Annotated in this window: 51 protein-coding genes (1 of these 51 cut by a window edge); 19 read left to right on the top strand and 32 right to left on the bottom strand. The window is 75.2% G+C overall.

Annotated features, from left to right (window positions below; all coding sequences use genetic code 11):
* The 4 genes from ACFC0B_RS11140 to ACFC0B_RS11125 all read right to left on the bottom strand — a co-directional run.
* Positions 1-484, bottom strand: the 5' portion of a protein-coding gene (locus ACFC0B_RS11140; protein ID WP_376084800.1) for a DUF5954 family protein. 575 nt of this gene lie to the left of the window's left edge; the window shows 484 of its 1059 coding nt (coding positions 1-484); it begins with the start codon at positions 482-484; its stop codon lies off the left edge, out of view.
* A 180-nt stretch (positions 485-664) separates the two neighbouring features.
* Positions 665-1249, bottom strand: a complete 585-nt coding sequence (locus ACFC0B_RS11135; protein WP_376084798.1) for a TerD family protein — start codon at positions 1247-1249, stop codon at positions 665-667.
* A gap of 33 nt (positions 1250-1282) precedes the next feature.
* Entirely contained in the window at positions 1283-1606 is a 324-nt protein-coding gene (locus ACFC0B_RS11130; protein WP_376084796.1) for a hypothetical protein, read from the bottom strand.
* Between the two features lie 115 nt (positions 1607-1721).
* Positions 1722-2330 (bottom strand): class I SAM-dependent methyltransferase, encoded by a 609-nt coding sequence (locus tag ACFC0B_RS11125; RefSeq protein WP_376084795.1) that lies wholly within the window; start codon positions 2328-2330, stop codon positions 1722-1724.
* 319 nt (positions 2331-2649) lie between these two features.
* Here ACFC0B_RS11125 and ACFC0B_RS11120 point away from each other — a divergent pair, with 319 nt between their 5' ends.
* The gene (locus ACFC0B_RS11120; RefSeq protein ID WP_376084793.1) at positions 2650-4995 is read left to right on the top strand and encodes a glycosyl hydrolase family 18 protein; all 2346 of its coding nucleotides are present in this window, start codon (positions 2650-2652) and stop codon (positions 4993-4995) included.
* A 106-nt stretch (positions 4996-5101) separates the two neighbouring features.
* Here ACFC0B_RS11120 and yidD read toward each other — a convergent pair whose 3' ends face one another.
* The 8 genes from yidD to ACFC0B_RS11080 form a co-directional block, all read right to left on the bottom strand.
* Positions 5102-5716 (bottom strand): membrane protein insertion efficiency factor YidD, encoded by a 615-nt coding sequence (yidD, locus tag ACFC0B_RS11115; protein WP_376084792.1) that lies wholly within the window; start codon positions 5714-5716, stop codon positions 5102-5104.
* Positions 5717-5829: 113 nt separating this feature from the next.
* Complete coding sequence (locus ACFC0B_RS11110; protein WP_376084790.1) at positions 5830-6603, bottom strand: hypothetical protein; 774 nt, start codon at positions 6601-6603, stop codon at positions 5830-5832.
* Positions 6604-6728: 125 nt separating this feature from the next.
* A complete protein-coding gene (locus ACFC0B_RS11105) occupies positions 6729-7721 on the bottom strand; it encodes a hypothetical protein (protein WP_376084789.1) in 993 nt (330 codons plus the stop codon).
* 220 nt (positions 7722-7941) lie between these two features.
* Positions 7942-9354 (bottom strand): family 2B encapsulin nanocompartment shell protein, encoded by a 1413-nt coding sequence (locus tag ACFC0B_RS11100; protein ID WP_376084787.1) that lies wholly within the window; start codon positions 9352-9354, stop codon positions 7942-7944.
* Between the two features lie 603 nt (positions 9355-9957).
* Positions 9958-11067 (bottom strand): hypothetical protein, encoded by a 1110-nt coding sequence (locus ACFC0B_RS11095; RefSeq protein WP_376084786.1) that lies wholly within the window; start codon positions 11065-11067, stop codon positions 9958-9960.
* A gap of 249 nt (positions 11068-11316) precedes the next feature.
* On the bottom strand, positions 11317-12159 hold the full coding sequence (locus ACFC0B_RS11090) for a DUF1963 domain-containing protein (RefSeq protein WP_376084784.1): 843 nt from the start codon (positions 12157-12159) through the stop codon (positions 11317-11319).
* Between the two features lie 142 nt (positions 12160-12301).
* Positions 12302-12811 carry a hypothetical protein gene (locus ACFC0B_RS11085; RefSeq protein ID WP_376084783.1) on the bottom strand — a complete coding sequence of 170 codons (510 nt, stop codon included), beginning with the start codon at positions 12809-12811 and terminating at the stop codon, positions 12302-12304.
* Positions 12812-13048: 237 nt separating this feature from the next.
* Positions 13049-14626, bottom strand: coding sequence for a PLP-dependent aminotransferase family protein (locus tag ACFC0B_RS11080; protein WP_376084781.1), 1578 nt, complete (start codon positions 14624-14626; stop codon positions 13049-13051).
* A 198-nt stretch (positions 14627-14824) separates the two neighbouring features.
* On the opposite strand from ACFC0B_RS11080, the gene ACFC0B_RS11075 reads away from it, so the two are divergent.
* Positions 14825-15175: a chaplin family protein gene (locus ACFC0B_RS11075; protein WP_376084780.1), complete on the top strand. Its 351-nt coding sequence runs from the start codon at positions 14825-14827 to the stop codon at positions 15173-15175.
* Between the two features lie 134 nt (positions 15176-15309).
* Here the strand turns inward: ACFC0B_RS11075 and ACFC0B_RS11070 are convergent, their stop codons facing one another.
* Positions 15310-15831: a universal stress protein gene (locus tag ACFC0B_RS11070; RefSeq protein WP_376084778.1), complete on the bottom strand. Its 522-nt coding sequence runs from the start codon at positions 15829-15831 to the stop codon at positions 15310-15312.
* Between the two features lie 483 nt (positions 15832-16314).
* Between ACFC0B_RS11070 and ACFC0B_RS11065 the strand changes: the two genes are divergently transcribed.
* The gene (locus tag ACFC0B_RS11065; RefSeq protein ID WP_376084777.1) at positions 16315-16710 is read left to right on the top strand and encodes a transglycosylase family protein; all 396 of its coding nucleotides are present in this window, start codon (positions 16315-16317) and stop codon (positions 16708-16710) included.
* Between the two features lie 108 nt (positions 16711-16818).
* Here the strand turns inward: ACFC0B_RS11065 and ACFC0B_RS11060 are convergent, their stop codons facing one another.
* Complete coding sequence (locus ACFC0B_RS11060) at positions 16819-17412, bottom strand: pyridoxamine 5'-phosphate oxidase family protein (RefSeq protein WP_376084775.1); 594 nt, start codon at positions 17410-17412, stop codon at positions 16819-16821.
* 231 nt (positions 17413-17643) lie between these two features.
* On the opposite strand from ACFC0B_RS11060, the gene ACFC0B_RS11055 reads away from it, so the two are divergent.
* Positions 17644-18453: a DeoR/GlpR family DNA-binding transcription regulator gene (locus ACFC0B_RS11055; protein ID WP_376084774.1), complete on the top strand. Its 810-nt coding sequence runs from the start codon at positions 17644-17646 to the stop codon at positions 18451-18453.
* Between the two features lie 123 nt (positions 18454-18576).
* On the opposite strand, the gene ACFC0B_RS11050 is transcribed toward ACFC0B_RS11055, so the two are convergent.
* The 5 genes from ACFC0B_RS11050 to ACFC0B_RS11030 all read right to left on the bottom strand — a co-directional run bounded on the left by ACFC0B_RS11050 (position 18577) and on the right by ACFC0B_RS11030 (position 24502).
* Positions 18577-19191, bottom strand: coding sequence for a sensor histidine kinase (locus tag ACFC0B_RS11050; RefSeq protein WP_376084773.1), 615 nt, complete (start codon positions 19189-19191; stop codon positions 18577-18579).
* Positions 19073-20608: a hypothetical protein gene (locus ACFC0B_RS11045; RefSeq protein WP_376084771.1), complete on the bottom strand. Its 1536-nt coding sequence runs from the start codon at positions 20606-20608 to the stop codon at positions 19073-19075. The genes ACFC0B_RS11050 and ACFC0B_RS11045 overlap by 119 nt, the downstream gene beginning before the upstream one ends.
* 165 nt (positions 20609-20773) lie before the next feature.
* Entirely contained in the window at positions 20774-21853 is a 1080-nt protein-coding gene (locus ACFC0B_RS11040; RefSeq protein ID WP_376084769.1) for an ABC transporter permease, read from the bottom strand.
* Positions 21850-23469: a sugar ABC transporter ATP-binding protein gene (locus ACFC0B_RS11035; protein ID WP_376084767.1), complete on the bottom strand. Its 1620-nt coding sequence runs from the start codon at positions 23467-23469 to the stop codon at positions 21850-21852. The genes ACFC0B_RS11040 and ACFC0B_RS11035 overlap by 4 nt, the downstream gene beginning before the upstream one ends.
* A complete protein-coding gene (locus ACFC0B_RS11030) occupies positions 23462-24502 on the bottom strand; it encodes a substrate-binding domain-containing protein (RefSeq protein ID WP_376084765.1) in 1041 nt (346 codons plus the stop codon). Before ACFC0B_RS11030 ends, ACFC0B_RS11035 begins: the two co-directional genes overlap by 8 nt.
* 238 nt (positions 24503-24740) lie before the next feature.
* Between ACFC0B_RS11030 and ACFC0B_RS11025 the strand changes: the two genes are divergently transcribed.
* Together ACFC0B_RS11025 and ACFC0B_RS11020 are read left to right on the top strand one after the other, a co-directional pair.
* On the top strand, positions 24741-26867 hold the full coding sequence (locus ACFC0B_RS11025; RefSeq protein ID WP_376084763.1) for a hypothetical protein: 2127 nt from the start codon (positions 24741-24743) through the stop codon (positions 26865-26867).
* A gap of 164 nt (positions 26868-27031) precedes the next feature.
* Positions 27032-29095, top strand: coding sequence for an NPCBM/NEW2 domain-containing protein (locus ACFC0B_RS11020; protein ID WP_376085106.1), 2064 nt, complete (start codon positions 27032-27034; stop codon positions 29093-29095).
* Positions 29096-29227: 132 nt separating this feature from the next.
* On the opposite strand, the gene ACFC0B_RS11015 is transcribed toward ACFC0B_RS11020, so the two are convergent.
* On the bottom strand, positions 29228-30454 hold the full coding sequence (locus tag ACFC0B_RS11015; protein ID WP_376084761.1) for a sensor histidine kinase: 1227 nt from the start codon (positions 30452-30454) through the stop codon (positions 29228-29230).
* 548 nt (positions 30455-31002) lie between these two features.
* Positions 31003-31437, bottom strand: coding sequence for a CBS domain-containing protein (locus ACFC0B_RS11010; RefSeq protein WP_376084759.1), 435 nt, complete (start codon positions 31435-31437; stop codon positions 31003-31005).
* 203 nt (positions 31438-31640) lie between these two features.
* On the opposite strand from ACFC0B_RS11010, the gene ACFC0B_RS11005 reads away from it, so the two are divergent.
* The 7 genes from ACFC0B_RS11005 to ACFC0B_RS10975 all read left to right on the top strand — a co-directional run bounded on the left by ACFC0B_RS11005 (position 31641) and on the right by ACFC0B_RS10975 (position 38483).
* Positions 31641-32555, top strand: a complete 915-nt coding sequence (locus ACFC0B_RS11005; RefSeq protein WP_376084757.1) for a helix-turn-helix domain-containing protein — start codon at positions 31641-31643, stop codon at positions 32553-32555.
* 60 nt (positions 32556-32615) lie between these two features.
* Positions 32616-33089: a VOC family protein gene (locus tag ACFC0B_RS11000; RefSeq protein ID WP_376084755.1), complete on the top strand. Its 474-nt coding sequence runs from the start codon at positions 32616-32618 to the stop codon at positions 33087-33089.
* A 3-nt stretch (positions 33090-33092) separates the two neighbouring features.
* Complete coding sequence (locus tag ACFC0B_RS10995; RefSeq protein ID WP_376084753.1) at positions 33093-33470, top strand: MmcQ/YjbR family DNA-binding protein; 378 nt, start codon at positions 33093-33095, stop codon at positions 33468-33470.
* Positions 33471-33505: 35 nt separating this feature from the next.
* Entirely contained in the window at positions 33506-34639 is a 1134-nt protein-coding gene (locus tag ACFC0B_RS10990; RefSeq protein ID WP_376084751.1) for a saccharopine dehydrogenase, read from the top strand.
* The gene (locus ACFC0B_RS10985) at positions 34636-35388 is read left to right on the top strand and encodes a TetR/AcrR family transcriptional regulator (RefSeq protein WP_376084749.1); all 753 of its coding nucleotides are present in this window, start codon (positions 34636-34638) and stop codon (positions 35386-35388) included. Before ACFC0B_RS10990 ends, ACFC0B_RS10985 begins: the two co-directional genes overlap by 4 nt.
* A 107-nt stretch (positions 35389-35495) precedes the next feature.
* Positions 35496-37382 (top strand): non-homologous end-joining DNA ligase, encoded by a 1887-nt coding sequence (ligD, locus tag ACFC0B_RS10980; RefSeq protein WP_376084747.1) that lies wholly within the window; start codon positions 35496-35498, stop codon positions 37380-37382.
* A gap of 33 nt (positions 37383-37415) precedes the next feature.
* A complete protein-coding gene (locus tag ACFC0B_RS10975; RefSeq protein WP_376084745.1) occupies positions 37416-38483 on the top strand; it encodes a hypothetical protein in 1068 nt (355 codons plus the stop codon).
* On the opposite strand, the gene ACFC0B_RS10970 is transcribed toward ACFC0B_RS10975, so the two are convergent.
* The 5 genes from ACFC0B_RS10970 to ACFC0B_RS10950 form a co-directional block, all read right to left on the bottom strand.
* The gene (locus ACFC0B_RS10970; RefSeq protein WP_376084743.1) at positions 38449-39165 is read right to left on the bottom strand and encodes a type 1 glutamine amidotransferase domain-containing protein; all 717 of its coding nucleotides are present in this window, start codon (positions 39163-39165) and stop codon (positions 38449-38451) included. The genes ACFC0B_RS10975 and ACFC0B_RS10970 overlap by 35 nt on opposite strands.
* 51 nt (positions 39166-39216) lie before the next feature.
* Positions 39217-39525 carry a PRC-barrel domain containing protein gene (locus tag ACFC0B_RS10965; protein ID WP_376084741.1) on the bottom strand — a complete coding sequence of 103 codons (309 nt, stop codon included), beginning with the start codon at positions 39523-39525 and terminating at the stop codon, positions 39217-39219.
* Entirely contained in the window at positions 39525-40007 is a 483-nt protein-coding gene (locus ACFC0B_RS10960; RefSeq protein ID WP_376084739.1) for a hypothetical protein, read from the bottom strand. The genes ACFC0B_RS10965 and ACFC0B_RS10960 overlap by 1 nt, the downstream gene beginning before the upstream one ends.
* Before the next feature lie 68 nt (positions 40008-40075).
* Positions 40076-40528 (bottom strand): hypothetical protein, encoded by a 453-nt coding sequence (locus ACFC0B_RS10955; RefSeq protein ID WP_376084737.1) that lies wholly within the window; start codon positions 40526-40528, stop codon positions 40076-40078.
* Between the two features lie 47 nt (positions 40529-40575).
* Positions 40576-41331 (bottom strand): GNAT family N-acetyltransferase, encoded by a 756-nt coding sequence (locus ACFC0B_RS10950; protein WP_376084735.1) that lies wholly within the window; start codon positions 41329-41331, stop codon positions 40576-40578.
* A gap of 131 nt (positions 41332-41462) precedes the next feature.
* Here ACFC0B_RS10950 and ACFC0B_RS10945 point away from each other — a divergent pair, with 131 nt between their 5' ends.
* Positions 41463-42005, top strand: coding sequence for a GNAT family N-acetyltransferase (locus ACFC0B_RS10945; protein WP_376084733.1), 543 nt, complete (start codon positions 41463-41465; stop codon positions 42003-42005).
* A gap of 84 nt (positions 42006-42089) precedes the next feature.
* Here the strand turns inward: ACFC0B_RS10945 and ACFC0B_RS10940 are convergent, their stop codons facing one another.
* Complete coding sequence (locus tag ACFC0B_RS10940; protein ID WP_376084731.1) at positions 42090-42743, bottom strand: TNT domain-containing protein; 654 nt, start codon at positions 42741-42743, stop codon at positions 42090-42092.
* Between the two features lie 377 nt (positions 42744-43120).
* Between ACFC0B_RS10940 and ACFC0B_RS10935 the strand changes: the two genes are divergently transcribed.
* A complete protein-coding gene (locus tag ACFC0B_RS10935; RefSeq protein WP_376084729.1) occupies positions 43121-43510 on the top strand; it encodes a hypothetical protein in 390 nt (129 codons plus the stop codon).
* A gap of 144 nt (positions 43511-43654) precedes the next feature.
* Here the strand turns inward: ACFC0B_RS10935 and ACFC0B_RS10930 are convergent, their stop codons facing one another.
* On the bottom strand, positions 43655-45010 hold the full coding sequence (locus ACFC0B_RS10930) for a geranylgeranyl reductase family protein (protein ID WP_376084727.1): 1356 nt from the start codon (positions 45008-45010) through the stop codon (positions 43655-43657).
* Positions 45011-45362: 352 nt separating this feature from the next.
* On the opposite strand from ACFC0B_RS10930, the gene ACFC0B_RS10925 reads away from it, so the two are divergent.
* Entirely contained in the window at positions 45363-46601 is a 1239-nt protein-coding gene (locus ACFC0B_RS10925; RefSeq protein WP_376084725.1) for a hypothetical protein, read from the top strand.
* A gap of 99 nt (positions 46602-46700) precedes the next feature.
* On the opposite strand, the gene ACFC0B_RS10920 is transcribed toward ACFC0B_RS10925, so the two are convergent.
* The 3 genes from ACFC0B_RS10920 to ACFC0B_RS10910 form a co-directional block, all read right to left on the bottom strand.
* The gene (locus ACFC0B_RS10920) at positions 46701-47801 is read right to left on the bottom strand and encodes a calcium:proton antiporter (protein WP_376084723.1); all 1101 of its coding nucleotides are present in this window, start codon (positions 47799-47801) and stop codon (positions 46701-46703) included.
* Between the two features lie 73 nt (positions 47802-47874).
* Entirely contained in the window at positions 47875-49521 is a 1647-nt protein-coding gene (locus ACFC0B_RS10915) for a serine/threonine-protein kinase (RefSeq protein ID WP_376084721.1), read from the bottom strand.
* A gap of 7 nt (positions 49522-49528) precedes the next feature.
* Entirely contained in the window at positions 49529-50326 is a 798-nt protein-coding gene (locus ACFC0B_RS10910; RefSeq protein ID WP_376084719.1) for a serine/threonine protein kinase, read from the bottom strand.
* Positions 50327-50640: 314 nt separating this feature from the next.
* Between ACFC0B_RS10910 and ACFC0B_RS10905 the strand changes: the two genes are divergently transcribed.
* From ACFC0B_RS10905 to ACFC0B_RS10895, 3 genes are all read left to right on the top strand, one after another.
* The gene (locus tag ACFC0B_RS10905; protein WP_376084718.1) at positions 50641-51036 is read left to right on the top strand and encodes a hypothetical protein; all 396 of its coding nucleotides are present in this window, start codon (positions 50641-50643) and stop codon (positions 51034-51036) included.
* Between the two features lie 379 nt (positions 51037-51415).
* Positions 51416-52534, top strand: coding sequence for a polysaccharide deacetylase family protein (locus tag ACFC0B_RS10900; RefSeq protein WP_376084716.1), 1119 nt, complete (start codon positions 51416-51418; stop codon positions 52532-52534).
* A 373-nt stretch (positions 52535-52907) separates the two neighbouring features.
* A complete protein-coding gene (locus ACFC0B_RS10895; protein WP_376084714.1) occupies positions 52908-54095 on the top strand; it encodes a GNAT family N-acetyltransferase in 1188 nt (395 codons plus the stop codon).
* Between the two features lie 71 nt (positions 54096-54166).
* Here ACFC0B_RS10895 and ACFC0B_RS10890 read toward each other — a convergent pair whose 3' ends face one another.
* Positions 54167-55834 (bottom strand): beta-propeller fold lactonase family protein, encoded by a 1668-nt coding sequence (locus ACFC0B_RS10890; protein WP_376084712.1) that lies wholly within the window; start codon positions 55832-55834, stop codon positions 54167-54169.
* Positions 55835-56155 lie beyond the last annotated feature (321 nt).

Below are 56155 nucleotides of genomic sequence, written 5' to 3'. Positions count from 1 at the left end.
GGTGGGCCTCGCCGACGGCCGCCGGGTCCGGGTCGGTGGGCCGGGGCGGCTCGATGCCGTCCGGGCCCGAGCGCAGCACCTGCTCGGCGCGGAAGACGCGGTAGTCCCGTCCGGCCGCCGAGATCTCGTCGAGCGCCTCCCACTCCATCCGCCCGTAGGCCTCGGTGTAGGAGGCGCGCTCCTCGTCGGTGAGGGTCCAGGGGGCGGCCGACCTGGTGCCGGGTTCGGCCAGGGCCCGGGCCCGGAAGGTGTGGCCCAGGTCGTCCCGGGCGCCCTGCGGGGTGGTGGCGTGGAAGTGGAGGATCCTCCAGGCGCCCGTCCCGGTGCGCTCCAGGCTGCCGAAGACGGGTGGCATCATCATGAGGTTCGGGTACTTCTCGCGGGATGCCCAGGCCTCCAGGCCGGCCACCGCGGCGACCGGGTCGTCGGTGTGGGTGACCCGGATCGTGAGGTGCTCGGGTAGCTGCACGGCGTCATCGTCCATGCGGCCAGTGGTAGCGGACGCGCGGAGAGCGCCGCAGGGTTATCACGGAACTCCACCCGACCGGGCACGCCCGGCTCCCGGCGCGCTCGCGGAGCGCACCGGCGGGCCCGTCCCGGGGGCTCCGGGAGGGGTCGGACGGACCGGCCGGCCGGTGTGGCGGGCGGCCGGCCGGTCCGCCGGTCAGAGGTGCTTGACGAGCTCCGGCATGAGGTCCTGGAAGGTGCGCCCGCTGGCCGGCTGGCCGATCGCGGTCATCTGCCAGCCACCCGCGGAGCGCTGCACCTTGGCCATGATCTGCGCGGTGTACGCACCGCCGCCGGTGAGCGTGTAGCGGGCCAGCTCGGTACCGGTCTGGGTGTCGACCAGGCGGCAGAAGGCGTTCTCGACCTCCTGGAAGGTCTGGCCGGTGAACGAGTTGACGGTGAAGAGGATCTGGTCCACCTCGGCGGGCACGGCGGTGAGGTCGACGATGATGGTCTCGTCGTCGGTCGCGTCCCCGGAGCCGCCGGTCAGGTTGTCGCCGCTGTGCCGCACCGAGCCGTCGTTGCTGGTGAGGTGCTGGAAGAACACCACGTCGACCGGCTTGCCTGCGGCGAACAGCACGGCCGAGGCGTCCAGGTCGATGTCCTGGCCGGCGAACAGCTTCGCGAGGAAGCCCTTCTTCTGCGCGGCCCGCCAGCCGAGGCCCATCCGCACCACGCCCAGTCGGCCTCCACCCGGCTTCTCCAGGCTCAGCTTCTGACCCTTCGCCAGCGAAACGCTCATCGCGCCCTCCTCGTTGCTCGCCTGCGCTCGAATCTACAGCACTGTAGATCTTTTCCGCGCCCCGCGTACGCCCTCGTCCCGGGACAGCTCCATACCCCGCGGGCGCCCGGCGGAAGCAGGCGGTGCCGCATCGTCCGCCGACGGTACGGCACCACCGGCGACCCGAACGGCCACCAGGTCCAGCTGGTCGGCGAAGTTCTTGTCGCAGCCGCCCACCACCGCGCCGTTCCCGGGCCGGCCGCCCCGGACGATCACGCAGCGCAGGCTGCAGTAGTTCTTCAGCCGGCACCCGCCCCTCTGCAGCGAGACGGCCCACCACAGTTGGTCGCCGCAGTCCGCGCGGTCGGTGGTGACCACCGGCGACGGGTATCGGAAATGACGGCCGAGGGAACATCGCCCACGAATGGACCGGAATTCGCGGATCTTCCTGAATGGGGGTATTGGTCCAGACCTCTGGGAACCCGCAGCCCGCTCAGGCCGCCCGCTCCAGGCGGACCAGGGCGTCGACCGCCTCCGCCCCGTCGCCCACCGGGCGGCGGACCCGCTCGGCGCGGACGGTGCGCAGCCCGGTGCCGGCCAGGTCGGCGAGGACGTCCTCGGGGGTGAAGAGCACCGCCGGGTCCCGGGGGCCGCCGGCCCCCTCGGCCAGGTTGGCGGAGTCGTGGCCGACCACCAGCAGGGTGCCGCCCGGGGCGAGGACCCCGGCGCCCCGGCGCAGCGCGGCCCGGCGGTCCTCGGCGGGGAGCTGCAGATAGGCGACCAGGACCAGGTCGTAGCCCTCGGGCGGGGCCTCGAAGGCGCGGGCGTCGCCGTGCCGCCAGGTGAGGCGGTCCGCCACCTCGTCGGGCAGGGCGGCCGTGAGCCGTTCGGCGCGGCCGAGGGCGACGGTGGAGAAGTCCAGACCGGTGACCTCCCAGCCGAGGCCGGCCAGCCACATGCTGTTGCGGCCCTCCCCGGCGGCGAGATCCAGGGCCCGCCCGGGGGCGAGCCCCGCCAGTTCGCGAACCACCCAGCGGTTGGGTTCGGTGCCCCAGACCAGCTCGCTGGCGGCGTAGCGGTCGTCCCAGGCGCGGCTGTCCATGACCCGTACTCCGTTCGACGCGGGACCTCTCGGGAGGCCACCGTACCGGGCCCGCGCCCGTCCCACCGGTCGTGCGGCCGCCGACGGTCCGCCCGCCGGACACCCTTGACGGGGAATATTGGTCCAGTCCAATCTGTGATGTCGTGACCGCTGCGGCCCCCGGGCCGGCCGGCGCCACGATCCCGCACGCCCTGCCGCATCCTGCCCTGCCGCACGTGTTCACCCGACCGCGCGCCCCCCACGGCGTCCGGTCCGGCTCCCCCGGCCCACTCCGGGCCGCCGCACCGCCGGAACCCCCACTCCTCCGGAGGACCACCGCATGCACGACCGTGTCATGTCCGCGCGCCCCGCTGAGCGCCGGGCCGCAGCCCCGCGCCGCCGGGCGCTCGCGCTCGCCCTGGCCGCCACCCTCAGCACCGGCAGCGCCGCCCTCGCGCTCTCCCTCGACACCGCCTCGGCCGCCGCCGTCAACCTGCTCGGCAACGGCGACCTCGAAACCGGCACCCTGGCCGGCTGGACCTGCGCCAACGGATCGGTCGTCACCACGCCGGTGCACGGGGGCGGTTACGCCCTCAACGGCGCCGCCTCGGCGTCCGACACCGCGCAGTGCCAGCAGACCGTCGCCGTGGCGCCGAACACCACCTACACCCTGGCCGGCTGGGTGCGCGGCAACTACGTCTACCTGGGCGCCACCGGAACCGGCGTCAACTCCCAGAGCTGGGCGCCCAACGCCACCGGCTGGACCCAGCTGAGCACCACCTTCACCACGGGCGCGGCCACCACCTCGGTGACGGTCTTCACCCACGGCTGGTACGGCACCGGTGCGTACCAGGCCGACGACCTCAGCCTCACCGGCCCGGCGGGCCCGACCGGCACGGCCAGCCCGACGGCCACCAACAGCCCCACCGCCACGAGCAGCCCCACGGCCACCAACAGCCCGACCGCGACGAACAGCCCCACGGCGACCAACAGTCCGACCGCCACCAACAGCCCGACGGCCACCAACAGCCCCACCGTGACGCCCACCGCCACCTCGACCGGCACCGGCCCCGCCGGGGACGGCAAGGTCACCACCCCGAGCGGCGTCACCGTCTCCAAGGTCACCCACAACGCCGTGGTCCTCACGTGGCAGCCGTCCACCGCGACCGCCGGCGACGCCCCGGTCGCGTACAAGGTGTACGCGGGCGACCAGTTGGTCGCCACCTCGATGGGCACCTCGGTGGCGGTCAGCTCGCTGCTGCCGACCCGCGGCTACACCTTCACCGTCCAGGGCTACTCCGGCAGCCACGCCTCGGCCCAGTCCGCCCGGGTGAGCACCACCACCGCCGCGGCGCCCGCCAACAGCCCGTTCCGCGCGGCCTACTTCGACCAGTGGGGCGTCTACGAGAACGCGTACCACGCGAAGAACGTCGACACCAGCGGCGCCGCCGGCAAGCTGGACGTCCTCCAGTACGCGTTCGCCAACATCCACCCGACCAACCTGACCTGCTTCCAGGCGGTCAAGGCCTCGGACTCGGCCAACGAGAACAACCCGAACGCCGGCGACGGCGCCGGCGACGCCTACGCGGACTACCAGGCCGACTACAACGGCGCGGCCAGCGTGGACGGCACCGCCGACACCTGGGAGCAGCCGCTCAAGGGCAACTTCAACCAGCTGCGCCAGCTGAAGGCCAAGTACCCGAACCTGCGGATCGCCATCTCCATCGGCGGCTGGACGTACTCCAAGTACTTCTCGGACGCGGCCGCGACCGACGCCTCCCGCAAGAAGTTCGTCTCCTCCTGCCTCGACATGTTCCTCAAGGGGAACCTGCCCGCCAACGTGGCCGGTGACCCGGCGGGCGGCGCCGCGGCGGCGGCCGGGCTCTTCGACGGCATCGACCTCGACTGGGAGTACCCGGGCTCGGCCGGCGGCCACACCGGCAACCACTACTCCCCCGCCGACAAGCAGAACTTCACCCTGCTGCTGAAGGAGTTCCGCACCCAGCTGGACGCCCTCGGCAACGCCCAGGGCAAGAAGTTCCTGCTGACCGCGGCGCTGCCCAGCGGCCAGGACAAGATCGCGCAGCTGGAGACCGACAAGATCGGCGCGTACCTGGACTACGCCGACGTCATGACCTACGACATGCACGGCGCGTGGGACGCCAAGGGCCCGACGAACCACCAGGACCCGCTGCACGACAGCCCGGCCGACCCGACCACGCCGATCACCCCGGGCAACCGCAAGTACAACGTCGACACCACGATCACCGCGTACACCACCGGCCTGCCGGAGTACGGCATCGCGGGCGGCTTCCCGGCCAACAAGATCGTGCTGGGCGTGCCCTTCTACTGGCGGGGCTGGACCGGCGTGCCGGCCGGCAACAACTTCGGCCTCTACCAGAGCGCGACCGGCCCGACCCCGGCCAAGCCGCTGAGCGCGGAGGCCGGCCTGGCCGCCTGGAAGGAGCTCAACCCGACCGCCGCCAACACCCACTGGGACCCGGTGACCGAGTCCTCCTGGGTGTACGACGGCACCAACTTCTGGACCGGTGACACCCCGCAGGCCGTCCAGGCCCGCGGCGCCTACGCGAAGAGCAAGGGCCTGGCCGGGATGTTCGCCTTCTCCCTGGAGAACGACGACGCCTCCGGCACCATGCTCAACGCGATGAGCGGCAGCCTGAACTGACGCTCCGCGTCAACGGTCCCTGCGGGGCCGGCCGGTGGTGGTGCACCGGCCGGCCCCCGGGGGCTTCGCGGCACCCGCAGGGCGCTCCGGAACCGGCGGGCCGACCTCAGCGCTCCGGCACCGGGTCGACCCCGCCGCCGCGCCGGGCCACGCCGGGGCGGCACCGCAGCAGCCGGCCCGCCGTGAGCCGGGCACCGCGCAGCGCGCCGTGCCGGTGCAGCGCCTGGACGGCGTAGGTCGAGCAGGTCGGGGTGTACGGGCAGCAGGCCGCGCGCTTCGGGCTGATCTCGGTGCGGTAGTGGCGCACCGCGCCGTACAGCACCCCGGCGGCCAGGCCCCGCGGCGGCGGCGCGGCGGGGTCCGCGCGGTGCGCCGCCCGCCGCCCCCGGCCGCCGGTGAGGGCGAACCGGACGCCGGCGGCCGTCATCACCGGGAACAGGGCGATCAGGCAGGGGCCGTCGCACCCGCCGCCGCCACCCCCGCACCCGCCGTTGCCGCCGCCGCAACCGCCGCCGCCTCCTCCTCCGCTGCAACCGGAGGGGAGGCAGTCCTCCGGGTCGTTGTCCTTCTTCCGCTCCCCGTGCCTGCGCAGGTACGCCTTCCACTCCTGCTGCCGGCGCTTGCGCCGGCGGCGTTCCTCGGCCGGCAGCCACCACCAGGCGCGTCCAGGGCGTTGGGTGGTCGGGAACGGTTCGCCCTGGGCGGGCTGCTGATGGGACAACGCTGACGGTTCCTCTCGGCGCGGGCACGCCGGGGCCGACCCCCAACGGCTCGCTCAGAGTATCGAAGGCCGCGGGCGCGGGGGTCGGCCGCCCGGAGGACCGGGGACGGCGCTCAGCCGCTCCCGCCGCCCAGGTGCGGGAACAGGTCGGTGAACGTCTGGGTGGTGACCGAGACGCTGCGGCCGAACGGGTCGTCGAAGTCCCAGATCAGGAACAGCAGGAAGGCGATCAGCGCGCTGAACGCCCCGGCCAGCAGCAACTCCCGGGTGGAGCGCCGGATCTGCAGGGCGAACACCATGCCGACCGTCACCACCGCGCCCACGATCAGGCCGAACCAGACCACACCGGGCATGGTCGGGCCGGCGTTCTGGCCGCGCGCGTTGCGGGCGTCGTCGGCGATGCTGATCCGGTCCATGATCGGCTGATAGGCCTGGGCCTCCAGGTCGGAGGCCGGGGCGCGGGTCGCGACGTCGGTGCGCAGCTTCTCCAGCAACTCGGTGCCCCGGTCGGAGATCTCGCCGTTCTCGCGCATGTACGTCCACTCCACGTCCACGACGTAGGAGACGTAGGCGTCGACGTCGTCGCGGATCTTGTCGCGGAACTCCACCGGGTAGACCTGCGCCCGCTCGCTCACCTCGTGCAGCGACTGCGCCTCGCGGAAGACGTCGTCCTGGGCCACGCCCCGCGCCTCCCAGACGCCGGCGATGGCGAGGCCGAGCACGATCGCGTAGACCACGCCGATCATCATCGTCATGTACTCGATGACGTCGGGCGTCTCGTCGGTGTCCTCGTCCGCACCGGCGCGGCGGTGCCTCAGCAGCACCACCGCCACCACGACGGCGCCGGCCGCCAGCATGGCGATGGCCAGCGCCAACCACTCGGACATGGGAACTCCTTTCTCGGTCGGGGATCGACAGGGTCGATCGGAAACAGTCGGGACCGTTCGTCGGGCCGGGAACGGTCCGACGAACGGGAAGCGAAGGGGGAAGGGGAACGGAAGGGGAGGCGGCGTCAGGAGCCGCTGGAACCACCGGAGCCGCCGGAACCGCGGGAGCCTCCACTGCCACCGCGACCGGCTCGCCCACGGGGGCGCAGGGCCGCCGCCGCGAGGACCGCGGGCACGGTGACCACCAGCATGGTCCTGGTCGGCGAGCCGCCGTGGTGCCGCTCGGGTGCCTCGACGGGCGGCGGGGCCGGCGGGACGGGCCGCAGCGTCACGGCCGACCGCACCGGGCTGGGCACCGGGGGCGTCGGGGCCGGGCTGGGCGGCGGCGGGGTCGGCGCGGGCGGTTCGGGCGCGGGCGGCGGCGGGACCACCGGCGCGGGCGGCGGGGTCGCCGGTCTCGGCGTGGGGGTGGGAACGGGGGCCGGCGGCCGGGGCGACGCGGGCGGCGGGGTGGGCCTCGGCGTCGGAGCGGGCGGGGCCGGCGGGGCGGGCTGTACCGGAGCCCGGCTCGGCGGCGGCGTGGGCACCGGGGTCGGCACCGGGGTGGGCACCGGCGTGACGGTCGGTGTCGGTGTCGGTGTCGCGCTGGGGGTCGGCGTCGGGGTGGGCCGGGGCGTCGGCGTGGGAGTCGGGGTCGGCGTGGGAGTCGGCGTGGGCGACGGCGACGGACAGGGGTGGTGGTGCGTCGGCTTCGGCGGCCAGGGCTTGGTGGGCCACGGCTTCGGGGTCGGCGTCGGGTGCGGGTGGTGCAGGACCCCGGAGAGGTCGACGCTCACACCGACCTCGACGTCCACGTCCACCTCGACGTCCACGCCGCCCCGGTCGACCCCGACCGCGACGTCCGTCCTCGTGGTGACGCAGGTCCCGACGACCGGCCCGTGCGGCCACCCCCCGCCGTGCTGCGCCGCCGTGGGGCGCGCGGCGGCGGAGCCGCTCACCAGCGCGCAGAGCGCGGCCACCCCGGCGGCCGCCCCGACCAGCCCGATCCGCCGCGCACGGGGGCCGCCGGAGGCACCGTGCCCGGCGGCGACGGGTGCCGGGCTCCGGTCCGCGGTCACGACGGCCCGTCCATCGGTATCCGCCGGGGCGGCTGGGGCTGCGGCATGGCTCCGTGCACCTCTCGTGTCGTCAGGAGGTCGGCCGCGCCGGGCGGGGGCCGACACCGGACGGCCCGCCGCAAGGGCGGGCCGTCCGGCATCCGGTGAAACGATCATGCGGTGGACCGGTTACGCCCGGCCCGGGGCGGGCCCTCCGGGGACGGCCCGCCCGAGCTGCGCCTCAGCGGCGCCCGTGCGCGATCTCGACGTTCTCCAGCACACCGACCGCGTCCGGAACCAGGATCGCGGCGGAGTAGTAGGCACTCACAAGGTAGGAGATGATCGCCTTCTCGTCGATGCCCATGAACCGGACCGACAGGCTCGGCTGGTACTCGTCCGGAATTCCGGTCTGGTGCAGGCCGATGACGCCCTGGTTGTCCTCGCCGGTACGGATCACCAGGATCGAGCTGGTGTTCTCCTTGCTGATCGGGATCTTGTTGCACGGCAGGATCGGAACGCCGCGCCACGCCGGCACCTGCTGCCCGCCGAGGTCGACGTGGTGCGGGTAGAGCCCGCGCGCGTTCAGCTCGCGGCCGATCGCGGCGATGGTCCGCGGGTGGGCGAGCAGGTAGTCGGGGTCGCGGCGGCGGTTGAGCAGCTCGTCCAGGTCGTCCGGGGTGGGCGGGCCGGAGTGGGTCTGGATCCGCTGGTCGAAGTCGGCGTTGTTGAGCAGGCCGAACTCCGGGTTGTTGACCAGCTCGTGCTCCTGGCGCTCGCGCAGGGCCTCGATGGTCAGCCGGAGCTGGTGCTCGATCTGGTTCATCGGCTGGTTGTAGAGGTCGGCGACCCGGGTGTGCACCTTGAGGATCGTCTGGGCGACACTCAGCTCGTACTCGCGCGGCTTCAGCTCGTAGTCCACGAAGGCGCCGGGGAGCTGGTACTCGCCGTGGTGGCCGGCCGACATGGCGATCTCGGCCTCGCCGCGCTCGTTCTGGGCCTGGAGCGGCAGGGCGAGGAAGGACTCCAGGTGCTGCCGCAGCGCGGGCGAGTCGTCCCGGATCCGCTCGAAGTCCCGGCGGGGCAGCGAGAGCACGGTGCCGGCGGTGACCGTCTTGGCCGTGAACTCCCAGACCGCGTCCGCGTCGAGCACCGCGTGCTCGCCGAAGCGGTCGCCGTCGCCGAGCACGCTGACCACCGTCTCGTCACCGTACTTGCCGGTGCCGATCTGGTTGATCTTGCCGTGCGCGATCAGGTAGATCCGGTCCGCGGGCGCACCGCGCTCGGCGAGCACCTCGCCCGGGCCGAAGTCGCGCTGCTCGCACCGGTCGGCCAGCGCGGCGAGCACCTCGTCGTCCTCGAAGCCGCGCAGCAGCGCCAGTTCGCCGAGCTCCTGCGGGATCACCCGGACCTCGGAACCGGTCTTGATGAACTCGATCCGGCCGTCGCCCACGGTGTAGGTCAGCCGGCGGTTGACCCGGTAGGCGCCACCGGCGGCCTGCACCCAGGGCAGCACCTTGAGCAGCCAGCGGGAGGTGATCTCCTGCATCTGCGGTGCGGACTTGGTGGTCGTGGCAAGATTGCGCGCAGCGGCCGTCGTCAGGCTGGACTGCTGGGCCACCTGCGGTGTCTCCGGGGTGGTCGTCTCCACGGACATCGGCAGGGATCTCCTTCGTGTGATCGGGTCACGCCGACCCGTCGTACGGCCGGCGGCAGCCGGTGTCTCGATTGCGACGGATCATCAGATACGCGTATCGGTGGGAGTGTTGGCGGCCTTCGCGATGCGGTGCTCCCGCTCGGGCAATCCATCGGAACCCTAGATCACCAAGGACCCGGCAACCCCGCACCGCAGCCGAGCGCCCCCCGATAGGGTGAATCTCTCCGATCGGAAGGTTTGAATCCGAGGACCGCGTGCCACCCGGACCGCCCATTCCTACGCATGCGAATCGCCCAGACGTAGGAACGATCCACCCCACCCGAACGGGGGAGCGTGCGGACCTGTCCCCCAGCCGGTGAGGCCCGGATCGATCGCACATGTGTTCGAGATTCGAACATAGTGCGATCGGGGGTGGCGACAGGGGCCTCGACGGGGCCCCTGATCAGACCGGTGCCGCCTCCTCCGCGAACCGCGGCTGCCCGGTGAACCAGGGGCGTCGCTCGAATGAAGCCGGCCTCAACTGATGGAACCAGGTGGCCCGTTCGTCGTACCGGGCGAAGAACGGCCGGCCCACCCGGTCCGCCCCGCGGCCCTTCGGGCAGCCTAACCACCGCTCCGTGACCGACCGTCAGGGGGCTTCTTCGGTGCGGACCTCGATCTCCCGCGGGCGCGTGGAGACCGGCTCCGGCGCGGATGCAGGGAGCGCCAGTGCTCCATCCACCAGATCCCGCTCACCACGACGGAGAGGGCGACCAGGACCAGGGCCAGCGCCGGCCAGCGGCTGTCGGCGAGCCGGATGTCGGCGACCAGCAGGACGCCCACCGCCGCGATCGGCACGAACAGCCCGAACGCGGCCCGGGTGGTGGCGACCACCAGCCCGGGCTCGGTCCGGCCCGCGCGGGGCGCCGGCCAGTCGGCCGACTCCCCGCCGAAGTGGAAGGCGATCCCGCGGGCGGCCAGCCGGTCGGTGGCCCGGTTGTAGGAGAACGCCATGTACGGGAGCCAGATCAGCGGGGCGACGAAGCCCACCAGGAACACCAGCGCGAGCAGCCCCCACTCCCCCGCGGTCCGCCACCGGGACGGCGGGGGGACGACGTCCTCGCTGGTCAGTCCGAGCAGGCGGGCCATGCGCCACAGCAGCGAGCCGAACCCCCGGAAGCGGCCGGGCCGGGTCGCCGGCCCCTCCTCGGGCGGCGGGCCGGCCGCGAGGGCCCGTTCGGCGGCGGCGAGGTCCGGGTGGGCCCCCTGGAGGACGAGCAGCTCGGGGGCGCGGGCCCGGTCCGTGGGGTCCTTGCCGGCGAGCGCGGCGAGTTCCAGCAGCAGCTGCCCCTGGGCCAGCAGCGCACTGCAGAAGGCGAACGGGGCCATCCAGAGGAAGGGACCGGCGACGAACGCGCCCTCGTTCTGACTGACCCGGCGGGCGTGGTCGACCGCCCGCTGCGCCAGCTCGCGATCCGAGGCCTCCGGGTGGGCCGCCCGGAGCATCGCGACCCGGCGGGCGGCCCGGGGGCCGCGGTGGCGGACGCCGAAGACGGCGAGCAGCTCCGGCATCCGGGAGGGGCGCTCGCGCATCGAGCGCATCAGCTCGGCGAGGGGGGCGCCCTCGTCGGCCCCGGGCGGCCCGGACTGCTCCGGGTGTCCGGGGTCCTGCTGTCCGGGGTCCTGCCGTCCGGGGTCCTGCTGCCCTGGGTCCGGGCCTGTCGTTGGGGCCACGTCCGTCCCACCGCTCCGCCGGGCACTCCGGCCGGGCCCGGACCGGCGGCCGACGAGTCGCCCGGGCCTCCTCCCAGCCTAGGCGTGTCCGGCCGTTCGCGTCGGATCAGCGTGCGGCTCCCCGGGGGCGGAGTCCGTGCGGCGGGGGCACCTCCCGGCCGACAGGCCGGGGGCGTGCGTGCCCTGGCGTCGCACGCCCGGCGGGAATGGTCGGACACGCCTCGGGACGCGGCTTCGGACTCCCGCCCGTCAGGCGATCTCGAAGCCGTGCCGGACCCGGTCGAAGCGCCCGTCCGCGAGGTCCTCGTGGGTGATCCAGAAGGAGACGTTGACGCACTCGCCCCAGTCGGCGGCCAGCACACCGCTCTCGATCTGGAGCAGCGGGCGGTGGCCCTCGGGGCGGCCGGTGTCGCTGTCGCACCAGCCGAGCACCCGGACCGCCGGCCGCGGCAGCTGCTCGGCGAGGTCCTGGGCCAGGTCGAGGGCGATCAGGAAGTCGTCGGGGAACAGCCGCTCCAGCTCGCGGTCCTGGTAGGACGGCGCGGACAGGGCCCGGGCGGCCCGGACCGGGACGGCCGGGACGGCGGGCGTGCCCCGCTCGGCGACCGGCGCGGGCCGCGGCGGCGCACCGGCGGGCACGTGCAGGACGCGGCAGCCGCGACCGGTGAAGTCGGAGAGCCATTCGTCCTGGAAGAAGAGCAGCAGCCCGTCGGCGGGCAGCGGCCAGCCGCCGGCGTCCGGTCCGCCGGCCTCGAAGGACGCGGCGAGCGCGGCGCAGTCGAGCTGGGCGAGCAGTTGCATCGGGCGGTCGGCGAACTCCGGCCAGTCGGTGCCCGGCGGCAGCGCGGGCAGCCCGCCGAGCCGTCCGGCGAGCCCGGCGTCCGCCGCGTCCCCGGCCGATTCGGCGTCCCCGGCGTCCCCGGTGTCCGCCGCGGGGTCGAGGACCAGGGAGGAGCGGAACAGCCCGTGGACCAGGGGCGCCAGCCGCTCGCCGGCCCGGGCGCGGATCAGCTCCGCGACCTCGCCGGGTATCGGCGGCACGGCCTCGCCGGGGGCGGTCACGCGGGTTTCGGTGGTCACGAGTTCGGCCATGCGCCCAGCCTGCCACGAGGGTCCGACAACACCGGGCCGGCGGCCGCGGGGGCCGGCGCCGGAAACGGCGAAGGCCCCGTCAGGTGCCGCTACGGGGGCGACCGGCACCTGACGGGGGGTCATCGGGGAACTGGCTCGGCCGTCAGGAGCAGACGACCTCGTTGCCGGGGACGTTGAAGATGCCGGAGTCGCTGGCGGTGCCGTTCGCGTACTCGTAGTAGAGGTAGGTGTAGAAGTCGATCCGCGCGCCGTTGCCGCAGACCGAGTCGGCCCCGATGGTGTAGGTCAGCGTGACCGTGGTGGTGGCGCCGGCCGCGACCGGGACGGAGTGGTGGACCAGGCCGCTGGTGGCGCCGGTGTCACAGCTGGTGACATTGCCGCCGCAGGAGGAGAAGCCGTACTTCAGGCCGGTGTTCAGCGTGGTGTTGTAGGTCGGCTGAACGGACTGGTAGACGAACTGGGCCGGCGTGTCGTGCGGGTTGGTCAGGGTGAGCGTCAGGGTGACGGCGGAGCCGGGGGTGGCCGTCGTCTTGTCGACGGCGACGGACAGCACCGGGGTGCCGGCGTGGGCGGGGGTCACCGACAGCAGCAGGGCGGCGACGAAGGCGAGGATCGCGGGCAGGCCGAAGCGGCTCAGGAATGAAGTGCGCATGACCAAGGAGCGTAGGCGGCTGCCCGGGCACCGGCGGCGGCCTCCGCACCGGTCCGTACCGGCATATGACACGCGAGCGGACACCGGGGCGATTACCTTCCGGTTCCCCTCGCACCCCGGCGGCCGCAGCCCTACCCTCCGCGCCCGCCCGCGCGGAGCGGCGGAGCGTCCGGCCGGAACGGCGGGGGCCCCGGTCGGCGGCCGGAACAGCGGCCGCAGCAACGGTCGGAGCGGCGGTCAGAGCGGCGGCGGCAGGATCGCGCAGAGCGCCTCCAGCGCCGCCGGGTAGGCGTGGTCGGGCGGGGTCGCGTAGCCGACCACCAGGCCGTCCACCGCCGGCATCGCCTCCGGCGCGAGCAGCGGGTGCCGGAAGTCGGCCAGGCCGTCCAGGGCCAGCCCCCGGTAGGCGGCCGCCTTGAGCACCGAGCGCTCGGTGCCGGGCGCGAGCCGGAGCACCGCGTGCAGCCCGGCCGCGATCCCGGTGACCTCGATGTGCGGAGCCCGCTCGGCCAGCGCGTCGACCAGCCGGTCCCGGCGGTCGCGGTAGCGGCGGCGCATCCGCCGCACGTGCCGGTCGTAGCCGCCCGAGTCGATGAACTCGGCCAGGGTCAGCTGCTCCAGCGCGCTGACCCAGCCCTCGCGCTCCCCCTTCGCCGCGAGCACCCGGTCCACCAGGTGGTCGGGCAGCACCATCCAGCCCAGCCGCAGGGCCGGGCTGAGGCTCTTGCTGGCCGTCCCGAGGTAGACCACCCGCTCCGGGTCCAGGCCCTGCACCGCGCCGACCGGCTGCCGGTCGTAGCGGAACTCGCCGTCGTAGTCGTCCTCCAGGACCAGCCCGCCGCGGCCGCGCGCCCAGTCGACCACGGCCGCCCGGCGGCCCGCGTGCAGCGGTCCCCCGGTCGGGAACTGGTGGGCGGGGGTGAGCAGCGCCGTCCGGACCCCCCGGTGGTGGGCCAGGGCGCCGACCCGCGCGCCGTGCTCGTCGAGCGGGAGCGGGACGGCGGTGACCCCGGCGGCGGCCAGCAGACCTCGGTGGAAGCCCAGGCCGTAGCCCTCCACGGCGAGCGGGCCGGTGCTCCGGGCGGGGAGCACCGCGCGCGGGCCGTCGAACAGCAGGCGCAGCGCGTGCGCGAAGCCGGAGCAGACCACGATCCGGTCCGGGTCGGTCCGCACCCCGCGGGCCCGGGCGAGGTAGTCGGCGAGGACCTCGCGCAGTTCGCGCCTTCCCTGCGGGTCACCGGGGCCGAACGCCTCGTTGGGCGCGGCGGTGAGCGCCCGGCGCCCGGCGGCGAGCCAGGCGGTGCGCGGGAAGGCGGCGGCGTCGGGCTGGCCCTGCCGCAGGTCGTGGGCGGGGCGCGACGGGCGGGAGGAGCGGCGGGCGCGGTTCGCGGCGGCGGGTTCGGCCCGCTCGGCGACGGCGGTGCCCGAGCCCTGGCGGGCGGTGAGCCAGCCCTCGGCGACCAGTTCGGCGTAGGCGTCGGCGGCGGTGTTGCGGGCGATGCCGAGGTCGGCGGCGAGCGTGCGGTAGGGCGGCAGCCGGGTGCCGGGGGCGAGCCGGCCGCTGCGGATCGCCTCGCGCAGGGCGGCCATCAGGGCGGACCGGCGGCTGCCGGCGGCGGACAGGTCGAGGTGCAGGTCGGTGCCGGACGGGCCCGCGTCGGAGCGGGCGGCGGCGTCGGCAGCGGTGGCGGTGGCGTTCACGTCGTCCGTCCGGCGGCCGGGGCGGCGGGACGGCCGCGCGGCGGGACGTGCCGCCTCGCCCGTTCCGGCGGAGCGGCGGGGTGTCCGGGGCGGATCGACCGAGGTGTCCGTCATGGGCATGCACCCTATCGCCGGGCCCGGACGGCTCCGGGGCCGGGCCCACCGCCCCGGAAGCTCGCAGCGGCGGGCCCCGGACGGCTGCACCGGGCGGGTGGCGGCGTTCCTGCATCGGTGTGCGCTTCCGACTGCGATCGGGTGATCCGATGGTCGGATTGCGTCGCCCTCAGCGTGTCGGCTGGCTATTCCTTCGGCATGACCAACACCAGGAAGTACCTGATCGCCGCCGGCCTCAGCGCCGCGCTGGCGGTCCTCTCCGCCGGCCCCGCCTTCGCGGGCGACTGCGACGAGCACGAGCACCACGCCCCCACGGCCTCCTCCCACCACGAGCACCAGAAGCCCCAGGAGCACCAGGGGCACCACGCTCCCGAGGCCCCCTCCCACCACGGCTTCCCCGGGGGCGGCGGCACCACCTGTATCAACGAGGGCGGGGCCTCGGCCACCGGCGTGGTGGCCAACTCGCCGGGCGTGCTGTCCGGCAACCAGATCCAGATCCCGATCAGCATCCCGATCAACGTCTGCGGCAACAGCCTCTCCATCCTCTGACCGAAGCGCGCCGGTGACGCCGGCGTCCCCACCGCATGCCGAGGGCTGCGGTCCCGGCACCCCCGGGACCGCAGCCCTCGCTCCTTCCACTCCGCGACGAACGGCTACGGAACGAGCGCCTACGGGACGAGCGGCTACGGGACCACCGTGACCGGCCAGCGGCCCGCCTTGACCAGCCGCACCGCCACCGATCCGATCACCCGGTGCCCGGCCTGCTCGGAGGCGCCGACCACCACGCCGTCGGCCCGGAGCTCGTCCGCCAGCCGCGCCAGCCCCGTGTACGGGTCGCCGCGCACGGTCAGGAACCGCCAGTCCACCTGCCAGACGTCGCGCATCCGGTGCTCGGCCTCGCGGATCGCGGTGAGCAGCTCCTCGGCGATCTCCTGGGTGGTCTCCTCGACGGCCGCACCCGCCAGGGCGGTGGCCGCGCCCAGGACCGGCTGGATGTAGGCGATCGCCAGGGTGGCGTTCTGCCGCCGGGCCAGGCCGGCCGCGTAGGCGGTGGCGCGCCAGGAGGAGTCCGAGCCGTCCAGGCCCGCCAGGATCACCTTGGGGCCGTCGGTCCCCAGCTCGAACCCGGCCGGGGCGGCCGCCGCGCCGGGCTCCCCGCCCTCGAAGGCCGCTTCGTCCCGCTCCGCATCGCTCTCGTTGGTCATGGCCCGAGGCTATTCCGGACACGGTGCGTCACAGCAGGGGGCTCGACGGGTGAGGGCTGTGGCGGGGGCCACCCGGACCGCCCGCGCCGGACCTCCGGAGGGCCCGATTCGGGCACCCCGCGACGAGCGTCCGTCACTCGCCGTCGACCGTGTGCGCGGCCTCACAGGGCCCCGGCTGTGGCCCAGGCCACTTTCCCCGGAGGTTTGATCTTGAAAATCGGGACATTTGCCTTCAAATCCACCCATTTTCTTGATCCTTACGCGCGGTAACCCTGCTCTGACGTGGCTAAACCTGCGATTCCTTGAAACACCCCCCCAGCCCCCGTAACTTCGAAGTCGTTGCACCGAGCAAGCCGCTCACGAGGGCCTCACCGCCCCGGAGCGAACACGGTGCCGAACCACGCGAGCGACGTGTCCCCGAAACCGACGGCCTTCCGAGGGCCTGGTTCCGCGCGCTCGCAGACCCTCTCCGAAAGGAAACCCATGACCTTCCGTAACGAGACCACCGCTGCCACCACCACCACCGCCACCAAGCGCCGCAACCGCGTCCGGATGGCTCTGATGGCCGGGGCGCTCACCGCCCTCCCGGTGGCCGGCCTCGTCGCGGCCAACAGCGCCTCCGCCGCCCCCGCCTCCGTGTGGGACAAGGTCGCCGCGTGCGAGGCCACCGGTAACTGGGCCATCAACTCCGGCAACGGCTTCTACGGCGGCCTGCAGTTCACCTCCAGCACCTGGGCCGCCTTCGGTGGCACCGCGTACGCCCCGCAGGCCCACCAGGCGACCAAGGCGCAGCAGATCGCCGTCGGCGAGAAGGTCCTCGCCGCCCAGGGCCCCGGCGCCTGGCCGGTCTGCTCCGTCAAGGCCGGTCTGACCAAGTAAGACCCGCCGTCCCCTTCCCGGGGAGCACGCACGACAACGCCGCTGCACCCGGCCGGGCCCCGAGAGGGCCGGCCGCGTCCAGCGGCGTCGTGCTGTGTCCGGCCCCCGTCAGCCGGCCGGTGCGGGGCGGGCGGGCAGCGGCAGCGGGATCGCCGGCAGTCCGTCGATGCTGGTGGCCACGTGCGGCTTGCCCTCGCAGTAGCCGCTGAACTCCTCCTCCGTCTTGCGGCCGAAGTACTGCGCGTGCAGGTCGCGGTCCTCGCGGTAGTCCATGAGCGGAACGGCGAAGCCGCAGGAGTCGCCGACCCGCTCCGCCGCCACCAGGACGATCGCGCGCAGCGAGGGCCCGTCGGCGGCCGGGTCGAAGCGTGCGAGCAGCCCGGCGAAGCGCGGGTCGTCACGGAACACGGCCTCGCCCTGGCCGTGCACCCGCAGGATCTTCGGCGGCCCCTCGAAGGCGCACCACATCACGGTGATCCGCCCGTTCTCCCGCACATGGGCCACCGTCTCCGCCCCCGATCCGCCGAAGTCCAGGTAGGCGAGGGTGCGTTCGTCCAGCACGGCGAGCGTGCCGGAGCGCCCCTTGGGCGAGATGTTGACGTGCCCGTCGGCGGCGAGCGGCGCGGTCGCCACGAAGAAGACGGGCTGGGCCTCGATGAACGCGCGCAAGCGGTCGTCGATCTTCTCGTAGGTCTTTCCCATGAACGTGATTCTCCCGCCGGACAGCCCGCGGGGAGATCGGTTTCCACCATCCGGGACGACGCCCCGGCCGCTCACGGGCCGCGCCTCGGCGGACGGCCGCCGCCGGCCCTTCCGGGGTCGTCCACGGGCGTCCGCGGCAGTCCACGGGCGGACAGTATTCTTGACGGACTCGCGGACCGTCCGGGTCCGGGGGCGTACCGGTGTGTGACCGGTGTGTGAGGGGAGCGGGCCTTGGCCGACAACGGACTGCTGGCCCACCAGCGGCAGGCGATGATCGCCGAGCTGGTGCGCCGCAGCGGGGCCGTGCGCGTCGCCGAACTGGTCGAGCAGCTGGGCGTCTCCGACATGACGGTGCGCCGCGACCTCGACGCGCTGGAGCGCTCGGGCGTGGTGAAGAAGGTGCACGGCGGGGCCGTCGCCGCCTCCGGCACCGCCATCGACGAGCCGGGGTTCGAGGCGAAGTCGGCGCTGGAGTCGGCCGCGAAGGCCGCCGTGGCGGAGGCCGCGGCCACCCTGGTCGAGCCGGGCAGCGTGGTCGCCGTCGCGGCGGGCACCACGGCGTACGCGGTCGCCGCCCGGCTGCTGCACGTCCCGCGGCTCACCGTCGTCACCAACTCGCTGCCGGTCGCGGAGCTGATCCGTTCCACGGACGAGGAGCCGGCGGCGGGCGCGCCCTCGCTGCTGCTGACCGGCGGCTCGCCCACCCCTTCGGCGGCGCTGGTCGGCCCGCTGGCCGACCAGGCGATCCGCTCGCTCCACGTCGACCTGCTGATCCTCGGGGCCCACGGGGTCTGCGAGAAGGCCGGTCTGACCACGCCCAACCTCGCGGAGGCGCAGACCAACCGCGCGCTCATCGCCTCGGCGCGCCGGGTCGCCGTGGTGGCCGACCACACCAAGTGGGGCGTCGTCGCGCTCAGCGGGTTCGCCGCGCTCGACGAGATCGACGTGTTCGTCACCGACTCCGGCCTCCAGGCCCAGGCCCGCACCGCCCTGGCGGAGACCGTCGGGGAACTGGTCGTCGCCCCGGTCCCCGCGGACTGAGGCGGGCGGGTCGGCCGGCCCGGTTTCCACCGGGGACCGTCCGCCGCGCGGTGTCCGGACACGGGCGAAACAGCGCCCCCGGGGCGGGCGCGCACGGCGCCCGAGGCCTGGCGGCGGCCCGGGTCAGTCGGCCCGGCCGCGCGGGAAGACGGCGCGGACGACGGCACCGACGGGGGCGTTGCCGGCGGTGAAGGTGCCGCCGAGCTCCTCGGCGCGTTCGGCCATGGACCGGAGACCGACCCCGGGCGTGGAGACCCGGACGGGGAAGCCCGTGCCGTTGTCGGCGACCTCGACGGTGACCCGGTCGGGGAGCACGCCCAGGCTGAGGCGGGCGGCCGTGGCACCCGAGTGGCGGACCACGTTGTTCAGGGCCTCGCCGCTGATCCGGTAGACGGCGACCTCCACGGCGGCGGAGAGCGCGGGCAGCGGGTCGGGACGCAGGTCGAGGGTGACGTGCAGCGACCGGCTCCCGAGGGTGTCCGCGAGCCGACGGAGCCCGTCGGTCAGACCTTCGCTGTCGAGGGGACCGGGATTCAGGCCGTGGGTGATCCGCCGGAGCTCGGCGATCGCGAGGCCGATGCCGGCGGAGGCCGCGGTGAGCGCGTCGGCGGCCCCGGAGTCACCGGGCAGGTCGGCGCCGGCGGCGTCGATCCTCAGCCGCAGGCCGGAGAGGGCGGGGCCGAGACCGTCGTGAAGGTCGTGGCGCAGTCGGCGTCGCTCCTCCTCGCGGGCCAGCACGAGCTGCTCGCGGCTGGCCCGGAGGTCCTCGTACAGGCCGAGCGAGGCGATCGCCGGCGAGGCCTGGTCGGCGAGCAGGCCCAGCACCTCGCGGTCCTGCCGGTCCAGCGCGGACTGCCCGGGGCGGGGCGGTACGAGCAGCTCGCCGATCTCGGCGCCCTCGTAGGTGAGCGGGAAGCACAGGCCGGGCCGGTCGAGCACCCCGACCCGGGCCAGCTCGCGCGGCCCGCTCCGGGTCCGTACCCGGACCGCGGCAGCCGGCAGCCGGCAGCCCGAGGGCCTGCACCACGGTCCGGCACAGCAGCGGCGGCGCGTCCGCCGGGTTGACGGCGTGGCTCATCCGCTCCGCCAGCTGCCGGATCAGCTGGTACGGGTGAGCCCGCTCTCCGTAGTAGTAGCGGTCCACGGCGCGCCCCACGACCCGCGCGGCCGGTCGCAGCAGGGCGCCCAGGACCCCGGCGGTCACCACCTGCCACCATCGCGTCCCGCCCCCGGTGCCGGGCTGCAGGCGGTGCATCAGGTAGACCGCGAACAGCACCGCGATGAAGACCAGGGTGAAGTAGGCGCAGGCCGCCAGGTAGCGCCGGGTGACCCGGTCCAGCGAGAGCTGGCGGTCGCGGCGGAAGGCGGTGACCGGCACCAGCATCCAGACCGCCTCGCCGGCCACGAGGACCGCGTACGGCAGCCACCCGGGGTAGTCGCCGACGTAGTGCGGGACGATGATCAGCGCGGCCCAGACCACGTAGGCCGCCACGACCGCGGGCAGGTGCGGGTGCGGTCCGGGCGAGTGCCACCAGCGGACGGCGGCCACCGTGAGGGTGAGCGCGAGGCTCGCGGTGAAGACGTCGAAGACGTACGGGCTGAGCCACCGGTCCAGCCAGGCGTGCAGCGCGGTGTCGTGGAGCGGGTTGGACAGGGTGGACCACCGGGACTCGCCGGCCGTGTCGGAGAAGGCGAGCAGGGCGCTCCACAGTGCCACCAGGACGGTCACGGAGCGCCAGATCCCACCGGGGAGGCGGGCGTCGGGGAGCCAGAGCGGGAAGGCCACCACCATGAAGGCGTTGGTGATGCCGGTGGCCAGCACCAGCGCCGTGACCGCGTCGACGGCCGTCGGGCCGGCGCCGACCAGCGCGGCGGCCAGGATCACCACCATGCGCAGTGTCTGGAGCAGACCGGTGGCCAGCATCAGGACGCCCATGCCCCGGCCGTTCCCGTTGACCACGAGGAACAGGCCGGCGAGCGTGAACGTCAGGCCGAGCGCGAGCCAGAGGCCGTCGATGAAGTAGTTCTCACTGACGCCCGCCACCGCGGGGTGGGTGAGCGCGAGGAGCGACCACACCACCGCGCACAGCACTGCGGTACCGGCGGCCGCGAGAGCCGTGGCGACACCGGTGCCGCCGACCCTGGCCCCGTTCATCCGCCGCCACCGCCTCCCTGGCCGGTTCCATGCTGCTCGGCCTGCCGTCCCGGCCGCATGGGCCACCGGTCCCGTCCGCCGCGCGAACGGGCGGTCGGCACGGTACCGGCTCCCGGCTCCCGTCCCCGCGCGGCGCGCGGCGCGCGGCGCACCGGCCGGAAGCGCCTAGCCGGGCAGGCCGACGGCGCGGTCGCCGGTGCGGGACTGCTGGACGACCACCGCCACCACCAGGAGCGAGCCCTGGGCGACGTTCTGCCAGAAGGAGTTGATGCCTTCGACGGTGAGCCCGTTCTCCAGGGCTCCGAGCAGGGCGACGGCCAGCAGGGTGCCGCCGATGCCGCCCCGGCCGCCCTTGAGGGCGCAGCCGCCGAGGGCGGCTGCGGTGATCGCCTTGAGTTCCAGGCCCTCACTGCCGGAGACCGGTTGGCCGGAGCCGGTGCGGGCGGTGAGCAGGATGCCGGCGAGCGCGGCGACCGCGCCGATGAGGGCGTAGACGGCGACCAGGTACTTGTTGATCGCGATGCCGGCCAGCCGGGCGGCGGTGTCGTTGCCGCCGATCGCGTAGAGGTTGCGGCCGAGGTCGGTGTAGGTGAGCAGGACGTGCACCGCGAGCGCGACGAGGATCAGGATCCAGACCATCACCGGCAGTCCGGCGATCCGGCCGCGGCCGAGGAAGACGAACACCGGGTCGCCGAGCACGTAGCCCTGCGCCCGCCCGTCCGAGACGAGTTGGGCGATGCCCTTGTAGGCGGCGAGGCCGGCCAGGGTGGCGATGGTCGCGTTGACCCGGCCGCGGACGATGACGAGGCCGTTGACGGTGCCGACGAGGACACCGACGGCGACCGCCGCGGCCGTCCCGGCGAGGGCGTTGGATCCGGCCGAGGTGAACGCCATGGCGCTGACCACGGAGGCCAGGCCGGCCTGGGAGCCGACCGAGATGTCCAGGCCGCCGCAGATGATCACGACGGTCTGGACGACGGCGAGCAGCCCGGTGATGGTCGCGGCCTCGGCGATCACCTGGAGGTTGGTCCAGCCGAGGTAGTTGTCGTCGAGCAGCCCGAAGACGGTGAGGACCAGGGCGAGGGCGCCGAGCAGGCTGAGGTTCTGGCCGCCGATGCCGGCGAGGAGGGCGAGCGGGCGGCCGCCCCGGCGCGGCGGCCGGCCGGTGCCGGATCCCGCTCCGGAGCCGGACCCGGGGCCGGGGTCGGGCCGGTCGACGGCGGACGGGGTGGTGGCGCCGGTCATGAGGGTGCTCCCGGGGAGGTCGGGCGGGCGGTGGCGCCGGCCGCGGTGATGTCGTCGGCCATGGCCAGTTGCAGGACGGCCTCCTCGGTGGCGTCGGCGCGGTCGAGTTCGCCGGTGACCCGCCCGTTCTGCAGGACGACGATCCGGTCGGCCAGGCCCAGGAGTTCGGGCAGTTCGGAGGAGATGACCAGCAGGGCGACGCCCTCCTCGGCCAGGTCGGCGACGATCCGGTGGATCTCGGCCTTGGCTCCGACGTCGATGCCGCGGGTCGGCTCGTCGAGGATCAGCAGCTTGGGCCGGCGGGCCAGCCAGCGGGCGAGCACGACCTTCTGCTGGTTGCCGCCGGAGAGCTTGCGGACCTCGTGCTCGATCGACGGGGCGCGCACCCGCAGCCGCTCCGTGTACGCGCGGGCCAGGTCGCGTTCGGCCGGGCGTTTGACGAAGCGCCAGCGGCGCAGCCGGTCCAGGACGGCGATCGAGGTGTTGTCGCGGATCGAGCGGTGCAGGAAGAGCGCCTGGGCCTTGCGCTCCTCGGGGGCGAGTCCGAGGCCGGCGCGGATCACCCGGCCGGGACCGCCGGTGGGCAGCGGCCGCCCGTCCAGGGTGACGGTGCCGGAGCGCACCGGCAGGTCCCCGGCGAGCGCGAGGGCGAGTTCGGAGCGGCCGGCGCCGATCAGCCCGGCCAGACCGACCACCTCCCCGGCCCGGACGGTGAGGTCGACGTCGCGGACGTGGTCGGTGGTGAGGCCGCGGGCCCGCAGCACCACGCGGTCGGTGGCGACGCCGCTGCGGACGAACAGGGCGGACAGGTCGCGGCCGACCATCTGCCGCACCAGGTCGCCCTCGGTGGTGTCGCGCGCGTCCTGGATCCCGGCCAGTTCGCCGTCGCGCAGGACGGCGATCCGGTCGGCGAGCCGGAAGATCTCGCCCATCCGGTGCGAGACGTAGACGATCGCGATGCCCCGGTCGCGCAGCCGGCCGATGAGGGCGAAGAGGGTGTCGGCCTCCTGCTCGGAGAGCGAGGAGGTGGGCTCGTCGAAGGCGATCAGCTTGGCCTCGCCGGTCAGCGCGCGCATGATCTCGACCAGTTGGCGCTGGGCGGCGGTGAGCCGGGAGCCGGGGAGGTCGGGGTCGAGGACGCCGGTGAAGCCGAGCCGGTCCAGGTCGGCGGTGATCCGGCGGCGCAGGGCGGCGCGGTCCAGGCGGCGGCCGCGGCCGGTCGGGAGGGCGCCCGCGTAGACGTTCTCGGCCACCGAGACGTGCGGGACGATCTCGGGTTCCTGCGGGACGATGCGGATGCCGAGGGCGCGGGCCTGGGCCGGGGAGCGCAGGTCGACGGGGCGGCCGTCGAGCAGGACGCGGCCCTCGGTGGGCCGGTGGTCGCCGGTGAGGATCTTCAGCAGGGTGGACTTGCCGGCGCCGTTCTCGCCCATCAGCGCGGTGACCGCGCCCCGGGGGAAGTCGAGGGTGACGCCGCTCAGGGCCCGGACGGGGCCGAAGGCCTTGGTGACGGCGACCACGCCGGTGGTGCCGGCGGTGCCGAGCGGCCCTGCGGCGGTCGGCGCTTCGGCGGTCGGCTCCGGGGCGGTCGGCTCCGGGGCGGCCCGCTCAGCCACAGGTGACTCCGGCGCCCTGCCAGCTGGCGGCGTCGACCATGGTGGTGCGCGCGAACAGCTCGGCCGGGAGGTCCTTACCGTTCTTGAGCTTGTCGTACATCGTCTGGACGGCGAGCGCGCCGACCTCCTTGCCGTTGATGAACAGCGCGGCCTTCATCCCGGTCGGCTTGCCTGCACCCCAGTCCTTGCAGGCGAGGTAGGCGCCGAGGCCGATGCCGATCACGTCGTCCGCGCCGACGCCGGCGTTCTGCAGCGCGGTCACGCCGCCGTGCACGTTCTCGTCGTTGCAGCCCCACACCACCCAGTGCTTGACGCCCGCGTTGGCGGTGACGGTCGCGGCGACCTTGTCCTGTGCGCCGGTGGGGGTGTTGTCGGTGGCGACCTCGATGGTCCGGACGCCGGGGACGGCCGCGTCGAAGGCCTCCTTGGCCGCCTTGACCCGGTCCCCGCAGACGGTGACGTCCTGTTTCCAGGCCGCGATGACCCGGGTGTCGGCCGCCGTCCACCCGGCTTTGGCGTACTCCTCGGCGGCGCGCCGGCCGACCTCGGCGCCCATCTGGGCGCCGCTGAAGCCGATGCGCGGCACCAGGTCGGCCTTGGGGCAGGCCGCCGGGTCGGGGCCGGTGGAGCAGACCTGGTCGTCGGAGGTGAGCAGGGCGATCCCGGCGTCCCGGACGGTCCGCACCACCTGCGGCCCGACGGCCGGGTCGGGGACGACGACGATCACGCCGTTGGTCTTCCGCGCGACGGCCGCCTGGACCTCGCTGACCGTCTTGTTGGCGTCGCTGCCGAGGTTGACCACCTTGAGGTCGACGCCGAGTTCGGCGGCCTTGGCCTTCGCGCCGGCGGCCTCGCCGATGAAGTACTCCTGGTCGCCCTGCTTCTGCAGATAGGTGATCGAGATCTTCCCGCTGACGGGGGCCACCGAGGCGTTGCCGGTGGTCGTGTCCTGCCCGTCGGAGCAGGCCGCGGTCAGGCCGAGGGCCAGCAGGAGGGAGCCTGCCGCAGCGCGGCGGCGGGTGCTTCTGGTCATGGAGGGGACCGCTCCTCATCAGCAGAATCAAACAGATTTCAACGCGATGTGAAATATCACACCCCGCTCTGATGAGCCGTCAAGCCCCGTGCAGCAGAAAGGCACTCTTGAGTGTCCACTCCCGCCGTGCCTATGCTGCGTTGCTTTCTGTTTGAAAAAGAGACAGAAAACATCAGCGCGACTCCCCTTCACCAGTGAACCTCATGCGCCCCCACCCGCGCGCACCCCTGGAGCGCCCATGCGCAGAACCGCGCCCCGCCCCACCCCCCGCGCCCTGCTGGCGCTGGCCCTCGCCTCGGCCGGCCTCGGCACGCTCGCCCTCGGCCCCGCGACGACCCCCGCCGCGGCCGCACCCACGGCCGCCACTGCCGCCCCGCCCGCGACCGTGACCGTCGACAACGGACAGGCCCTCACCCCGCCGATGGGGTGGAACTCCTGGAACACCTTCGGCACCGCCACCACCCAGGAACAGGTCGTCCAGACCATCGACTTCATGGTCGCCCGCGGCCTGGTCGCGGCCGGCTACAACACCGTCACCATCGACGACGGGTGGTCGCTGGGCCACCGCGACGGCCAGAGCGCCGACTTCGCCAAGACGCCCGAGGGCGCCATGCAGCTCTACGACGCCAACCGCAACCCCGTCAGCGGCACCGACGGCACCGGCACCGACGTCACCAGCGGACACCTGGTGCCCGACCCGGCGCGCTTCCCCTCCCGCGCCGTCGGCGGCCGCACCCTCAACGGCATCGAGTACCTCTCCTGGTACGCGCACAGCAAGGGCATGAAGTTCGGCATCTACGCCACCACGACGTACACCACCTGCCAGGGCCGCCCCGGCAGCCTGGGCCACGAGAGCACCGACGCCGCCGACTTCGTGGCCTGGGGCGTCGACTACGTGAAGTACGACGACTGCCCCTACGGTCCGCAGATCGTCGGACCGGACGGCCACAACTACTACACCCAGGGCATCGGCCGGGAGCTCACCCGCTCGCTCTACGCCCGCGCCCAGGACTTCCGCCGGGAGCTGGACTCCGCCTCGGCCGCGCAGAACCGGCCCCGGGTCACGCTGAGCGTCTCCGCCCAGCCCGTGCACACCGGCGTCCCGTACCTGCTGGCCGCCGACGACCCGGCCCGCACCGACCCGGTCGTCGTCGCGGCCGGCACCCCGCCGCGCGAGGCGCCCGGGTACGCGCCGACCGGGAAGTGGTGCGGCCAGGTCGCCAACCTGTGCCGGATCGGCGGCGACCGCGGCCCCGACCTGGACGGCGTGCTCTACAACGGCCAGCTGCGGACCGCGCTGGACTACCCGGGGAACGTGCGACCGGGCAGCTGGAATGACATGGACATGATGTTCGCTGGCTGGCTGTACCCGTACGGCGTCTACGGCACCACCGACAACTGCCTCTGCCACAAGCCGATGACCGACGACGAGGCGCGCGCCGAGATGTCGATCCTCGCGATGATGGCCGCCCCGCTGATCAGCGGCGCCGACCTGCGCACCGCGGCCGACTCCCGGCACACCGACCAGGGCGTCACCTGGACCACCGGCATCGGCGACACCGCCCTGGCGATCTACAAGAACACCGACGTCATCGCGGTGGACCAGGACCGCCTCGGCAAGCCGGCCACCCTGGTCGGCGCCCCGCCCGGCAGCCCCACCGCGCCGATCGTGCTCAAGCGCCAACTGGCCGACGGCGACACCGCCGTGCTGCTGGTCAACCAGGACCCGTCCGGCTGGCAGTACATCACCCGGACGCTCGCCGACCTCGGGCTGACCGGCCCCGGCTACACGGTCAAGGACCTCTGGACCGGCGCCACCGGCACCTTCACCAGCACCGTCGGGTCCTGGGTGCCGGCCCACGGCGTCGCGCTGTACCGCCTCAAGGCGCTGCCCGTCACCGTCCCGGCCGCGGTCGTCGGCGACGGCCGCTACCACGGCATCAGCGCGGGCGGCACCGGCGGCCAGGCCCTGGAGGTCCGGGGCATGTGCGCCGCGCCCGACGGCTCGACCACCGACATCAACACCTGGTGGGACTGGCACACCTCGGAGCAGTGGAAGTTCACCCCGAACCCCGACGGCACCGTGCGCATCACCGACAACTGCAACACGCCCACCCAGGTGCACGGCACGCTGACCGGCGGCAACGGGACCGGCTCGGCCGCCTGGGTGCTCAACCGCTGGGACCCCGACAGCCCGCACCAGAAGTGGCGGGTCCTGCAGAACACCGCGACCGGCGCGCTGACCATCACCAACGTCGCCACCGGGCTGGCCCTGGACGCCCCGCAGTCCGCACCGACCTCCTCGGTCGTCCTCGGCGCACCGAACCCGGCCGCCCCCGGCCAGGCCTGGACGCTGCTCAACTGACCGGCCGCGTCCCGCCCCGCCCTCCGACCCCGGGCCGACTCCCCCGGCCCTCCCGCCCGTTCGGCTCGCTCACCCTTTCGGTTCACCCACCTGGAGGAGACTTGCGCACCCCCGATGCCCGACCACGCCGCCGCTTCGCGGCCGCGCTGACCGCGCTCACCCTGATGGCCGGCGGCGGCGCCCTCACCGTCGGACTCCAACTCGCCACCGCGCCACCGGCCGCGGCCCTCGACAACGGCCTCAACCTGACCCCGCAGATGGGCTTCAACAACTGGAACTCCACCTACTGCGGGGACCAGTTCAACGAGGCGATGATCAAGGGCATCGCCGACCTCTTCGTCAGCAAGGGCCTCAAGGCCGCCGGCTACCGGTACGTCAACCTCGACGACTGCTGGGCGCTGCCCGAGCGCGACGCGGCCGGCAACCTCGTGCCCGACCCGGTCCGCTTCCCGCACGGCATCAAGGCGCTGGCCGACTACGTGCACGGCAAGGGGCTGAAGTTCGGCATCTACTCCAGCGCCGGCGACCACACCTGCGACGTCAAGGGCTTCCCCGGCGGCCTCGGCCACGAGCAGCAGGACGCGGATCTGTGGGCCTCCTGGGGCGTCGACTACCTCAAGTACGACAACTGCCACAACCAGGGCACGGACGCGCGGACCCGGTACCGGACCATGGGCGAGGCGCTCAAGCGGACCGGACGGCCGATCCTCTACAGCATCTGCGAGTGGGGCAGCACCGGGCCGTGGAACTGGGCGCAGCCGGTGGGCAACTCCTGGCGCACCACCGGTGACATCAGCGACAACTGGCAGAGCATGATCTCCATCGCCCAGGCCAACCAGGGCCTGGCCAACTACGCCAAGCCCGGCGCCTTCAACGACCCGGACATGCTGGAGGTCGGCAACGGCGGCATGACCGGCACCGAGTACCGGACCCACTTCAGCCTCTGGGCGCAGATGGCCGCCCCGCTGATGATCGGCACCGACCTGCGCAGCGCCGAGCCGGAGACTCTGGAGATCCTCACCAACCGGGACGTCATCGCGGTGGACCAGGACCCGCTCGGCCGGCAGGGCACCGTGGTCTCCCGGGAGAACGGGCTCGTGGTGATGAGCAAGCCGCTGGCGGACGGCAGCCGTTCGGTGACCCTCACCAACGAGGGCTCCTACGACACCACCATCAGCACCACCGCGCAGGCCGTCGGCATCGGCGGTGCCGAGTCCTACGCGGTCAAGGACCTGTGGTCCAAGCAGACCTCCGCCAGCAGCGGGACGATCAGCGCGGTGGTGCCCGGGCACGGTACGGCGATGTTCCGGGTCACCCCGAGCTCGCCGGTCTCCCCGCCCACCGGGGTGACCCGGCTGAGCGACCTGCCGTTCACCTCCGTCTCCAACTTCTGGGGCCCGGTGGAGCGCGACCGCACCAACGGCGACCACCTGGCCGGCGACGGACAGACGATCACCGTCCGCGGCGTCCCCTACACCTACGGCCTGGGCGTGCACGCCCCCAGCGACATCGGCTTCCACCTGGGCGGCACCTGCCGCAACCTGGTCACCGACGTGGGGATCGACGACGACGCGTACGGCAACGGCTCGGTGGTGTTCCAGGTCTACAAGGACGGCGTGAAGGCCGCGGACAGCGGCCCGGTCACCGGCCGGGACGCGGCGAAGCGGCTCACCGCCGACCTCACCGGGGCCCAGGAGCTGCGGCTGGTGGTCACCGACGGCGGCGACGGCACCGGTTGGGACCACGCCGACTGGGCGAACGTCCGGATCGCCTGCGGTGGCGGCCCGGCCGCCGGCACCCACCAGCTCTCCGACCTCGCCTGGTCCGCCGCGGGCAACAGCTGGGGCCCGGTGGAGCGGGACATGAGCAACGGCGGCAACCAGGCCCGTGACGGCTCCGCGATCACCATCGGGAGCGCCACCTACCCGAAGGGCCTGGGCGTCAACGCGTTCAGCGAGATCGTCTACTACCTCGGCGGCTCCTGCTCCGCGCTCAGCACCGATGTGGGCGTGGACGCCGAGGCACAGGGCCGCGGCTCGGTCTCCTTCGAGGTCTACGCCGACGACACCAAGGTCGCCGACAGCGGGCGGATGACGGCCGCTTCCGGGGTCAAGCACCTCACGGCGGCGCTGGCCGGGGCCAACGAGCTGCGGCTCGTGGTCACGGACGGCGGCGACGGCACCAACAGCGACCACGCCGACTGGGCGGCGCCGGTGCTCACCTGCTGATCGGGGTGCCGATCGGGGCGGGCGCGGTGCCGAGTGGACCTCGGTGCCGCGCCCGCTCGCCGTCGGGCCGGCGCGGCGGCGGGCAGTGCGGCGTTGACCGTGCTCGGCGTTGAGCGAGCGCGGCGTCGGGGATCAGCCGGTCGCCCACCCGGTCACGGCCGTCGCGGCCGACCCGGCCGCGGCCGACGCGCTCGGGGCTCCGGCGGGCGAGCGGCGGGGCACCGTCACGGTGACGGCCACGCCTCCGGACCTGCCGGCCCCGCCCAGGATGTCCACCCGGCCACCGAGCAGCGCCACCCGCTCGCGCATCCCCCGTATGCCGCGGCCCGGTTCGGAGCCCCGGGCGATCCCCCTCCCGTTGTCGGTGACGGTCAGCCGGGCGGCCGGGCCGTCCAGGGCGAGCCGGACCTCCACCCGGGTCACCCGGCCGTGCCGACGGGCGCCGGCGAGCGCCTCCTGGGCGGCGCGGTAGAGGGTGGTGAGCGTCCCGGCGTCGTGTCCCGACTCGTCACCGGTGACGGTCAGCTCCACCGCCAGCCGGTCGTCACCGAGGTACCGGACGAGCTCGGTGAGCGAGCGCACCAGCGGGAACGGGCGGACCTCGCGCAGCACGCTCACCGACTCACGGACCTCCGCGAGCGCCCGGCCGGCCGACCGCCGCGCGTTCGCGAGGGCCCGCGCCGTGGCCTCCGGCTCCAGCCCGCGGAACACCTCGGCCTTCTCCAACTGCACGCCGACGTCCGTCAGATGGCGGCCGAGGCCGGCCTGGATCTCCCCGGCGACCCGGGCGCGCTCCTCCGCCGCGGCCAGCTCGGCGACCCGCTCCGCGTACCGGGCCAGCCGCTCGTACGACTCCTCCAGCCAGGCCCGCGCCGCCTGCTCGCGGACCACCGACCCGGCGAGCGCCAGGGCCAGGGCCAGCGCGAGGCCGAACATCAGCACGTCCGACACGTAGGCCGGCCGTCCCCACCAGCCCGGCACCAGGACGCTCAGGCCGGTCAGCAGCAGCCCGACACACCCCGCGGCCCAGGCGAACGCGGCCCGCCGGCCGAAGGCCAGGTACGCGGTGAACGGCACCAGCACGAACAACGCCCGCGACACCCCGGATCCGTCCACCACCGCGACGGCCGCGAACAGCACCACCCGCACCGTCAACAGCAGTCCCGCGGGCAGCCGCGCGGCCGGCGCCCGGTCCGGCCCGGGCGCCTCCAGGGCGAACAGGGCCAGCAGGCCCGCCGCGAAGACGGCGAGCCTGGCCCCGCCGAACTCCCCGGCGGCGACGGCCGCGTGGTAGAAGCCGGCGGCGAGGACCACCGCGTAGAGTCCGGGCGGGATCCACCGCACGACGCGCTGTTCCATCCGTCCTCCCAGGCTGCCGACCGGGCCGGTCCCGACCACCGCCGGGGACTGTACCCGGATTCCCGGCCGCCTCCCCTCCCCGGGCGAAAGACAGGCCGAAGGTCATGGAGAGCCGGGGCCCGGACCTCGCAAACATGTGCAGATCGGCACTTCTTGCCCCCCTCCGCCGGCCGCCGGTGTTCGCGGTTTCCGGTTCCGAGACCCTCCCGGTCCGGTCCTCGATTCGACAACAGAGGAGTGAACACCCGCGCAGAGAACCGCTTTGACGTTCGGTCAGATACTTGGCCCGCGGCCGCCCCGTCGCCCGTGCCCGGTTCGACCCCGCCTTCCGGCCCTGGCGGCCCTGATCCCGGTGCTCGTCGCCGCGGTTCCGGCGACCGCCGCCGGCGGCGCCGCCGCCGATCCGGGCGGTGCGAGGGGCGGCGCCGGCTGCCGGGCGGAGGAGGCGCGCGCCCGGCGCGGCCGCGGTCGGGCGGCCTCACGGGGCGGGGCCCGCTCGCCCCGCCCCGGAAGGCCCGGCAGGTCCTGGGGTTTCGGAGGGGAGGGCGTCAGCGCTTCATGTAGACGCTGTCCATGAAGTCGACGATCTGCTGGTCCGTCAGGCGCTGGCCCTCGCGGTGGCCCATCGCCAGGTCGGCCTCGCTGATCATGCCGACCAGCCGGTCGCCGTCGATCACCGGGATGCGGCGGATCTGGTGCTGCTCCATCTTCTGGAGCACGGTGTCGATGCCGTCCTCGGCGCGGACGCAGTGCAGGTGGCCGGCCAGTTCCATGGCCTTCGTGGCGGCCGGGTCCATCCCCTCCGCGATACAGCGGACGATGATGTCGCGGTCGGTGATGATGCCCTTCAGCTTCTGGTCGTCGCCGCAGATCGGAAGGGCGCCGACGTTCAAGTCGCGCATCATTCGGGCCGCGTCGGCGAGGCTCTGTTCGGCGCCGACGCACTGGGCGCCGGAGTGCATGATGTCTCGGGCAGTGGTCACGGGAGCTCCTCCTCAGGGTCGTCCCCCGAGCACCGGGTGGTCCGGTGTTCCCACGCTATGCACGCCGCCGACGGTCCGCGAGCCCATCGGACCGGGGACCACGCGCGGTCACCGCCGCACCGTGCGGGAACACGGCCGGCGACGAACCCGGCCACCGCGGCGGGGCGATGCGACGGACGGGACCGCGGGCCGATACTGGGGGCGTGACGGAGGAGATCGCCGGAGCACCCGCCGCGACGGCGGCCGTGGACGGCCCGGTCGACGAGGTGATCCGGGTGCGGCCCGCGACGGCCCTGCGCCCGTACGTGGCCTGGTACGCGGGCTACCGTCAGCGCGGCCTGCCGCCCGCCCTGCACCGCGGCCTGCCGTCCCCGTACCTGACCTTCATCCTGACCCTGGACGAACCCCTCACCATGGCGGGCCACCCGGACCCGGGACAGCCGCCCGGCCGGTTCGCCACGCTGCTCGGCGGCCTGCACACCGCGCCGGCGCTGATCAGTCACGACGGCCGGCAGTCCGGCATCCAGCTCGCCGTCCACCCGCTCGCCGCGCGGGCGCTGTTCGGGCTGCCGGCCGGGGAGCTGTCCGGGCTGGACCTCCCGGCCGAGGCGGTGCTCGGGGCGGTGGCCGGACACCTCCGGGAGGCGGTCCAGGAGGCCCGCGACTGGCCGGAGCGGTTCGCGGTGCTGGACGGCGCACTGCTGCGGCTCGCCCGCCCGACGGGCCAGGTGCCGCCGGAGGTCGTGCGGGCCTGGTCCGCGCTGCGGCGCAGCGGCGGGGCACTGCCGGTGGCCGCGCTCGCCCGGGAGACCGGATGGAGCGAACGGCACCTGCTGGACCGGTTCCGCCGGGAGACGGGCCTCAGCCCGAAGGCCGCCGCCCGGGTGGTCCGGTTCGACCGGGCCCGCCGGCTGCTGGCCGCCCCCGGTCCGGTGCCCCTGCTGGCAGAGCTCGCGGCGAGCTGCGGCTATGCCGACCAGGCCCATCTGGCCCGCGAGTTCCGCGCGCTGGCCGGATGCGCTCCGAGCGTCTGGCGCGCCGAGGAGGGGCCGGACGCGGTGGAGTTCCGAAACGTCCAAGGCAGGGCCACCGGGCCCGCGCCAGAGTGGGAGGCATGACGGCGGTCCGGCCCGGTACCCGTCCGGAGCCGATCGCCACGACCGGAGGAGGAACCCGCGATGGACACCGACACCGACACGGACACCGACACGACGGACACCGGCACCGCGGACACCGGCACGGCGCCCGCGCCGCAGGTCTGGCCGAGTCTGCGGGCCCGCGACGCCCGCGCGCTGATCCGCTTCCTGTCGGAGGCGTTCGGCTTCGAGGAGGTGGTCGCCTACGGCGAGGGCGCGTTCGTGGCCCACGCCGAGCTGGCCTGGCCGGAGGGCGGCGGTGTGATGCTGGGCTCCGTCCGGCCGACGCCGGAGGGCGGCGAACCCTGGCCGGGCGGACCGGGGACGCTCACCGCGTACGTGGTCACGGCGGACCCGGACGCCCTGTACGCGCGGGCCGTCGCCGCCGGGGCCCGGATCGTCACCGAGCCGGTCGGGACGGACTACGGCTCGCGCACCTTCACCGCCGCCGACCCGGAGGGCAACCACTGGCACTTCGGCACCTACCCGGGCGCACCGCGCTCCTCGGCGGCCTGAGCCGTGCGCCCCGGAGACGCCCCGCCCGGCGGGCCCGCGGCCGTGGAGCGGCTGCGGGCCGTCTGCCTGGCGCTGCCCGAGGTGGAGGAGCGGGTCAGCCACGGCGAGCCGACCTGGTTCGCCGGTGCCGGCCGCCGGGCGCGGGTCTTCGTGATGCTCGCCGACCACCACCACGACGACCACCTCGCGTTCTGGTGCCCGGCGGCGGCCGGGGCACAGGAGTTCCTGGTCGCGGAGGAGCCGGAGCGGTTCTTCCGCCCGCCCTATGTCGGGCACCGGGGCTGGGTCGGCGTCCGCCTCGACGTGGCGCCGCTCGACTGGGAGCGGATCGAGGACCTGGTCGCGGACGCCCACGCCCTGGTGGCCGGCCCGACACCTTGACAAAATTTTTAGGTCAGGCGACCTATTTTCTACGCATGACCACCTCACCGAACACCCCCGCCCTCTCCCCCGTCGACACGCTCACCCACGACCCCCGGGGACCCGTCCTGCTGGTCGGCGGCTACGGGACGGTCGGCGCCGAACTCGCCCGCCTGGTGGCGGCCGACCACCCCGTCCTGCTCACCGGCCGCTCCACGGAACGGGGAGCCGCGCTCGTCCGCGACCTCGGCGGCGCCCCGCACGCCGAGGTCCGCCGCTGGGACCTCGCCGACCCGGCGCCGTTCGAAGCGGCGGTGAGCGCCGTCGTGGGCGTCGTCAACGACCCGGACGACCGGGTGCTGCGGGCCGCGGCCGCCGGCGGGGTGCCGTACGCCGACATCACCCGCTGGACCGCCCGGCTCCAGCGGGCCGCCACCGTGGCCGCCCTGCTGCGCCCCGGCGCGCCGGTGCTGCTCTCCTCCGCCTGGATGGGCGGCGTCGTCAGCCTGGTCGCCGCCGCGCTGGCGGAGCGGCTCGGCGGGGCGGACCGGGTCGAGACCGCGATCCGCTGGGACCTCGCCGACCGGGCCGGCGCGGACTCCGTCGAGTTCATGGACCGGCTGGGGCTGGACTACGAGGTGGTCCGGGAGGGCCGCCGCCGCACGGTCGCCCCGCTGAGCGACGCGGGCACCGTCCGGATCGGCGGCCGCCCCACCCGGGTGGCCCGGATCGACACGCCCGAGCAGTTCACCCTGCCGCTCACCCTCGGCACCGCCACCGCCACCACCCGGATCGGCTTCAGCTCCGCCCTCAGCACCCGGGCCCTGCTGGCCGCCAAGCACACCGGCTTCTTCCGCTGGGGCCGCGGCGAGCGCTGGGAGTCCGCCCGCCGCGCCCTGCTGCACTCCCCCGGCGACGGCGGCACCGCGCTGCTGCGGATCGACGTCGCGCACGGCGGCCGCGGCCTCACCGCCGTCGTCGAGGACCGCGCCGGCCAGGCCCACCTGACCGCGGTCGGCGGTCTGCTCGCCCTCCGCCGCGCCCTCGGCACGGACGGTTCGGCCCCGGCCCCGGCCGGGGTCTCCTTCCCGGAACAGGCGCCCCGCCCCTCCGAGGTCCTGCCCGCCCTGGCGGCCCTCGGCGTCACGGTCGACATCCGCCCCGCCACGGGCTTGAATGCTGCCGCATGAGCACCGCACCCGGCACCGGATCCGGCACCCGCCGGCCGACCACCGCCCCCGAGGACCTCGCCACGAGCGACCTCGCCGCCACGAACGGTCCCGCCGCCACGAGCGACCCCGTCGACCGCTCGGCCGACGACCCCGCCGGGACTCCCCCGGGGCGGGCGCGCGGGCGCAAGGGGGCGGAGCGGCGGGAGGCCCTGCTGGACGCGGCGGAGGGGGTGCTGGTCGCCGAGGGCGGGCCGGAGCTGACCATGCGGGCCGTGGCGGCGGCGGCCGGGGTGCGGCTCGGCCACCTCCAGTACTACTTCCCCACGCACGCCGACCTGGTGGCGGCCGTGCTGGAGCGGGTGCTGCGGCGGTCGGCGGAGCGGTTGGCCCCGCTGCTCGCCCCCGGCCCCGGCCCCGACGCCGACGACGGCCCCGACACCGCGGCGGCGGTGGTGGCGGCGCTGCTGGCCGAACAGGAGGACGCCCGGCTGGTGCGGCTGTTCGCCGAGGTCTGGACGCTCGCCGCCCGGGACGCGGCCGTGGCGGGTGCCGTCCGGGGGTTCTACGACGACTACCGGGACCAGGTCGCCGGCTTCCTCGCGCGGCGGCGGCCCGCGCTGTCGGAGGCCGAGCGGCGGGCCCGGGCCGGGGTCTTCGTGATGCTGATCGAGGGTGCGTCCCTGTTCCGCTCCGGAGTCGCGGGCATGCGGGCGCCGGAGACCGACGACGCGCTGATCCGCACCGCACTGGACCTGCTCGGGCCGTAGCCCGCACCGCCGATGCCGCCCGGGACGGCTCGCGCCACGCCGCCACCGAGGGCAGACTGGCCGCAACGGACCCGGCCGCGACGGGACGCCCAGCCTCGGAGGCGGCGATGCCGCAGATGGTGGTCGACGGGCGCACACTCGCGCTCTCGCATCTGGACAAGGTGTACTACCCGCAGACCGGCACCCTCAAGGGCGAGGTGCTGCGCTACTACGCCGCCGTCCACGCCGCGCTGCTGCCCCACCTGCACGACCGCCCGGTGTCCTTCCTGCGCACTCCGGACGGCGTGGCGGCCGAGGTCTTCATCGCCAAGAACCCGCCCCCCGGGACCCCCCGCTGGGTGCGCACGGCCGAGGTCCCGAGCAACAGCGGCGAACTGCGCCAGGTGGTGCTGGAGAGCGGCGCCGCCCTGCTGTCCCTCGTGAACCTGGGCTGCCTGGAGCTGCACGTGCCGCAGTGGCACACCGCCGCGCCCGGGCTGGCGGACCGCCTGGTGCTGGACCTCGACCCGGGCGCGGGGGCGACCGTCCTCACCTGCCGCACGGTGGCCGGCCTGCTGCGCGAGCGGCTCGCCGCGGACGGTCTGGAGGCCTGGGTGAAGACCTCCGGAGGCAAGGGCCTGCACCTGCTGGTGCCGCTGGAGCCGACACCGAGCGCCCGGGTCTCCGCGTACGCCAAGCAGTTGGCCGCCGAGCTGGAGGCGGCCCGCCCGGAGCTGGTCGTGCACACCATGGCGAAGGCCCGCCGCACCGGGCGGGTGCTGGTCGACTGGTCGCAGAACTCGGCGAAGAAGACCACCGCCGCGCCGTACACCGTGCGGGCGCAGCAGCGCCCGACGGTCTCGGCGCCGCTCTCCTGGGCGGAGCTGGACGGGGCCGGGTCGGCGGAGGACCTGGTGTTCACGATCGCCGACGTTCCGCAGCGGCTGGCGGCGCGCGGCGACCTGTTCGCGCCCCTCCTCGACCCGGCGCGCGCCCGCCCCCTGCCCGCCGCCCCGGGCAGTGCGCGTGAGGCGGGCAGGGCGCGCAGGGCGGCCGTCGAGCGCCCGGCGAGCGGCACCGGCGCAGCACCCCCGTCGGCGCCCCCGTCAGCGCGCCCCGCCACCCGCGCACCGGTGGTCCTGGAGCCCCCGGTGGAGGTGATGCGCCCGGCCGCCCTACCCGCCGTCCCACCGGCGGACGGCCTCGGCGGGTCCGGGGTGGTGTACGAGCTGAAGCTGGACGGCTTCCGCTGCGTCGCCTTCGCCCGCGGGTCGGCGCACCCGCCGTTCCTGCAGTCCCGCTCGGGGCGGGACCTCTCCGCCGAGTTCCCGCCGATCGCCGCCGCCGTCGCCCGGCTGCCGGCCGGGCTGGTGCTGGACGCGGAGCTGGTCGCGTGGCGCGGCGGGCGGTTCGCCTTCGAGGAGCTGCTGCGGACCCGCCGGGCCCGGACCGCCGAGGACGTGGCGCTCGGGCTGATCGCCTTCGACGTCCTGGCCCTGCCCGGCCGGGACGTCCGGGGTCTGCCGCTGGCCGACCGGCGGCGGCTGCTGCTGGCCGCGCTGGCCGACGTCCCGCCCCCGGTCCAGGCCGTCCTGGCGACCACCGACCGGGCCGAGGCGCTGACCTGGATGGACCGGCTCGCCGACACCGGGGTGGAGGGGCTGGTCTGCAAGGCGGCCGGCTCGCCGTACCGGGCCCGCGGCGCCGGGCGGGTCTGGGTGAAGTACCGGCGCGGCGACACCGCGGACGCGACCGTGCGCGCCGTCACCGGACCGCCGACCCGACCGCGGGCGGTGGTCCTGGAACTGGACGACGGCCGGGTCCTGCTCTCCTCGCCGCCGCTCTCTCCACCCCAGTCCCGGCAGGTGGCGGAGGCGGTGGCCGGGCGGCTCGGCGCGGCCGTCCACGATCCGCAGTACGGCTCCGTCCGGCCGCTCACCACCCCGCTGCGCGCCGAGGTGACCGTGACCGGACGGCCCCCGACGGCGCTCTTCGTCCGGCTGCGCGGCGACTGAGCCCGGATCCGCATGCCGAGGGAGCCCCGCACCATGGACCGCACCGACACCAACCCCGACCCCGACACCACCCCCGACCCCGATCCCGGCCCCCACGACGACCGGCCCCACGACGGCGCGCCCGTCCACGCGGTCGGCCGGATCGGCGTCGACTTCCGCTCCGAGGCCCGCCGTGACGGCTTCCGCCGCCGGCTGGGCGAAACCCCCGGTGGGCCGCCCCCGGACCCCGGGGACGTCCGGCAGCTGCACGACCATCTCGTCCGCAACCCCTGGGCCTCGTCCGCACTGACCTGGACGCTCTCCGTCGACAGCACCCCGGTCTACGCCCTGGAGGCCGAACCCGCCGTCGCGATGGACTGGGCCGGTCCGCTCCCCGCCCCCGAGCCGGACGGGAGCGACGAGGAACGGCTCGCGCTGCTGCGCCGGATCGCCGCCGCGCCGCCGGTGCACCCCGTCCACCGGGCGCTGCGCGACACCCTGCTCGGCCAGTCGCTCCCGGCCGGGGACCCGGGCCGCGTCGGCCGGCTCACCGTGCCCGGCCGGCTCACCGACCGCACGGCGCGGCTGTTCTCCGGCCGGACGGTGCCGGTCGTCCGGGTGAGCGCCGTCGGACTGGCCCGGTGGACGGAGACCCCGCTGATCGCGAGCGCCGTGGACACCGTCGCCGAGGCCGCCCGGCAGTACCGACCCGCCGGGGACCGCGACCGCGGCCGGGTGGCCGAGCACGTCCGCGCGCTGCTCGACAAGGTGTACTTCCACTGTCGCAATCCGGGCCGGAGCGCCGCCGAACGGGCGCTGAACCACGCCCTGACCGAAACGGTCCTGACGGGCGGCCTGCTCGCCGAGGGCCTGCTCTCCGCCGACCAGGTACCCGGTACACCCGGCCCACCTGCCCCCGACGCCCCCGGCCTCTACGCGCTGGACACGGTCACCGTCGCCAGGAGCCCGTACTGCCGGAGCGGCTCCGACTGCCAGGACGTGATGGTGCGGTTCTTCGATCCGACCGACGAACGGCGCACCAGGGTCACCTACGTCTGCACCATCGACGTGAGCGACGAGCTGCCGGTCAGCCTGGCGCCGGCCCACCGCTTCCTCGGCTGAGGCTGACCCCGTCCGCCGCCGCCGTGCCCGCCTCCGTTCCCGCCTCGGTGCCCGCCGCCGTGTGCCGGGAAGGGGCCGCCTCGTGGGCGACCGGCCACGGCGGGTGCGGGCCGCCGGCCGGGCGCGCGTGCGCGAACTCCGTCACCAGTGCCTCGTTGAAGGCCGGCAGGTCGGCCGGCCTCCGGCCGGAGACCAGCACACCGGGCCCGTCCCGGCACACGTGGACCGGCTCGTCGACCCAGGAGGCGCCGGCGTTGACCAGGTCGGTGCGGATGCTCGGCCACGAGGTGAGGGTGCGGCCGCGCACCGCGTCCGCCTCGATGAGCGTCCACGCACCGTGGCAGATCACCGCGACCGGCCGGCCGGCGGCGGACAGCTCGTGGACGAAGGCCACGGCGGCCCGGTGCAGCCGCAGGGTGTCGGGGTTGGCGACGCCGCCCGGCAGGACCAGCGCGTCGTAGTCGCCCGGCTCCACGACGCCGACCACGTCGTCGACGGGAAAGGTGTCCGCCCGGTCCAGGTGCCGGAACGCCTGCACGCGGCCGGGCCGGGTGGACACCAGCCGGGCCGTGCCGCCCGCCTCGGCGACGGCCTGCCAGCAGGACGTCAGCTCCCGCTGTTCGGCGCCCTCGGGCGCCACCAGGAAGGCGACCGTGCGGCCGGTGAGGACGACGAGCTGCATCCGGCTCACCCCGTTCGACGCCCGGCCCGCACCGGCTCGGCCCCCATCGGTTCAACCCGCGCCGTGCGCGTCCAGCGGCGCCCGGTCGAGGGCGGCGGGCGGCGGCGCCGAGCTCACCCGGGCGCGCGGGCAGTCCAGGTGGACCACGAGCTCCAGGTGGTCGATCCGGGCGACCAGTCCGACCGGCACCAGGACCGGGGCGCCCGGCACCCACGGCCGGGTGTCCACCAGCAGGTGGTCCCCGGCGTCCTGGTCGACACGGCCCAGCAGGCCGTCGGTCGCCTCGACCTCGTAGCCGACGAGGGTCAGGTCGGCGGCGTGGTGGGAGCCCGGCCGGTACTCCCACAGTTCGGTGGTCATCACATCTCCGGATAGTCCCAGGGCCGGCGATCACGGCGGTCCTGACGGTCCCGGCGCTCCTCCCGGCGGCCACCGCTGCCCGGGGGCTCCCCCGGCCGGCCGCGGCGCCTCGGCTCGCGGTACCCGTCGTCCAGCAGGTCGTCCACCGTCTCCTCGCGGCCGCGCCGATGGTGGCGCAGCAGGGCCGAGAGGCCGGCCGCCAACGCGACGCTGCCGACCCAGACGACGGCCGAGGCGATCGCCACGGTCGCGGTGGGCTTGCGCACCGCCACGCTGAGGCAGACCGCCGACATCACCAGCGCCGTCATCAGCACACCGACCGGCATCCGGCGGCCGGCATCGCGCATCGCGCTCCCGAACCGGCTCGACCGTTTGGCACCCATGCTGCTCAACCGCCGGTCGAGGCCGGTGTCCCGGCGCAGTTCACCCTCGATCTCGTCCAGGAGCCGCCGCTCCCGTCCGCTCAACGCGGGTCCGTCCATCTCGGTCACCTCCGGTACTGCCGGTGACGGCGTCCTCCCGTCCGGGCGAGTGCCCGGCGGGGTGCGGGCTAACCGCCCCGGCCGGCCGAGGCCGTCGAAGCGGTCGGACGGCGGTCGCCGAACGCCCGGGGGCGGGCGAGCAGGCTGTCGTCCAGCACGCGCAGCAGGGCCGTGGCGTCGCGGTGCACCTCGACGGCGCCCGCGGCCCGCAGTGCGGGCGCGGTGGCACCGACGCCGAGCACGGCGACGCAGACCACCCCGGCCCGGCGCGCCGCCCGCACCTCGGGCACGCTCCCGGCGACGAACACCGCGTGCGCGGGCTCACCGTCCACCAGGCCGAGCGCGGTCCGGACCGGGTCGTGGCCGGGGTCGGTCACGGTGAGTGCGGGGGCGCCGGCCGGCCCGGGGGCGGTCAGCACCACGGTCCAGCCGCGGGCGGCGCACTCGCGCGGCAGTTCGGCGTCACCGCGTGGGGTCCCACGCCAATCGGCCCCGAAGAGTGCCGCCGAGACGACCGTCATGGCCCACCGTTCCCGTTCCGCACCACGTACCGGCGCGCCCTTCCAGGTTAGGCCCGCACCCCGGACCCGGCATCAGCGTCGCCGCCGCCGGCGGTCCCGTCGGCGATCACGTCGTCGGTGGCCAGCCGGGCGTGGAGGTGCTCGTCGTGGTGGCGGCCGTCGCCGAAGCGGAAGGACTCGCGCAGGGTGCCTTCGAGCGGGAAGCCGCAGCGTTCGGCGACCCGGCAGGAGGCGGGGTTGTCGACCGCGTGGGCGAGTTCGATCCGCCGGGCGCCGGCGCTCTCGAAGCCCCAGCGGGTGATCGCGCGGGTGGCCCGGGTGGCGACGCCCCGGCCGCGGGCGGCCGGCAGCAGCCAGTAGCCGACCATGGCGAGCCCGTCGGCCCGGTCGGTCCAGCGCAGGGCGATGGTGCCGAGCAGTTCGGCGCCGGCGGCGTCGGCATCAGCGGCGTCGGTGTCAGCTGCATCAGCGGCGTCCAGGATCGCGAAGTAGCCGAGACTGCCGTTCTCCCAGCCGGCGGCCCAGCGGTCGAGGCAGGCCCGGGCCTGCACCAGGTCGGCGGCGCGCAGCGGGTTCCAGAGGGCGATCTCCGGATCGGCGGCGGCCGCCGTCAGGCTCGCCACCGCGCCGCCCCGGACCGCGAGGCCCGGGCTCCAGGGGCGCAGGACGAGGTCGCCCAGGTCGAGCGTGGCCGGGACGAACCCGCGGCCGTCGGCGGCCTCCGGCCCGGTGGGCGTGGTGCCCGGGGACGCGGGCGGGCCCGCGGCGGCGGTGGGCGGTGCGAGGGATGGTGCGGTGCTCATCCGCCCTTCCTATCTCCCGCGCTCCCTCCGGGCAACGGAATTACGGGCCCGGCGGAACACCGTGGTCCTGGCGACGACGCCCTGGCGAAAATCCAGTGGGCACGCGTACGCGGGCGTGCCACGATCCGGCCATGGTCGAACTCGTCACCGCTCACACCTCCGCCCTGGACCGCGCGACCCGTCAGGCCGTCCGGGCCCTGCTGTTCGAGGAGTTCGACGACATGGCCGAGGAGGACTGGGAGCACGGCCTCGGCGGCGTGCACGCGCTGGTCCGCGAGGACGGGGTGGTCATCGGGCACGCCTCGGTGGTCCAGCGGCGGCTGCTGCACGCCGGGCGGGCGCTGCGCACGGGGTACGTGGAGAACGTCGTGGTACGCCCCGACCGGCGCGGGCGCGGCCACGGTGCGGCGCTGATGGAGGCCCTGGAGGCGGTGGTCCGGGGCGGGTACGAGCTGGGGGCGCTGTGCGCGGCGGACGACGCGGCGGCGTTCTACGCGGCGCGCGGCTGGCAGCCGTGGCGCGGGCCGCTGGCCGCGTTGACACCGCACGGCCGGGTGCCGACGCCGGAGGACGAGGGCGAGGTGTTCGTGCTGCCTGGCTCGCTGCCGGAGGCGGTGGTGCTGGACCTGGACGGGCACCTGGTGTGCGACTGGCGCGACGGCGACCTCTGGTGACCGGGCGACCCCGGGCGACCGGGCGACCCCGGGTGACCGGGTGACCGGCCCGGCCACCGGGGTTCCGCCGCCGCGCCGGAGGCGTCAGATCCGGGCGAGGTAGCCGTTGTCGACGAGCCAGAGCACGTTCAGCCGGGCCGGCCCGCCGGGGACGAGCGCGGCGTCGAGCTGGTACTGCAGGCCGTAGCCGGGCTGGCCGAACCAGGGCGCGATCGGGCCGGCGTGCACCTTGAACGGCTTCACCACCGTGTAGTCGTGGTAGTTGCAGGCCGCGGCGGGGTTGCTGTCGAGGCTCTGCGGCGGGATCGAGCGGTTGGCGTAGGGCAGGCCCTCGGGGGCGAGGAACGCGCCGTACTCGCTGCCGTAGCGGTCGATCCGCTGGTTCGGGTAGAGGGTGATCTCGAACTCGACCGGGGTGCCGTCGGGCAGGGTGACGTAGCCGTTGGCGGGCGGGTAGATCCAGCCCGGGCTGCCGTTGTTGGCGGTGGGGCTGTGGTAGGTGGCGAGGAACTTGTCCTCCGGGAGGCCCCCGGTGCGCCGGTAGCCGATCAGCTCGCGGCCGACCGGGCCGGTGGTCGGCAGATCGGCGGGGCCGAGGCGGGGATCGCCCTGGAAGTCCGCCGCGGAGCACTCTCCGGACGGGGCGGCGGCCGCCCCGGCGGCGGCGAGGGCCGGGGCGCTCGGAGCGAGCAGGGCGACGACCGCGGCGAGCGGCACGGCGAACAGGCGAAGGCGCACGTTGTCTCCGTCGTGAAGAGGTGTGGTGGTGGCGGCACGGCGAGGCGGAGGGGCCGATGCGCGATCGGTCACCCTCCGTGCCCAACTCGCCACCAGGCAAGCGGATCATCTGACCGCGCGTCAACCATCCAAGGCCACAACGGAGCCGGATCCCCCGGTTTCGGCCAACCGCGTACGCCGGGCGCCGGGGGCGCGCAAACTGGAGGGTCACGCCCCCAACCCCGGGCCCGGCACAGCACCCGCAACCAGCGGCGGACCACGGCGGAGCCGCCGGGGAACGCACCAGTTCCATTGACAGCCCGTGAGACCGGGGCCGATCCTCGCCCGTACGGCCCGGCCACCTGCCACGGCCGCTCGACGACCGGGGGTGGTGAGCGATGACGGACCAGTGCGCCGCGCGGCGGATGCCGACGTCGGTCCGGCGGGCGGTCGTGTGCGTGTGGATCCACGCCGCGCTCAGCGGCTGCTCGGGCCTGCTGCTGCTCGGGGCCCTCGGCCGGAACCAGGGCGACGAGGTCGCGCTGGTGCGCTTCGTCGCGATGACCTCCGTCCTGGTCGGCCTGCTGCTCGGCACCTGCGCCGGTCTCGCCTCGCGCCGGGCGGGCTGGACCAGGACCACGGTGGCCGTCATCGAGGCGCTGTCCGTCGCCGTCGCCGCGCTCCTGGTCGCGACCGGCTCCTACGCCGCCCTGACCGGCATCGCCCTCGGCGGATTCGTCCTGCGGGCGTTCCTCTCCGCCGACGGACGCGCCTGGTTCAGCGACTAGGCGCGCCCGCCGGCGGCGGGCACGGGGAGTCAGGCCCCCTTGTGGAAGCTCCGGTTGGGCGCCTTGCCGGCCTCGGGGACCGGCCCGCAGTTCGCCGCGGGTCCGACGCGGGTCACGCCCGGACTCCCCGGCGCGCGGCGAGGCTCAGCCCCGGCTGCTGGGGGCCAGACGGCCGAGGAGGTGGAGCAGCCGGTCCAGGGCGTCGCGGGAGTTGGGCTCGGTCAGGTTGACCATCAGCCGGAACGCCGCCCGCATCAGGGCCGGATTGCCGAGCCCGGCCGCTCCGGCGGCGCCCACCAGGCGCGGGCGGCTCAGCGCCGCGGCGGCGAGCCGGCCGAGGGCGAAGTAGCCGTCGTAGGCGGCGCGCAGCGCCTGCGGGTAGGCGCGCAGGGCCAGGTCCCGGCCGCGGTCGGTGCGCCGGGCGAGGGCCTGGACGATCGCCTCGGCGGCGTAGCGGCCGGACTCCATGGCGTAGGCGATGCCCTCGCCGGTGGCCGGGCTGACCGTGCCTCCGGCGTCGCCGACCAGCAACAGGCCGTCGGCGTAGTGGGGTCGGCGGTTGAGGCCCATCGGCAGGGCGGAGCCGCGGATCGGCTCGGTGACGGCCTCGGGGTGGTAGCCGTAGTCGGCGGGCAGGTCGTCGCACCAGCGGCGGAGCAGTTGCCGCCAGTCCACCTCGTGGCGCACCGCGCCGGTGTCGACGACGCCGAGGCCGACGTTGGCCGTGCCGTCGCCCATGCCGAACACCCAGGCGTAGCCGGGCAGTAGGCGGCGGGCCGGGTCGGCGGGGTCGCGCAGGTCGAGCCAGGCCTCCAGGTAGCGGTCCTCGTGGCGCGGGGTGGTGAAGTAGGTGCGGTAGGCGACGCCCATCGCGCGGTCGGTGCGGCGGTAGCGCTGCATCGCCAGGGAGAGCCGGGTGGAGTTGCCGTCGGCGGCGACCACCAGGGGCGCGCGGTACGTGACGGGTCGGCGTTCCTCGCCGAGCCGGGCGGTGACCCCGGTGATCCGGCCGGACCGCTCGTCCAGCACCGGGCCCGCCACATTGGCCCGTTCGACCAGGCGGGCGCCGACCGCGGCGGCCCGGCGGGCGAGCAGTTCGTCGAAGTCGGCGCGGCGGCGGACCAGGCCGAAGCCGGGGAAGGCGGACAGTTCCGGCCAGTCGAGTTCCACCCGGCGTCCGCCCGCGACGATCCGCAGACCGCGGTTGTGCAGCCAGCCGGCGGACTCGGAGACGTCGATGCCGAGGTCGATCAGCTGGCGGACGGCGCGGGGGGTCAGGCCGTCGCCGCAGACCTTCTCGCGGGGGAAGGCGGACTTCTCCAGCAGGAGCACGTCCAGGCCGGTGCGGGCCAGGTGGTAGGCGGCGGTCGAGCCGGCCGGACCCGCGCCGACCACGATGACGTCGGCCGTCTCCACGCCGTTCCCGGACGCGTCGGCGGGCACCTCGGCGGGGTCCGGCTGGTCGGGACGGGTGGACGGCTGCTGTGCTGGGCCGGGCATGCGGCGCTCCCACGGGTGTCGGTCCTGCGGCGGACTCAGCGGATTCGGCGGACACAGACGATATGGACCGCGAACGCCCCGTCGAACCCGACACGCGGACATCCGGTGCCACACCCGGCGCCACCCGGCCGTTTCCGGCCCACCGGCCCCTCACATCCGCGTGACCGAATCGTTGCGATGGACTTGTCGGACAATCAGCCCTGCTCCCTCGCAATTCGGCCAAACCATCCTTGCAGGGCGAGACCCGCTGAGGGATTTTGATGCGTCTCATCCGCCGACCGCGGTCGGCCGAGGGCTCCCACCTCCCCCCGCGCGGCCCCACCCGGGCCGCCGATCCCCGTTGGACACAGCCATGCGCATTCGCTCCACCGCGGCGAGATCCCTCGTCGCCGTCCCCGCCGTCGCCGCCCTGCTGCTCTCGGCCCCCACCGCCGAGGCCACCGCCGCGGGCCAGGCCGCGAAGGGCAACAACGGCACGGTCAAGATCCACGACTCGTCGACGGGCGAGGAGCCCAAGAACAACGAGCCCAAGGTCTGCACCTTCTACCTGGACTCGTTCGGCTTCGACGCGGGCCAGGACGTCGTCTGGATGATCGCCCGGATGCACACCGGCGACAAGGAGACCGCCGCCGTGTACGGCGACATCCCGGTGGACGGCAAGGGCCACGTCCGGACCGTGGACATCACCCTGCCGGACGGCCAGTACAAGCTGTACTGGGAGGCGATCGAGCTGGAGCACGGCAAGCTGCCCGCCGCGCCGGCGAAGCCCAACCACCCGAAGCAGAAGGTGTTCAAGGTCGACTGCGGCGGCCGTACCCCCACGCCGACCGCCACCTCGAACCCGCCCGTCAAGCCCACCACCACGCCCACCAGCACTCCGAGCGCCACCCCGAGCGCGACGCCGACGCAGACGCCGACCAAGCCGGTTCCGGCCACGCCGACCACGGCGCCGCCCGCCACGCCCAGCGCCACGCCGACCGTCACCCCGTCGACGACGCCGAGCACGGTGCCCACCGTCACCCCGAGCGAGACGCCCTCGGCCACCCCGAGCGCGACCCCCGGCGCGACGCCGGCCACCACCCCGAGCGCCGCCCCGACCGCGACGCCGACCCCGACCACGCCGCCGGCGAGCCCGTCGGCCACCCCGAGCGCCGGGCCGAGCACCGAGCCCGGCACGGCCCCGTCGGCCACGCCGAGCACCGAGCCCGGCACCACGCCGAGCGCGACCCCGTCCACGGCGCCGTCGGCCACCCCGGGCACCACCGGTTCGCCGAGCCCGTCGGCCAGCGCCTCCCCGAGCGGCCAGGCCCCGGCGCCGGCCCCGAGCGGTCCGGCCGCCAAGCCGACCGCGACCGTCCCGGTGCACACCGCGCCGACCGGGACCGTCGTCAACCCGGACAACCCGCTGATCATGCCGACCGAGGTCAGCGTGCCCACCCCGATCCCCGGTGCCGCCCTGGTCGGCAAGGACCTCGCGTCCACCGGTGGCGGCGGCACCGGCACCCTGCTGGTGGCGGGCGCGGGCACCGTCCTGCTGCTCGGCGGCGCCGGCGCCGTCGTCCGCACCCGCCGCACCCGCCGCTCCTCCTGATCCGGCGCCCGGGCGCGCGAACGGGCCGGCGACCTCACCAGGTCGCCGGCCCGTTCGGCCGTCCCGCCCGCTCCCCCGTCTCCGGGGGCGGGCGGCGGCTCAGGGGGTGATCGCCAGTTCCACGTAGGCGGCCAGGATCGCCAGGTGCACCGCGCCCTGGAGCGGCGTCGCCCGGCGCGGGATGACCGTCAGCGTGCCGACCACGATGGTCAGCGTGAGCAGCACCAGGTGCGAGGAGTCCAGGCCGAGCACCAGCGGCCCGGAGAGCCAGTAGGAGGCGACGGCCACGGCCGGGATGGTCAGGCCGATGCTCGCCAGCGCCGAGCCGAGCGCCAGGTTGAGGCTGGTCTGCACCCGGTTGCGCTTGGCCGCGCGCAGGGCGGCGATGGTCTCCGGCAGCAGGACGAGCAGGGCGATCACGACGCCGACCACCGAGTTCGGCAGCCCCGCCGACTGGACCGCCGACTCGATGGTCGGCGACACGCCCTTGGCCAGGCCGACCACCGAGACCAGGGCCACACCGAGCAGCGCCAGGCTGATGACGGCGGCGCGGCGGGTCGGCGGCTCGGCGTGGTCGTCCTCCTCGACCACCTTGCCGTCCGGGGTGACCGGCAGGAAGTACTCCCGGTGGCGGACGGCCAGGGTGGCCACGAACAGGCCGTAGAGCACGAGCGAGGCGGCGGCCGCGAAGGCCAGCTGGGCGGGCGAGAACTGCGGTCCGGGCGAGCTGGTGGTGAAGGTCGGCAGGACCAGGCTCAGCGTGGCGAGGGTGCCGATGCAGGCCAGCGCGGCCCCCGTCCCCTCCGCGTTGAAGACCGCCACCCGGTACTTGCTGGCCGCCACCACGATGGACAGGCCGAGGATGCCGTTGCAGGTGATCATCACCGCGGCGAACACGGTGTCCCGGGCGAGTGTCGCCGACTTGTCGCCGCCGTCGATCATCAGGGTGACGATCAGCGCGACCTCGATCACCGTCACCGCGACCGCGAGCACCAGGGAGCCGAAGGGCTCGCCCACCTTGTGGGCGATCACCTCCGCGTGGTGCACGGCGGCGAGCACGGCGCCCGCCAGGAACAGCGACACCACGCCCACCACCCACCCGGGGAGTTCGCGGTGCCAGGTCAGGGCGAGGACGGCGAAGGCCAGCAGGGGCACGACGACGGTCCACTGCGTGACGACTGGACGGAGCTTGGTGAACATGCCGCCGAGCATCCCATCCGGAAGCACGGGTTCCGCGGCGACGCCACCGGAGGGGCCGCAGATGTGGCCGACCTCATGACCCGGCCACCGTACTCCCGCCGTACTCGGCGAGGTAGCCGAGGACCTCGGTGACGTGCGGTTTCACCCGATCGGGTACCCCGCCGGCGTCGGCGACGGTCTTGTCGCTCGTCCGGTAGCCGGCCGTCACCAGGGCGGGCAGCTCGGCGGGGGCGTAGCCGCGCTGCTTGAAGCGCTGGGCGAGCCAGCAGACGTACCCGCCCATCGCGGCGATCGCGTCGTCGGGGTCCAGATAGCTCTTGACGCCGTCGTGGTCGGCGTCCTGCGCCCAGGCGTTGAAGACGCTGGGCGTCCACATCGCCACGCCGAACTCCCCGGTGGCGGGGCGGGAGGCGGCCGGGTCGAAGCCGGACTCGGCCTTGAGCATCGCGGCCAGCAGCACCGGGGTGACCTCGGGCTCGGGACAGCGGCGGGCCGCGTCGTCGATCGGGCCGCGCAGCGCGACGGGGACGTCGGCGCCGGGCCGGATCGCGCCGGGCCGCACCGCGCCGTCCACCGTCGGCGGCGCTCCGGCCGAGGCGGTCGGCGCGGTCGGCGCGGCCGGCTCCGGCGCGCCGGTGAGGGTGAGCAGGGCCGCCGTCCCGGCGAGCAGCGCCGCCACGCCGGCCCGCCGGCGGCCCCGCCACGGCCGTCCGGCGCCGGGGACGGGACCGGTCGGCGGCACGGCGGCGCCCGTCCGGAGCGCCTCCGCCAGCAGCGCCGCGAGGTCCACGTCCGCGCGCCGCCGACGATCGGCCGCCAGGCAGGCGGTGACCAGCGGCCGCCACCGCTCGGGCAGCGCGGCGTCCAGGCGCAGCGGGGCACTGCCGCGCGCGTACGCCAGGGCGGCGAGCGAGCGGGCGCGGGCGGTGGCGCCGAGGAACGGGTGCAGGCCGCCGGTCAGCAACTGGTGGGCGAGGACGCCGAAGGCCCACAGGTCGGCGCTCGGGCGCAGCGCCACGCCGTGCGCGCCGGTCCGCTGGGACCACCACTCGGGCGGCACGTGGTCGGGCGAGCCGAGCGGCGGGGCGTAGGCGTGGGTGCCGTCGAGTTCGGCGGTCAGGCCGAAGTCGGCGAGCTTGGCGGTGCCGTCGGGCATCAGCAGGACGTTGGCGGGCTTGAGGTCGCCGTGCACCCAGCCGGCGGTGTGCATGTGGCGCAGCCCGGCGGCGACCTCGGCGAGGATCCGGCCGGCGTCCGGGACGGGGTGCGGCGGCCGGGCGGCGGCCAGGAGGTCCTGGAGGCTGCGCGCGGCGCGCTCCATCACCAGGGCGAGCGCGCCGTCCAGTCCGGGGTGGGCCGGGTCGTCGAGGGTGGCGACGGCGAGGGTGCGGATCAGGTGGGGGTGGTCGGCGCGGCGGCTGAACCGCAGCTCGCGGCGGGCGAGCTGGAGCATGGTGTCCCGCTGGCCGGGGCTGAGCCGGCCGGGGTGGAGGATCTTGACGGCGGCCTCGTGCGGGCCGGCGCCGGACGGTCCGCCACCGGGCGTCCAGCCGCCGGCCCCCGGCGGGTCGCGGCGGGCGGCGTAGACGCTGCCCCAGGCGCCCGCCCCGATCCGCTCGCCCACCCGGTACCCCGCGACGGGGTAGCCGGGCGGTACCCCGAACCCCGGCTCGCCGTCCGGCGGTCCGGCCTTGTGCGGCCGTGCCGCGCGTGCTGCCACCGCCGGATCACCCGCCGCGCCGGGGCGGGAGCAGCGCCAGGTGATCCTCCCGCACGAGGTCGAACCGCAGGGCCAGGGCCACGAGTTCCTCCCGCTTGCCGCCCGGGTCGGCCCGCTCCACCGGGTCGCGCAGCCGGAGCTTGCTGCCGACCAGGTAGTCGATGTGGTAGTTGACCGCCGAGCGGCTGAGGTCCCGGCAGGACGGCAGGCCGCGCAGCCGTTCCACCACCTCGGTGGCGCCGGGCACGACCGCCGCCGAGGGCGAGCGCAGCCGCGGCTCGCAGAGCGCGAGCAGGACGAGGAAGTACTTGGCGGTCGGGTCCAGGGCGAACGGGCTGACCGTGTGCTCGCCGTCCGCCGCGGCGGAGTCCCCGGCCAGATAGGCGTGTTGGGGTGCGAAGACCTTGAACGCCACCGGCTCGCCGTGGGCGGGCAGCAGCACCCGGGAGATCTCGAACGGGACGGGCGCGCCGAGCCGCCCCGGCGCGACCTTGACGTGCTCGCCGGCGCCTTCGAGGTTCTCGACGACGTAGGTGGCGGTGGCGCTGAAGTTGGAGAGCCGCCAGTAGTCCTCGGCGGCGGTGATCTCGCCCGCGCGGCGCGACACGCCCGGGTCGGGGATCGGCACGGCGGGCGGGCGGCCGGGCTCGCCGCGCCCGAACGCGGCCGTGTCGCCCGGCCCGAGGTGCAGCAGGGCCGGACGGGTGGGCGGGGCGCCGCGGGGCGGCCGCGACAGGCGGGCGAAGCGGCGGTCGGCCGGGGCCGGTGGGCGGGGGTCGGGCAACTGCACGATGACCGTGGTCATCCAGGTCACCTCCCTGGGTCGGCCTGATCGTAGCCGTCCGAACCACCCGGTGGCCGCAGGCCACTCGGACGAGTGAACGGCACGCCGATGGCGTCGAGTTGCGGCCTGACGCGTCGTCACTCCGGCCGCGAACACCCGCACCGGCGCGTCGGCGGGCCGACACCTCACCGTAATCGCGATGTCACCGGCGTGATTACCTTATGTAGTTGAAAGGTCACCATCAGTGTGATGCGACACACATGGGGAACCTTAAATTTCTGTGCAAGACTCGCCTCGAAAGGCAAATTGCCTTTTATTCCAAGGAGGTTGACATCATGCGCGCTCGGATCGCAGCTCTGATGGTGGCGGCGGCAGGGATAACGGCGGCCATGGCCCTTCCGGCCGCGGCCGTGACGACCGGTACCACCGCGTGCGCGACGGTCCTGAACCAGCCCTGCGTCTGGCACGAGACCGACGGCGCGGGCGTCGTCGGCGTCGCCCAGGTCAACGCCGACCCGGGTCAGTTGACGATCGTCAAGGTCGAGGTGCGCACCCAGCACGCCTGGGGCAGTCCGTGGGTGACCGCCGCCTCGGCGACCACCTACGCCCAGGGCTTCGCCAAGGCGGTCACGCCCCGCGTGGTCACCGAGGACCTCAAGATGGTCTGCGCCACCGCGGGCCCCGCCCTGAATGCGGCCGCCCAGGTGACCAGCTGTACCGGCCCGTTCTGATCCCCCGTCCGAGGACGGGGACCTGACGGGCCGGGGCCTCGCGCGCCCCGGCCCGGGCCGGCCACCGGGTCCGCAACCGGTGGCCGGCGCCGCCCCCTCGCGTCGCACCCGCCCCCGCTCCCACCAGCCATCACTCAGGATGCTCACAGCTGTCGCTCAGGTCACCGGCCCGTCGGCAAATGCGCCAACCTCCCGTCGAAACCCTTTTGCAGCCCTCAACCCGGTTCGGAGCATGGGTTTTTGCTCTATCTTGGGGATTCGTGGAGCGGGGCGGGCCGCCCACCCAGCAGGCGTGCGCCGAGCGGCCGGGTCTGCCGGTGCAGCGTGCTCCACCCCCGCCAGCGCACCATCGCACGGGGAGGAAGGGGGGAGCGCGTCCATGCCCGAGGGAACCGCGCATTCGACCGGGGCCGCCGACGGCCCGCGCACCGCAACGACCGCCGGAACCACCACGGCCACGGCCGCCGCGACGACCACGGCCGCGAGCTCCGCGGTCGAGGCGAGCACCGCCGCGGCCGCCGGCACGACCACCACGACGACCACGGCCGACGCGCCGGGCGCCCGCCCGCCGCGCGCGCGGCTCGCCGGACGACGGGCCACCGTCGACGCCCTGCTGCGCAACTCGCCGCTCCAGCCGCTGTTCCGGCTCGCGGCCCGCCGGCGGCTGGCCGTCCTCGCCTACCACGGGGTGGACGATCCCCGGGTGTTCGCCCTCCAGATGGAGCGCCTGGTCCGCCACGCCCGCCCGGTCTCACCCGCCGACGTCGAGCAGGCGGTGCACGACGGCCGGCCGCTGCCGCCGCGCAGCGTGCTGGTGACCTTCGACGACGGCGACCGCACGGTGCTCACCGAGGGCCTGCCCGTACTGACCCGGCTCGGCATTCCGGCCGCCGCCTTCGTGGTCACCGACCTCATCGGCGGCGACCAGCCGTTCTGGTGGAGCGAGGCGGCCTTCCTCGCCGCGCACGGCGGCACCGCCCGCGCCCTGGCCGACTGCCCGCCGGGCGGGGTGGTCCGCCGGATGAAGACCCTGGCCGACCGGGACCGCCGCACCGCCCTGGCCGAACTGCGGGAGAGCGCCGGGATCCGCGCACCGCGCCAGGAGCAGCTCACCCCGGACGACCTGCGGGCGCTCGTCCGCGGCGGCGTCGCGGTCGGCAACCACACCGCCGGCCACCCGTGCCTCGACCGGTGCGAGGACGACACCGTCCGGTCCGAGGTCGCCGGCGCGCACGAGGCGCTCACCGGCTGGCTCGGGCAGGCGCCCACCGCCTTCGCCTACCCCAACGGCAACCTCGACCCGCGCGCCGAGGCCGAGTTGCGGCGCCTCGGCTACCGGGCCGGCTTCCTCTTCGACCACCGGCACGACCGGCTGCTGCCGCCGCACCCGCTGCGGATCAGCCGGCTGCGGGTCAACTCCACCACCGGCCGGGACCGGTTCGACACCATTCTCTCCGGGCTCCACCCGGCCGTGCACCGCCTGCGCGGCGGAGCCTGACGGGGCGGCCGACCGGGGCGGTTCCGGCGCGGCCGGGCCGGAACCGCCCGCGCGGAGCCGCCGAGCCCTGCGCGGAGGATCGAGGACGTCCGTCCTCCACCGCGGCAGAGTCGGTGGCGGGCAGGAGGGTGTACGGAGATCGGGGGTGCGCTCCGACCGGACGGACGGGACGCGCCTCGTGCGCGGACCGGAGGCGCCCGGGCGGCGAACCGGCGGCGGCCGAGAAGGCGCGCGAGGAGGCGGCCGAAAAGGGGCCCGGTTGCCCCGAACCGCGCCACCGGCGGGTCCGAATCCGGGAGAATACGGACCGGCCCGCGACCGGCCGCCGACCGGCGGCGCTCCGGGGCGGGAGAGGCCTTGGGGGGCAGCAGACGTGGCAACGGCGCATCCGAGGTCCGCGGGTTCGAGGCCGGCCGTTCCGGCACCGGCCGGTGCGGGCGCGCTACCGGTCCGGTACCGGACGGCCGCCCTGCCGGCGGAGGTGGTCGACGGCTGGCGCGAGCTGGCGGCGGGCGAACCGGGCGGCTCCTGGTTCACCACGCCCGACTGGGCGCTCGCCTGGTGGGAGACGCTGGGGGCGGACCCGGCCTCGTCCGGGAACGAGGGCGAGATCGTGGTGTGGCGGGACGGGGACGGGCGGGTCGACGCCGTCGTCCCGCTGCTGCGCACCGTCCAGCGCCTCCACCCGCGCGCGCCGCTGCCCGTCCCCTGCCTGACCGTGCTGGGCTCCGGACCGGGCGCCGCCGACCACTGCGGCTTCGTCGTCGCCGCGCACCGCCGCGCCGAGGTCGCCGACTGGCTGGCCCGGCGCGGGCGGCGGACCACCCTGCTGCTCGCCGACCTCGATCCGGACCAGGCCGGCCTGCTGCCGACCGGCGCCGTGGAGATCGGCCGCACCCCCTGCCCGCGCGCCGATCTGACGGCCGGGCCGGACGCGCTGGGCTCTCGGCAGTTCCGGGCCAACCTGCGCCGCTACGGCCGCAAGCTGGCCGCCGAGGGCATCACCTTCCGCTGGGTGCCGCCCGCCCTGGCGCTGTCCGAACTCCCGGAGCGCTTCGAGCTGCTGCACACCGCCGTCCGGCTGCACCGGGTGCGCCGGGCCGCGCTCGGCCGGCCCACCACCTTCGACGAGGCCCGCGCGCCGCTGCACCTGCGGGTGATCGAGCGGGCCGCCGACACCGGCCGCGGCGAGGGCCCCGCGTTCCTGGTCGCGGAGCGGGCGGGCGAGGTGGTCGGCGTGCTCTACGGCTTCCAGTGGCGCGACACCTTCGCCTACTACCAGATCGGCTGGGACGTGGCCTGGGCGCCGCTGCGGCTCGGCACGGCGGTGATCGCCGAGGCGATCCGGGCCGCCGCCGGCCAGGGGCTCACCACCTTCGACTTCCTGCGCGGCACCGAGCCGTACAAGTACCGCTTCGACGCGGTCGACCGCGAGGACGTCTCCTGGCTGGTGCCGCGCGGGGTGCCGGGGGCGCTGCTCGGCCTCAAGTACCGGGCCAAGGCGGCCCGCCGGGCCCCGGCGGACGCGCCGCACGCGCCGGACGCCCCGGCCGGGGACTGACGCGCGGGACGGGCCCGACCCCGGGACTCCTCGCCCCGGGGTCGGGCCCTGCGGCTCCGGCGGGTTCCGGCTCAGCTGCAGGTGATCGCCAGCAGCGCGACCCGGCAGGTCCGGCTCGCCGCGTCGTTGGCGGCCACCGGGTCGGCCGGGGTCCCGGCCGTCCGGGCGGTGGTGACGGTGAAGGTCCGGCCGAGGTTGAGGAGCTGGCTCACCTGCACGGTGAGGTGGCGGGTGACGCTCGCACCGACGGCCAGCGGCGTGGTGAGCGCGCAGGTCAGCTGCCCGCCGGCGACCGTGCAGTCCGTGCTGGTCGCGACGAGCCCGGTCGGCAGCGCGGCCCCGACGGTGACGGCGGCGGCCGCGTCGGGGCCCTGGTTGGTGACGGTGAGCGTGTAGTCGACCCGTCCGCCGAACAGGCTGGACACCGGGGAGGCGGCGAGCGCGACGGCGAGGTCGGCGGTCGGCGCCTGGTAGCCGAACCGGTCGGCGGCCGAGACGGCGCTGGTGCCGCCGGGCGTGGTGACCCGCACGTCGACCGTCCCGGCGGCGGCCGCGGCCGGCGCGGTCGCGGTGCACGAGGTCGCGGTGCAGGAGAAGGACGCGGCGTTCCCGGCGGCGCCGAAGCTCACGGCGGTCGCGCCGGCCAGGTCGGTGCCGGTGACGGTGACGACCGTGCCGCCGGCCTGCGGGCCGCTCGCCGGGCTGATCCCGGTGACGGCCGGCACCGGCAGCGGGAAGTCGAGGACGCTGACCGCGCCGCCATCGAAGTCGGCCAGGTAGCCGCGCCGACTGTCGGGCGTCACCGCCAGGGTGAACGGGCTCGCCCCGACCGGGACGGTGGCGGTGACGGCGCCGCTCGCGGCGTCGAGCACGCTGAGCGTGTTGTCGGCGTAGTTGCTCGCGTAGACGGACTGGCCGTCGGGGGCGACGGCGACGGCGTACGGGTTGGCGCCGACCTCGACGGTGTCGGCGACCTTGCCGGTCGCGACCTCCAGCGCGCTGACCGTGGAGTCGCCGCCGTTGCCGGTCCAGAGCTCGGAGCCGTCGGGGGTCAGGGCGAGCCCGAACACGCCGTGGCCGACGGGTATCGAGGAACTCACGGCGGCGGTGGCGGTGTCGATCACGTCGACCCGCTGGGCGCCGGAGGCGGCGACGTAGACATGGGCGCCGTCGGGCGCGACCGCCACCCCGTGCGGCTCGGCGCCGACCGGGACGGTGGCGGCGACCGTGTTGGTCGCGGTGTCGAGCACGCTGACCGTGCCGGCCGCCGCGTTGGTCACGTACGCGCGGGCGCCGTCGGGGGCGACCGCCACGCCGAAGGCGCCCGCGCCGACCGGGACGGTGGCGGCGACGGCGTTGGTCGCGGTGTCCACCACGCTGACCGTGCCGGTCAGGTGGTGGGTGAGGTAGGCGCGGGCGCCGTTGGGCGCGACGGCGACCGCGTAGGAGCCGGTACCGGCGGTGAAGGTCCCGGTGACCGTGCCGGTGGCGGTGGACAGCACCGTCACCGTGCCCTCGCTCTGGCTGGTCACATAGGCCCGCCCGCCGTCCGGCGCGAGCGCGACGCCCGCCGGGTAGGGCGCGACGGCGACGGTCGCCGTGACCGCCGGCGGCGGTGCCGCGCTCGCGCCCGCGGTGCCGGCGGCGGCCGTGCCGGGCTGGGCGAGCAGGGCGGCCGTGGCGGCGCCGACGGCGGCCACGGCCGTCCAGGAGCGGCGCGGGGAGGGGCGTGTGGTCACGGGGTCTCCAGACTCGTCGGTTCGTCGGTCGGTTCGTCGGTCGGTTCACCGGGCGGTGCGCGGTCGCTTGCGGGCGACCCGGGGGGACCGCCGGGTCGCCCGAAGCGTAGAAGCCTGATTGACGAAGCGTCAGGAGATGAGCGGGATTGTTGCCAACCGTTCAATTCTGGTCAGTTGGTCCCTGTTCGAACCTTCAGTGCCGTCCCGGCACCGGCGCCACAGCGGCCACAGAGCGCCGCGGGCCGCCGAGACAGCCGTCCGCGTACACCGGGCGCGGCGCGGCCACCGCGACGAACGGGCCCCGCGTCGACCCGTCCCCGG

The organism is Kitasatospora sp. NPDC056184 (assembly GCF_042268405.1).
GTDB lineage: Bacteria > Actinomycetota > Actinomycetes > Streptomycetales > Streptomycetaceae > Kitasatospora.
The sequence above is the reverse complement of the archived record's forward strand: the minus strand, read 5'-3'. Positions and strand labels throughout refer to the sequence as shown.

Excerpts from the sequence above, each read along its gene's own strand:
- ACFC0B_RS11080 (WP_376084781.1), bottom strand. The coding sequence starts at position 14,626 with ATGACGGACACCTCGGTCGATCCGCCCCGGACACCCCGCCGCTCCGCC.
- ACFC0B_RS11030 (WP_376084765.1), bottom strand. The coding sequence starts at position 24,502 with ATGACCAGAAGCACCCGCCGCCGCGCTGCGGCAGGCTCCCTCCTGCTG.
- ACFC0B_RS10975 (WP_376084745.1), top strand. The coding sequence starts at position 37,416 with ATGGACCGCACCGACACCAACCCCGACCCCGACACCACCCCCGACCCC.
- ACFC0B_RS11120 (WP_376084793.1), top strand. The coding sequence starts at position 2,650 with ATGCACGACCGTGTCATGTCCGCGCGCCCCGCTGAGCGCCGGGCCGCA.
- ACFC0B_RS11040 (WP_376084769.1), bottom strand. The coding sequence starts at position 21,853 with ATGACCGGCGCCACCACCCCGTCCGCCGTCGACCGGCCCGACCCCGGC.
- ACFC0B_RS10900 (WP_376084716.1), top strand. The coding sequence starts at position 51,416 with ATGCCCGAGGGAACCGCGCATTCGACCGGGGCCGCCGACGGCCCGCGC.
- ACFC0B_RS10925 (WP_376084725.1), top strand. The coding sequence starts at position 45,363 with ATGCGCATTCGCTCCACCGCGGCGAGATCCCTCGTCGCCGTCCCCGCC.
- ACFC0B_RS10985 (WP_376084749.1), top strand. The coding sequence starts at position 34,636 with ATGAGCACCGCACCCGGCACCGGATCCGGCACCCGCCGGCCGACCACC.
- ACFC0B_RS11085 (WP_376084783.1), bottom strand. The coding sequence starts at position 12,811 with ATGCGCACTTCATTCCTGAGCCGCTTCGGCCTGCCCGCGATCCTCGCC.
- ACFC0B_RS11090 (WP_376084784.1), bottom strand. The coding sequence starts at position 12,159 with ATGGCCGAACTCGTGACCACCGAAACCCGCGTGACCGCCCCCGGCGAG.
- ACFC0B_RS11045 (WP_376084771.1), bottom strand. The coding sequence starts at position 20,608 with ATGAACGGGGCCAGGGTCGGCGGCACCGGTGTCGCCACGGCTCTCGCG.
- ACFC0B_RS10920 (WP_376084723.1), bottom strand. The coding sequence starts at position 47,801 with ATGTTCACCAAGCTCCGTCCAGTCGTCACGCAGTGGACCGTCGTCGTG.
- ACFC0B_RS10990 (WP_376084751.1), top strand. The coding sequence starts at position 33,506 with ATGACCACCTCACCGAACACCCCCGCCCTCTCCCCCGTCGACACGCTC.
- ACFC0B_RS11075 (WP_376084780.1), top strand. The coding sequence starts at position 14,825 with ATGACCAACACCAGGAAGTACCTGATCGCCGCCGGCCTCAGCGCCGCG.
- ACFC0B_RS10965 (WP_376084741.1), bottom strand. The coding sequence starts at position 39,525 with ATGACCACCGAACTGTGGGAGTACCGGCCGGGCTCCCACCACGCCGCC.
- ACFC0B_RS10970 (WP_376084743.1), bottom strand. The coding sequence starts at position 39,165 with ATGCAGCTCGTCGTCCTCACCGGCCGCACGGTCGCCTTCCTGGTGGCG.
- ACFC0B_RS11125 (WP_376084795.1), bottom strand. The coding sequence starts at position 2,330 with ATGGACAGCCGCGCCTGGGACGACCGCTACGCCGCCAGCGAGCTGGTC.
- ACFC0B_RS10950 (WP_376084735.1), bottom strand. The coding sequence starts at position 41,331 with ATGAGCACCGCACCATCCCTCGCACCGCCCACCGCCGCCGCGGGCCCG.
- ACFC0B_RS11135 (WP_376084798.1), bottom strand. The coding sequence starts at position 1,249 with ATGAGCGTTTCGCTGGCGAAGGGTCAGAAGCTGAGCCTGGAGAAGCCG.
- ACFC0B_RS10960 (WP_376084739.1), bottom strand. The coding sequence starts at position 40,007 with ATGGACGGACCCGCGTTGAGCGGACGGGAGCGGCGGCTCCTGGACGAG.
- ACFC0B_RS10945 (WP_376084733.1), top strand. The coding sequence starts at position 41,463 with ATGGTCGAACTCGTCACCGCTCACACCTCCGCCCTGGACCGCGCGACC.
- ACFC0B_RS10955 (WP_376084737.1), bottom strand. The coding sequence starts at position 40,528 with ATGACGGTCGTCTCGGCGGCACTCTTCGGGGCCGATTGGCGTGGGACC.
- ACFC0B_RS11065 (WP_376084777.1), top strand. The coding sequence starts at position 16,315 with ATGACCTTCCGTAACGAGACCACCGCTGCCACCACCACCACCGCCACC.
- ACFC0B_RS11020 (WP_376085106.1), top strand. The coding sequence starts at position 27,032 with ATGGCCGGCGGCGGCGCCCTCACCGTCGGACTCCAACTCGCCACCGCG.
- ACFC0B_RS11110 (WP_376084790.1), bottom strand. The coding sequence starts at position 6,603 with ATGTCCGAGTGGTTGGCGCTGGCCATCGCCATGCTGGCGGCCGGCGCC.
- ACFC0B_RS11060 (WP_376084775.1), bottom strand. The coding sequence starts at position 17,412 with ATGGGAAAGACCTACGAGAAGATCGACGACCGCTTGCGCGCGTTCATC.
- ACFC0B_RS10935 (WP_376084729.1), top strand. The coding sequence starts at position 43,121 with ATGACGGACCAGTGCGCCGCGCGGCGGATGCCGACGTCGGTCCGGCGG.
- ligD (WP_376084747.1), top strand. The coding sequence starts at position 35,496 with ATGCCGCAGATGGTGGTCGACGGGCGCACACTCGCGCTCTCGCATCTG.
- ACFC0B_RS11070 (WP_376084778.1), bottom strand. The coding sequence starts at position 15,831 with ATGACCAACGAGAGCGATGCGGAGCGGGACGAAGCGGCCTTCGAGGGC.
- ACFC0B_RS11100 (WP_376084787.1), bottom strand. The coding sequence starts at position 9,354 with ATGTCCGTGGAGACGACCACCCCGGAGACACCGCAGGTGGCCCAGCAG.
- ACFC0B_RS10930 (WP_376084727.1), bottom strand. The coding sequence starts at position 45,010 with ATGCCCGGCCCAGCACAGCAGCCGTCCACCCGTCCCGACCAGCCGGAC.
- ACFC0B_RS11015 (WP_376084761.1), bottom strand. The coding sequence starts at position 30,454 with ATGGAACAGCGCGTCGTGCGGTGGATCCCGCCCGGACTCTACGCGGTG.
- ACFC0B_RS10910 (WP_376084719.1), bottom strand. The coding sequence starts at position 50,326 with ATGACCACGGTCATCGTGCAGTTGCCCGACCCCCGCCCACCGGCCCCG.
- ACFC0B_RS11000 (WP_376084755.1), top strand. The coding sequence starts at position 32,616 with ATGGACACCGACACCGACACGGACACCGACACGACGGACACCGGCACC.
- ACFC0B_RS11025 (WP_376084763.1), top strand. The coding sequence starts at position 24,741 with ATGCGCAGAACCGCGCCCCGCCCCACCCCCCGCGCCCTGCTGGCGCTG.
- ACFC0B_RS10905 (WP_376084718.1), top strand. The coding sequence starts at position 50,641 with ATGCGCGCTCGGATCGCAGCTCTGATGGTGGCGGCGGCAGGGATAACG.